This is a genomic window from Streptomyces arenae (genome assembly GCF_022343545.1).
Lineage (GTDB): Bacteria > Actinomycetota > Actinomycetes > Streptomycetales > Streptomycetaceae > Streptomyces > Streptomyces humi.
In genome coordinates, this window is the sequence record NZ_JAKQYH010000069.1 from 228,387 (window position 1) to 286,057 (window position 57,671).

The 57,671-nt window shown below is 71.8% G+C and carries 48 protein-coding genes, 1 tRNA gene and 5 pseudogenes (2 of these 54 cut by a window edge); 36 read left to right on the plus strand and 18 right to left on the minus strand.

Going from position 1 to position 57,671, the window contains the following annotated elements:
• Positions 1-20, plus strand: partial view of a DUF1203 domain-containing protein gene (locus MB828_RS32670; protein WP_301651332.1) — the end only. The gene continues 484 nt to the left of window position 1, outside the view; 20 of the gene's 504 nt are visible here — the last part of the coding sequence; its start codon lies beyond the left edge, outside the window; the stop codon is at positions 18-20.
• A gap of 104 nt (positions 21-124) precedes the next feature.
• Positions 125-340: a DUF4177 domain-containing protein gene (locus MB828_RS32675; protein ID WP_046728804.1), complete on the plus strand. Its 216-nt coding sequence runs from the start codon at positions 125-127 to the stop codon at positions 338-340.
• A gap of 82 nt (positions 341-422) precedes the next feature.
• Here MB828_RS32675 and MB828_RS32680 read toward each other — a convergent pair whose 3' ends face one another.
• The 5 genes from MB828_RS32680 to MB828_RS32700 form a co-directional block, all read right to left on the minus strand.
• Complete coding sequence (locus MB828_RS32680; RefSeq protein ID WP_301651333.1) at positions 423-689, minus strand: DUF4235 domain-containing protein; 267 nt, start codon at positions 687-689, stop codon at positions 423-425.
• Between the two features lie 5 nt (positions 690-694).
• Entirely contained in the window at positions 695-1,150 is a 456-nt protein-coding gene (locus tag MB828_RS32685) for a DUF3618 domain-containing protein (protein WP_301651334.1), read from the minus strand.
• The gene (locus MB828_RS32690) at positions 1,147-1,518 is read right to left on the minus strand and encodes a phage holin family protein (protein ID WP_301651388.1); all 372 of its coding nucleotides are present in this window, start codon (positions 1,516-1,518) and stop codon (positions 1,147-1,149) included. Before MB828_RS32690 ends, MB828_RS32685 begins: the two co-directional genes overlap by 4 nt.
• A 178-nt stretch (positions 1,519-1,696) precedes the next feature.
• Entirely contained in the window at positions 1,697-1,909 is a 213-nt protein-coding gene (locus tag MB828_RS47000) for a glycoside hydrolase family 15 protein (protein WP_430381458.1), read from the minus strand.
• 409 nt (positions 1,910-2,318) lie between these two features.
• Positions 2,319-4,070 carry a phosphodiester glycosidase family protein gene (locus MB828_RS32700; RefSeq protein WP_301651335.1) on the minus strand — a complete coding sequence of 584 codons (1,752 nt, stop codon included), beginning with the start codon at positions 4,068-4,070 and terminating at the stop codon, positions 2,319-2,321.
• A 335-nt stretch (positions 4,071-4,405) separates the two neighbouring features.
• Here MB828_RS32700 and MB828_RS32705 point away from each other — a divergent pair, with 335 nt between their 5' ends.
• From MB828_RS32705 to MB828_RS32725, 5 genes are all read left to right on the plus strand, one after another.
• Positions 4,406-8,476, plus strand: a complete 4,071-nt coding sequence (locus MB828_RS32705; protein ID WP_301651389.1) for a beta-galactosidase — start codon at positions 4,406-4,408, stop codon at positions 8,474-8,476.
• A gap of 214 nt (positions 8,477-8,690) precedes the next feature.
• The gene (locus tag MB828_RS32710) at positions 8,691-9,152 is read left to right on the plus strand and encodes an excalibur calcium-binding domain-containing protein (RefSeq protein WP_301651336.1); all 462 of its coding nucleotides are present in this window, start codon (positions 8,691-8,693) and stop codon (positions 9,150-9,152) included.
• 239 nt (positions 9,153-9,391) lie between these two features.
• Entirely contained in the window at positions 9,392-12,028 is a 2,637-nt protein-coding gene (locus MB828_RS32715; RefSeq protein WP_430381463.1) for a lectin, read from the plus strand.
• A 290-nt stretch (positions 12,029-12,318) separates the two neighbouring features.
• Positions 12,319-14,727, plus strand: a complete 2,409-nt coding sequence (locus MB828_RS32720) for an endonuclease/exonuclease/phosphatase family protein (RefSeq protein ID WP_430381464.1) — start codon at positions 12,319-12,321, stop codon at positions 14,725-14,727.
• Between the two features lie 213 nt (positions 14,728-14,940).
• Positions 14,941-15,597 (plus strand): hypothetical protein, encoded by a 657-nt coding sequence (locus tag MB828_RS32725; protein WP_301651338.1) that lies wholly within the window; start codon positions 14,941-14,943, stop codon positions 15,595-15,597.
• A gap of 34 nt (positions 15,598-15,631) precedes the next feature.
• On the opposite strand, the gene MB828_RS32730 is transcribed toward MB828_RS32725, so the two are convergent.
• The 3 genes and pseudogenes from MB828_RS32730 to MB828_RS32740 form a co-directional block, all read right to left on the minus strand.
• Complete coding sequence (locus MB828_RS32730; protein ID WP_301651339.1) at positions 15,632-16,372, minus strand: class I SAM-dependent DNA methyltransferase; 741 nt, start codon at positions 16,370-16,372, stop codon at positions 15,632-15,634.
• A gap of 207 nt (positions 16,373-16,579) precedes the next feature.
• Positions 16,580-16,654: transfer RNA gene (locus MB828_RS32735), tRNA-Met, on the minus strand.
• 114 nt (positions 16,655-16,768) lie between these two features.
• Positions 16,769-17,151 (minus strand): annotated as a pseudogene (locus MB828_RS32740) (LysR substrate-binding domain-containing protein); the annotation flags it as partial.
• Between the two features lie 235 nt (positions 17,152-17,386).
• On the opposite strand from MB828_RS32740, the gene MB828_RS32745 reads away from it, so the two are divergent.
• The gene (locus MB828_RS32745) at positions 17,387-18,322 is read left to right on the plus strand and encodes a hypothetical protein (RefSeq protein WP_430381459.1); all 936 of its coding nucleotides are present in this window, start codon (positions 17,387-17,389) and stop codon (positions 18,320-18,322) included.
• A gap of 74 nt (positions 18,323-18,396) precedes the next feature.
• Here the strand turns inward: MB828_RS32745 and MB828_RS32750 are convergent, their stop codons facing one another.
• Complete coding sequence (locus tag MB828_RS32750; RefSeq protein ID WP_301651341.1) at positions 18,397-19,638, minus strand: SpoIIE family protein phosphatase; 1,242 nt, start codon at positions 19,636-19,638, stop codon at positions 18,397-18,399.
• Between the two features lie 200 nt (positions 19,639-19,838).
• Here MB828_RS32750 and MB828_RS32755 point away from each other — a divergent pair, with 200 nt between their 5' ends.
• On the plus strand, positions 19,839-21,191 hold the full coding sequence (locus MB828_RS32755) for an alpha/beta hydrolase (RefSeq protein ID WP_301651342.1): 1,353 nt from the start codon (positions 19,839-19,841) through the stop codon (positions 21,189-21,191).
• A gap of 109 nt (positions 21,192-21,300) precedes the next feature.
• Here the strand turns inward: MB828_RS32755 and MB828_RS32760 are convergent, their stop codons facing one another.
• Positions 21,301-21,705 carry a cupin domain-containing protein gene (locus tag MB828_RS32760; RefSeq protein WP_133024159.1) on the minus strand — a complete coding sequence of 135 codons (405 nt, stop codon included), beginning with the start codon at positions 21,703-21,705 and terminating at the stop codon, positions 21,301-21,303.
• A 233-nt stretch (positions 21,706-21,938) separates the two neighbouring features.
• Here MB828_RS32760 and MB828_RS32765 point away from each other — a divergent pair, with 233 nt between their 5' ends.
• The 9 genes from MB828_RS32765 (at position 21,939) to MB828_RS32805 (ending at position 29,502) form a co-directional block, all read left to right on the plus strand.
• Positions 21,939-22,499, plus strand: a complete 561-nt coding sequence (locus MB828_RS32765) for a carboxymuconolactone decarboxylase family protein (protein ID WP_301651392.1) — start codon at positions 21,939-21,941, stop codon at positions 22,497-22,499.
• A gap of 159 nt (positions 22,500-22,658) precedes the next feature.
• The gene (locus tag MB828_RS32770; RefSeq protein WP_301651343.1) at positions 22,659-23,570 is read left to right on the plus strand and encodes a LysR family transcriptional regulator; all 912 of its coding nucleotides are present in this window, start codon (positions 22,659-22,661) and stop codon (positions 23,568-23,570) included.
• A gap of 124 nt (positions 23,571-23,694) precedes the next feature.
• Positions 23,695-24,609, plus strand: coding sequence for a VOC family protein (locus MB828_RS32775; RefSeq protein ID WP_301651344.1), 915 nt, complete (start codon positions 23,695-23,697; stop codon positions 24,607-24,609).
• A 13-nt stretch (positions 24,610-24,622) separates the two neighbouring features.
• Positions 24,623-26,071 carry an NAD-dependent succinate-semialdehyde dehydrogenase gene (locus MB828_RS32780; protein ID WP_301651345.1) on the plus strand — a complete coding sequence of 483 codons (1,449 nt, stop codon included), beginning with the start codon at positions 24,623-24,625 and terminating at the stop codon, positions 26,069-26,071.
• Positions 26,068-26,838, plus strand: coding sequence for a fumarylacetoacetate hydrolase family protein (locus MB828_RS32785; protein WP_301651346.1), 771 nt, complete (start codon positions 26,068-26,070; stop codon positions 26,836-26,838). Before MB828_RS32780 ends, MB828_RS32785 begins: the two co-directional genes overlap by 4 nt.
• Positions 26,835-27,206 (plus strand): VOC family protein, encoded by a 372-nt coding sequence (locus MB828_RS32790; RefSeq protein WP_301651347.1) that lies wholly within the window; start codon positions 26,835-26,837, stop codon positions 27,204-27,206. Before MB828_RS32785 ends, MB828_RS32790 begins: the two co-directional genes overlap by 4 nt.
• 26 nt (positions 27,207-27,232) lie before the next feature.
• The gene (locus MB828_RS32795; protein ID WP_301651348.1) at positions 27,233-28,018 is read left to right on the plus strand and encodes an alpha/beta fold hydrolase; all 786 of its coding nucleotides are present in this window, start codon (positions 27,233-27,235) and stop codon (positions 28,016-28,018) included.
• Positions 28,015-28,494 (plus strand): GlcG/HbpS family heme-binding protein, encoded by a 480-nt coding sequence (locus MB828_RS32800; protein WP_046728784.1) that lies wholly within the window; start codon positions 28,015-28,017, stop codon positions 28,492-28,494. The genes MB828_RS32795 and MB828_RS32800 overlap by 4 nt, the downstream gene beginning before the upstream one ends.
• A 3-nt stretch (positions 28,495-28,497) precedes the next feature.
• Positions 28,498-29,502, plus strand: a complete 1,005-nt coding sequence (locus tag MB828_RS32805; RefSeq protein WP_301651349.1) for a methionine synthase II (cobalamin-independent)-like protein — start codon at positions 28,498-28,500, stop codon at positions 29,500-29,502.
• Here MB828_RS32805 and MB828_RS32810 read toward each other — a convergent pair.
• Positions 29,499-29,789 (minus strand): putative quinol monooxygenase, encoded by a 291-nt coding sequence (locus MB828_RS32810; protein ID WP_301651350.1) that lies wholly within the window; start codon positions 29,787-29,789, stop codon positions 29,499-29,501. The genes MB828_RS32805 and MB828_RS32810 overlap by 4 nt on opposite strands.
• Positions 29,790-29,968: 179 nt before the next feature.
• Between MB828_RS32810 and MB828_RS32815 the strand changes: the two genes are divergently transcribed.
• From MB828_RS32815 to MB828_RS32840, 6 genes are all read left to right on the plus strand, one after another.
• Positions 29,969-31,435: an aldehyde dehydrogenase family protein gene (locus MB828_RS32815; protein ID WP_301651351.1), complete on the plus strand. Its 1,467-nt coding sequence runs from the start codon at positions 29,969-29,971 to the stop codon at positions 31,433-31,435.
• Entirely contained in the window at positions 31,428-32,627 is a 1,200-nt protein-coding gene (gene lhgO, locus MB828_RS32820) for an L-2-hydroxyglutarate oxidase (protein ID WP_301651352.1), read from the plus strand. Before MB828_RS32815 ends, lhgO begins: the two co-directional genes overlap by 8 nt.
• A 139-nt stretch (positions 32,628-32,766) precedes the next feature.
• Positions 32,767-33,627 (plus strand): amidohydrolase family protein, encoded by an 861-nt coding sequence (locus tag MB828_RS32825; RefSeq protein WP_301651353.1) that lies wholly within the window; start codon positions 32,767-32,769, stop codon positions 33,625-33,627.
• Positions 33,628-33,640: 13 nt separating this feature from the next.
• Entirely contained in the window at positions 33,641-35,350 is a 1,710-nt protein-coding gene (locus MB828_RS32830; RefSeq protein ID WP_301651354.1) for a thiamine pyrophosphate-dependent enzyme, read from the plus strand.
• A gap of 104 nt (positions 35,351-35,454) precedes the next feature.
• Positions 35,455-36,516: an Ldh family oxidoreductase gene (locus MB828_RS32835; protein WP_301651355.1), complete on the plus strand. Its 1,062-nt coding sequence runs from the start codon at positions 35,455-35,457 to the stop codon at positions 36,514-36,516.
• A 316-nt stretch (positions 36,517-36,832) separates the two neighbouring features.
• Positions 36,833-38,446, plus strand: coding sequence for an MFS transporter (locus tag MB828_RS32840; RefSeq protein ID WP_301651356.1), 1,614 nt, complete (start codon positions 36,833-36,835; stop codon positions 38,444-38,446).
• Positions 38,447-38,612: 166 nt separating this feature from the next.
• Here the strand turns inward: MB828_RS32840 and MB828_RS32845 are convergent.
• Positions 38,613-38,909: pseudogene (locus MB828_RS32845) on the minus strand (IclR family transcriptional regulator domain-containing protein); the annotation flags it as partial.
• On the opposite strand from MB828_RS32845, the pseudogene MB828_RS32850 reads away from it, so the two are divergent.
• A pseudogene (locus MB828_RS32850) lies at positions 38,903-39,280 on the plus strand (2-keto-4-pentenoate hydratase); the annotation flags it as partial. The pseudogenes MB828_RS32845 and MB828_RS32850 sit on opposite strands and share 7 nt — an antisense overlap.
• Positions 39,280-39,579, plus strand: a pseudogene (locus tag MB828_RS32855) (4-hydroxy-2-oxovalerate aldolase); the annotation flags it as partial. The pseudogenes MB828_RS32850 and MB828_RS32855, both read left to right, overlap by 1 nt.
• 160 nt (positions 39,580-39,739) lie before the next feature.
• On the opposite strand, the gene MB828_RS32860 reads toward MB828_RS32855, so the two are convergent.
• The 3 genes from MB828_RS32860 to MB828_RS32870 all read right to left on the minus strand — a co-directional run bounded on the left by MB828_RS32860 (position 39,740) and on the right by MB828_RS32870 (position 42,404).
• Entirely contained in the window at positions 39,740-40,486 is a 747-nt protein-coding gene (locus MB828_RS32860) for an alpha/beta hydrolase (protein ID WP_301651357.1), read from the minus strand.
• 210 nt (positions 40,487-40,696) lie between these two features.
• On the minus strand, positions 40,697-41,437 hold the full coding sequence (locus tag MB828_RS32865) for a polyprenol monophosphomannose synthase (RefSeq protein WP_301651358.1): 741 nt from the start codon (positions 41,435-41,437) through the stop codon (positions 40,697-40,699).
• A 115-nt stretch (positions 41,438-41,552) separates the two neighbouring features.
• Entirely contained in the window at positions 41,553-42,404 is an 852-nt protein-coding gene (locus tag MB828_RS32870) for a CAP domain-containing protein (RefSeq protein ID WP_301651359.1), read from the minus strand.
• Positions 42,405-42,890: 486 nt separating this feature from the next.
• Between MB828_RS32870 and MB828_RS32875 the strand changes: the two genes are divergently transcribed.
• Entirely contained in the window at positions 42,891-44,651 is a 1,761-nt protein-coding gene (locus tag MB828_RS32875) for a hypothetical protein (RefSeq protein ID WP_301651360.1), read from the plus strand.
• A 187-nt stretch (positions 44,652-44,838) separates the two neighbouring features.
• Positions 44,839-46,332, plus strand: coding sequence for a hypothetical protein (locus MB828_RS32880; protein ID WP_430381460.1), 1,494 nt, complete (start codon positions 44,839-44,841; stop codon positions 46,330-46,332).
• A 110-nt stretch (positions 46,333-46,442) separates the two neighbouring features.
• On the opposite strand, the gene MB828_RS32885 is transcribed toward MB828_RS32880, so the two are convergent.
• On the minus strand, positions 46,443-47,186 hold the full coding sequence (locus tag MB828_RS32885) for a TetR/AcrR family transcriptional regulator (protein ID WP_301651361.1): 744 nt from the start codon (positions 47,184-47,186) through the stop codon (positions 46,443-46,445).
• A 308-nt stretch (positions 47,187-47,494) separates the two neighbouring features.
• Between MB828_RS32885 and MB828_RS32890 the strand changes: the two genes are divergently transcribed.
• The 3 genes from MB828_RS32890 (at position 47,495) to MB828_RS32900 (ending at position 50,441) form a co-directional block, all read left to right on the plus strand.
• Positions 47,495-48,157, plus strand: coding sequence for a Tat pathway signal sequence domain protein (locus MB828_RS32890; protein WP_133024182.1), 663 nt, complete (start codon positions 47,495-47,497; stop codon positions 48,155-48,157).
• A gap of 189 nt (positions 48,158-48,346) precedes the next feature.
• The gene (locus MB828_RS32895; RefSeq protein ID WP_301651362.1) at positions 48,347-49,441 is read left to right on the plus strand and encodes a C40 family peptidase; all 1,095 of its coding nucleotides are present in this window, start codon (positions 48,347-48,349) and stop codon (positions 49,439-49,441) included.
• A 4-nt stretch (positions 49,442-49,445) separates the two neighbouring features.
• The gene (locus MB828_RS32900) at positions 49,446-50,441 is read left to right on the plus strand and encodes a hypothetical protein (protein WP_301651363.1); all 996 of its coding nucleotides are present in this window, start codon (positions 49,446-49,448) and stop codon (positions 50,439-50,441) included.
• A 24-nt stretch (positions 50,442-50,465) separates the two neighbouring features.
• Here the strand turns inward: MB828_RS32900 and MB828_RS32905 are convergent, their stop codons facing one another.
• A complete protein-coding gene (locus MB828_RS32905) occupies positions 50,466-51,389 on the minus strand; it encodes a class I SAM-dependent methyltransferase (RefSeq protein WP_301651364.1) in 924 nt (307 codons plus the stop codon).
• A gap of 230 nt (positions 51,390-51,619) precedes the next feature.
• Between MB828_RS32905 and MB828_RS32910 the strand changes: the two genes are divergently transcribed.
• From MB828_RS32910 to MB828_RS32930, 5 genes are all read left to right on the plus strand, one after another.
• On the plus strand, positions 51,620-52,570 hold the full coding sequence (locus tag MB828_RS32910) for an SDR family NAD(P)-dependent oxidoreductase (protein ID WP_301651365.1): 951 nt from the start codon (positions 51,620-51,622) through the stop codon (positions 52,568-52,570).
• A gap of 239 nt (positions 52,571-52,809) precedes the next feature.
• Entirely contained in the window at positions 52,810-54,156 is a 1,347-nt protein-coding gene (locus tag MB828_RS32915; RefSeq protein WP_301651366.1) for an aminomethyl transferase family protein, read from the plus strand.
• A gap of 40 nt (positions 54,157-54,196) precedes the next feature.
• On the plus strand, positions 54,197-55,069 hold the full coding sequence (locus MB828_RS32920; RefSeq protein ID WP_301651367.1) for a methylenetetrahydrofolate reductase: 873 nt from the start codon (positions 54,197-54,199) through the stop codon (positions 55,067-55,069).
• On the plus strand, positions 55,066-55,971 hold the full coding sequence (gene purU / locus MB828_RS32925) for a formyltetrahydrofolate deformylase (RefSeq protein WP_301651368.1): 906 nt from the start codon (positions 55,066-55,068) through the stop codon (positions 55,969-55,971). The genes MB828_RS32920 and purU overlap by 4 nt, the downstream gene beginning before the upstream one ends.
• A gap of 61 nt (positions 55,972-56,032) precedes the next feature.
• Complete coding sequence (locus MB828_RS32930) at positions 56,033-56,968, plus strand: LacI family DNA-binding transcriptional regulator (RefSeq protein WP_301651369.1); 936 nt, start codon at positions 56,033-56,035, stop codon at positions 56,966-56,968.
• Positions 56,969-57,121: 153 nt separating this feature from the next.
• Here the strand turns inward: MB828_RS32930 and MB828_RS32935 are convergent.
• Positions 57,122-57,671: pseudogene (locus MB828_RS32935) on the minus strand (aldehyde dehydrogenase family protein) (its annotated part continues 185 nt past the right edge of the window); the annotation flags it as partial.

Sequence of the window (57,671 nt, forward strand, 5' to 3'; positions counted from 1 at the left end):
TCCGCGTGGACCGCCCCTGACGGGAAAACCGGGGCCAGCGGTACGCGGCGGCGCCCGGGATGATTGTCTTGCCCTGGCCACTTCCACACCGACCCGGCCCGGCCGCCAGGAGGACCCCGAAGTCATGAGCAGCGCCTACACGTACGAATACAAGGTCGTCACCTTCCGGGAGTCGCTGATCGGCGACGCTCTGGACAGCGACAAGCTGGAGAAGGTCCTCAACAAGCACGCCGAGGACGGCTGGGCTCTCAAGGCCATCACGTCCGCCGACGTGAAGGGCCGCATCGGTCCCGGTGCCGTGGAGGGCCTGCTGCTGACCTTCGAACGCCCGCGCGGCTGACCGGAAGTCACCCCGAGCACACCGAACGCCCCCGGCCCGCACAGGGTTCGGGGGCGTTCGCCGTCGGCGCGGGTGCCGCGCGTCAGCCGGGCCAGGTCCCGGTCAGGTTGCGGATCCCGGTGGCGCCCGCACGGTCGACGGCTGCCTTCACCACGGCGAAGATCGCGCCCTGGAGCATCGCGGCGAGCAGCACCTCGCGCCAGGACCGGTCCTCGTCGGTGGCGTCCGGGGCGTCCTCGTCGTGGCCGAGCAGCTTCCACGTCTGTTTGAACAGCGCTCCCGCGGCCGCCCCGCCGGCCATGCCGAGAGCCAGCCCCACCGGCTTGTAAGCGATCTTCGAAACCTTCACCCGGCTCATCCCTCCGTACGGCGGCAGGCCACCCACACCACGACGGCCGCACCCGCCACCGCCAGCAGTACCTTGCGGTCGCCCTGCGCCAGTCGCGCCCCCTGCGCGGCCGTCCGCCGCACCGACTCGGGCGCCCTGTCCTGCCAGACGCGACCGGCCTGGGCCGCCCTGGCCTTCAGTTCCCCGGCCTTGACGGCGGCCTGTTCCTTAAGCTGGCCGCCCTTCACGGCGGCCTGTTCCTTCAGCTGCCCGCCCTTCACGGCGGCCTGTTCCTTAAGCTGCCCGCCCTTCGCAGCGGCCTGCTCCCTCACCTCGGCGCCCTTCTGCCGGGCGCGCGCCCTGACATCGGTCTTGGCCGCCAGCGCCTGTACGGTCTCGCCGAGTTCGGCACGGGTCCGCTCGACCTGCTCACGCAGTTCCTCGGGTCCGGCGGTGGGTTCGTCGTGCGGCGGCCTGGTCATCGGTGTGCACTCTCCTTGATCGTGGCCACGTCGGCCTTCACGTTCTCGACCGTCTGCTCGGGCGTGGGCGGCGCCGCCCGGCCGACCTGCTGTTTTCCGCTCATGGCCAGCACCGCGCCGATCACACCGAGCACCGCCGTGACGACCAGCCCGGCCGCCCACACCGGCAGCACCAGCGCGAGCGCGGCGATCACGCTGGCCACCAGCGCCTGGAGCATCAGAAAACCGACGACGCCGGCTCCGCCGAACAGGCCGCCGCCCTTGCCGTAGCGCCTGCCCTTCTCCTTCATCTCCGCCTGTGCCAGCCTCAGTTCGCCGCGCACCAGCTCGGTCAGCTGCTGCGAGGCCCGCTGCACCAACTCGCCCACCGGCTCCTGGCCGGCGCGGTCCGCGCTCCGGCCCACCGAGGCGTGGTGCGACTGCGTACTCGACACGGAGCTCACCTCCCGTCCCTGTCCGTTCCGCTGACCGCCGGGCCCGTCACGCCCGGCGGTCCGATGCACGCGCGAGTACCCCGAACAGCGGGATTAAGGACAACTGCCCGGATCAGAACGGAAGCGCGGCCGCGTCGGCGAGGCGGACCGCGCATTCCAGCAGCAGGGCGTGGACGAACGCCTGGGGCAGGTTGCCGCGCAGCTGACGCTGACGGACGTCGTACTCCTCCGCGAACAGCCCGGCCGACCCGCAGGCCGCCCCGGTCCGTTCGAACCAGCGCAGCGCGCCGGCCCGGTCACCGATGCGGTCGGTGGCCAGCGCCATTGTGAACCCGCAGAGCAGGAAAGCCCCCTCCGCTTCCCCAGGGGGGTGTCCCCGTGCACGAAGCGGTAGAGGTAGCCGTCCTCACCCAGGCGTTCCTCGACGAACCGCCGGGTGATGGCGCCGCTCGGATCGTCGGCGGGCGGGCAGCCGCGGGCCAGGGGAGTGAGCAGCGCGGCCTCCGGGCCGTCGTCGTCCTCGGCCCGGCGCCACCGGCCGTCGGGGCGCAGACAGCGGCGCCGGGTCTCGGCGGTGAACCGTACGGCGCTGTCGAGCAGTTCGTGCGGCCCGTCGGCGGCGACGGCCAGGCCCGCGTAGCACTGGTCGCGCACGATGGGGCCCGCCGAGGTGCCGGCCGCGGCGGAGAACCCCGCGCCCGTGTGAGCGAGGGCTCCTCGGTGTCGACCTGTCCTCAGTGGGCGTCGACGCCGGTGGCCGGGAGGACCTGGACCGTGTCGCCGACGGCGCGTTCCCCGGTCGCGTCGGACGGTGTGTTGACGAGGGTGCCCTCGATGGCCATCGCGGTCGAGCCGCCGCCGTCGAGGTTGAGCGCGTCGACGGCGCCCAGGGAGCGCATGAACGCGGCGGCCTCGGCGAGCGTGAGGCCCTCGCTGACGCCGGGCTGCCGGCCGTCGACGGTCACCAGCAGGAGCCGTCCCCGGCCGTCGATTCCGGCCAGGGTGCGCGGTTGGCGCGTGTTGGACCAGGCGAACCCGAAAGACAGGTCGAGCGGGTCCAGGGTGCCTTCGGTGGCCGCGTCGACGTGGACGCGCCCGTCCCGGACCAGGGTGGGCGCCGCGCTGACGACGGTGTCGTGGGCGCCGAGGCGGATCCGACGCCCCGTGGCGGTGTCCCGGACGGCCTCCCGCACCTCCAGCCGGCGGCCCGTCCCGGCGTGGTCGGTGAGCCAGGCAGCCGCCGTCCCGGTGCCCTGGAGGACCGAGCCGCCGACGGGTACGGAACCGCCCCGGGCGCCGCCGGAGACGACCACGCCGTGCCGGTCCAGGACGACCTGGACACCGGACCCGGTGGGCAGCGGGGCCCGGAAGTCGGAGGTGAACTCCACCAGGTCGTCGGCGAGGGCGCAGGTGACGTCCTGGCGGGGGAGCGCGGTGGGTACGGCGCCGGGACGGCCGCAGTTGCGCACCTTGCCCGGCACCCGGTTGATGCCCTGCACCGCACGGCTCGCCGCGCCGGCGCGGACGGTGACGGTGGTGGACAGGCGGGCGATCCGGGCACGCCGGCCGCCGTCCTGGAGGATCAGCGCGGCGCGTGAACCGGCTGCCATGGACTGCAGTTCGCCGTGTACCGCGGACAGTCCGGCCGAGGTGCCCTGGACGCCGTCCGCGTCGGAGGTGACGAAGAAACCGCCGTTGACGCCCACCAGGGAGCCCAGCCGGGCGGCGACCACGGAGGTCCGCTCGCGGTCGGCGGTGTCACCGCCGTCGCTGGCCTCGATCGTGCCCCGCAGCCGGGCCGGGTCGAGCACGGCCACGTGGACGCGTTCCGCGTCGGCGGGCTGCCGTCCGTCGTAGCCCGTCCATTCCACCGCGGTACGGAAACCGGCCGCGGTCACCGCGGAGCCGAGGGTACGGGCCGCCGTCTGCGTGGCGTACCGGCCGACCCTGACCTGCCATCCCATGGTGCCGCGGGGCGTGTCGGCGTACCGGTCCCAGGTCACCTGCTCCAGGCGTGGCGCGAAACCGGCGGCCCGCAGCCGCTCGGCGGTGGCGTCGGCCCAGGCCCGGTCCGCGAGCGGCGCCCAGGTGGCGGCACCCGTGAGTCGGTCGACGGCCGGGGCCTGCACGGTGACCGTCCAGACACCGGCGGCGGCCGGGTCGCTCAGTACTCCGGTGCGAACCTGGACACCGGGTGCGACGTCCCGCACGGTCCACGAGAGTGCGTCGGCCACGGAAGCGGCACCGGCCACGGGAACGGCAGCGGCGGTCACGGGAACGGCGCCGCCCGCGGCGCCCGCGTCGGCGGTCGCCGGTGCCGCGAACGCGAGGACCGCCACGGCGGTCCCCAGCGCAAGACCGCGTCCCGCTCCGCGCCGCACACCGAGTCCCGCAAGACCCATGGACCGGGTGCGTCCGGCGAGTTCCGCGAGTCCGCTGGGTCGGGTGCGTCCGGTGTGTCCGGGCCTCTTCACGGTGGCGGACATGTCCCTCCTGGCATACGTCTCCCACGGTGCCTCCCGGCCTGCCGGCACCGCCCGCCACCCCAACTCCGCCCGAGGACGCCCGCGTGAAGAACGGCGGCCGTCGGAGGAAAGCCTGGCTGACATCTCCGGCAGCGGTGTTCTCCCGCCCCATTGTGTTGAGCCTTGTGGCGCCTTACTGTTCGGCTTTGCCTGAGTCTGTTCGATCCTGATTGCTCAGGCGGATGGAGGCCGCAGTGTGGGGTAGTCGGATCCGTTCAGCGGGCGAGAGACCCGGCAGACACCGGTGGCGGCGGGCGGCTCTCGCCACCACCGCGACCATCGCTTTGGCCGTGGGCATGACGGGGCCCGCCGCCGCCCGGGACGGCGGCGGGACAACTCCCGCCGCCGCGCCCGCGGTCAGCCCGCAGCCGCACACCGTGAGCCTCGACGGGTACTCGTTCCTCGTCGACGGCAGACGCACCTACCTCTGGTCCGGCGAGTTCCACTACTTCCGGCTGCCGAGCCCGGACCTGTGGCGCGACATCTTCCAGAAGATGAAGGCCGCCGGGTTCAACTCCACCTCGCTGTACTTCGACTGGGGCTACCACTCGCCGAAGCCGGGGGTGTACGACTTCACCGGGGTGCGAGACGTCGACAAACTGCTCGACATGGCCCAGGAGGCCGGCCTCTACGTCATCGCCCGCCCGGCGCCGTACATCAACGCCGAGGTCGACAGCGGCGGCCTGCCCGGCTGGCTGACCACCAAGGCCGGCGACAACCGCAGCGACGACCCCCGGTTCCTGAAGTACGCGGACGAGTGGCTGACCCAGATCGACCGGATCATCGCCCGCCACCAACTCACCAACGGCACCGGGTCGGTCATCGCCTACCAGGTCGAGAACGAGTACTACAACGGCTCCGCCGCCGGCCGCTCCTACATGCGGCACCTGGAGGACAAGGCCCGCGCCGACGGCATCACGGTCCCGCTGACCGGCAACAACAACGGCACCTTCAACTCCGGCACCGGCGCCCTGGACGTCGACGGTCCCGACTCCTACCCACAGGGCTTCGACTGCTCGAACCCCACGAAGTGGAACGGCGTCCCCGACATCAGCTACGACCACCCCGCCGGAAAACCCCTGTACTCACCGGAGTTCCAGGGCGGCGCCTTCGACCCCTGGGGCGGACCGGGCTACGACAAGTGCGCCCAGCTGATCAACGACCAGTTCGCCAACGTGTTCTACAAGCAGAACATCGCCGTCGGCGCCACCGCGCAGAGCTTCTACATGACCTACGGCGGCACCAACTGGGGCTGGCTCGGCATGCCCGAGAACTACACGTCGTACGACTACGGGGCCGCGATCCGCGAGACCCGGCAGCTCGACCCGAAGTACTACGAGGACAAGCTGATCGGGTACTTCACCCAGTCCGTCGCCCCGCTGACCAAGACCGAGACGATCAGGGCCACCCCGCCGGACGACTCCGCGATCGTCGACACCGCCCGGATGAACCCCGACACGAAGACGCAGTTCCACGTTCTGCGGCACGGGAACTCCACCTCGACGGCCGTCGACAGGACCCACATCTCCCTGGACTTCAACGCCCAGCCCGCCGCGGACACCACCTACACCTGGGACGACCCCGACTCCACGCTTCAGTACAGCGGTTCGTGGTCGCACGTGGCCGACACCAGCTACACCGGCGGCGACTACAAGCACACCGAGTCCTTCTCCAAGCAGGCCGGTGACTCGCTCACCGTCCCCTTCGACGGCACCGCGATCCGCTGGATCGGCTCGAAGACGAACAACCACGGCTACGCCGACGTCTACCTGGACGGCACCAGGCAGACGACGGTCGACGACTCCGGCTCCGAGAGCCAGGCGGTCCTCTTCCAGAAGACCGGCCTGGCCCCCGGCGCGCACACCCTGAAGATCGTCGTCACCGGCAGCCACAGCTCGGCGTCCACGGACAACTACGTGGCCGTCGACGCCATCGACGTGCCCACCGCCGACACCGCGAAACCGACCTACCCGGTCGTCCCGCAGCAGCCTGGCACCGCGATCACCCTCGACGGCCGCGACTCACACGTCATCGTGGCGAACTACCGGCTCGGCGACTCGCAGTTGCAGTACTCGACCTCGGAGATCATGACCAGCGAGACCATCGGCGACCGGGACGTGGCCGTGCTCTACGGCGACGCCGGCAGCGACGGCGAGACGGTCCTGCGCTACTCCTCCGAGCCCACCGTGACCACCAGCGACGGCACCGCCGCCACCACCTGGGACCCGGCCACCGGCGACCTCCGCCTGAACTACACGCACAAGGGCCTGACCCGGATCAGCGTCAGCGGAGGCGGCAAGCGCCCGCTGCTCCTGCTCGTCGCGGACAAGGCCACGGCGAAGACCTTCTGGCGCCAGGACACGTCGGCCGGACCCGTGCTCGTCCGCGGCACCCACCTGCTGCGCACCGCGACCAGCCTGGACGGCGGCCACACCCTGGCGCTCACCGGCGACAACGCCGACGACAAGGACGTCGAGGTGTTCACCGCCGCCGACCGGGTCACCTGGAACGGCCGGACCGTGCACACCCGGACCACCGGCACCGCGAGCCGCACCGGACAGATCCCGGTCGCCGCCGCGGTCCGCCTCCCGGCGCTGACGAACTGGAAGCACACCGAGGAGTCCCCCGAATCGGCCCCCGGTTTCGACGACTCCAGCTGGCAGGTGGCCGACAGGACGACCACCAACAGCGTCTCCGGCGCCGGCACACTGCCGGTGCTCTACGCCGACGACTACGGCTTCCACACCGGCAACACCTGGTACCGCGGCCGCTTCCGCGCCACCGGCAAGGAGACCGGCATCCACCTGGTCTCCGACTCCGGCGGCGACGCGCAGGCCTTCTCGGCCTGGCTCAACGGCACCTTCCTGGGCAGCTCCACCACGGGCAGCGCCGACCTCACCTTCCCGGCGGGCGCCCTGAAGTCCGAAGGTGACAACGTCCTCTCCGTGCTCACCGTGAACATGGGACACGAGGAGGACTACAACTCGACCAACGGCAACAAGACGGCCCGCGGCCTGACCAGCGCCTCCCTCGTCGGCGCCCCGCTGACCTCCGTCACCTGGCGCGTGCAGGGCGTACGCGGCGGCGAGGACCTCCAGGACACGGTACGCGGCCCGCTGTCGACGGGCGGCCTGTACGGCGAGCGGGCCGGCTGGTCCCTGCCGGGCTACCCGGACGCCAAGTGGAACAAGGTGACGCTGCCGAACACCGACACCCGTCCCGGAGTCTCCTGGTACCGCACCGACGCCGAGCTGGATCTGCCACACGGTCAGGACACCTCGGTCGGGCTGACGTTCACCGACGACGCGGCACGCAAGTACCGCGCCACGATCTTCGTCAACGGCTGGCAGCTCGGCAACTACGTCGACTACCTGGGCCCGCAGCACACCTTCCCGATCCCCAACGGGATCCTGAACCCGAACGGCCACAACAGCATCGCCATCGCCGTCTGGAACCTGGACGGCAGCACCGGCGGCCTCGGCGAGGTCTCGCTCACCGACTACGGCAGCTACGCGTCCTCCCTGCGCGTCGCGCAGAACGACAGCCCGCGCTACGACGCCCGTACGTACGCGATGCCGAAGCGCCCCGGCGCCGACGTCACCCTGGACGCGCCCGACACCGCGCAGCCGTCGCGGTCCTTCACGGCCCGCACGACGGTGCGGGTGCCCGAGAACGGAGCGTCCGCCACCCGTCTCACGGCCTCCCTCGCCGCCCCCGACGGCTGGCGCGTCGACGCCACGAGTCCCGCATCGGCCGACCGGGTACGACCCGGCGGCTCGGCCACCTTCACCTGGAACGTCCAGCCCCCGGCGGGCACCCTGCCGTCCGCCTCGGCACTCACCACCACGGTGGACTACGTGCAGCACGGACGACCGGCCACCGGGACCGACGAGCGCATCGTCGGCGGCATCCCACCGGCGCCGCCCGCCGGGAAGAGCGCGGTGAGCGACCTGCCGTTCCTGTCCGCCACCAACGGGTGGGGCCCGGTGGAGCGCGACAGCAGCGTCGGCGAACAGGCGGCCGGGGACGGCCGGCCCCTCAGCATCGCCGGGGTGAGCTATGCCAAGGGCCTCGGCACCAACTCGGTCAGCGACGTCCAGCTGTACCTCGCCGGGAAGTGCTCACGCCTGACCGCCGACGTGGGCGTGGACGACGAGACGAACGGCGCGGGCACGGTCACCTTCTCCGTCATCGCCGACGGCAGGACCCTGGTGACCACGCCGACGGTCCGGGGCAAACAGGCCGCGGTGCCCGTCGACGTCGACGTCAGCGGCGCCCAGGTGGTCGACCTCAAGGTCGGCGACGCCGGCGACGGCAACGGCAACGACCACGGCGACTGGGGCGTCCCGACCCTGACCTGCGGATGAAGCACAGAACGGATGAAGCACCGGTGTCCTGGTCGAAGCCCCGGGGCGAGTGCCCCGGGGCTTCGCCCTGTGGTCCCTCACCCGCCCGCTGTCCGCGGTACCGCATGACATGCGGGTGCTCAGCCGTCACGAACAGGTGACTCCTGCACCAAAGCGGCTCCAGTGCCCCAGGCGCCGACTACCGTCGTCGTTCCTACAGCAATCAGGGGGGACGATGACCAACCCGTACAACATGCCGCAACCCACCGGGCCCATACCCAGGTGGGCGCGGAAGAGAGTCGTACTGCCCGCTGTCGCCGTGGCGTTCGTCGTCGGCATCGCGGCGGGCGGCGGTGGCGACGACGGCAAGAAGGCGGTCGCCGACGACAAGCCGCTGCCCACCGCGACCGCCACGGTCACGGCGACGGCGACCGCCACGGAGACCGCCGCACCCGAACCGGCGCCGACCGTCACCGAGACGAAGACGGTCAAGGTCAGGGTGACCGTCACCGCCGACTCGGGTGGGGGAGGGTCCGTCGCCTCAGACGACGACGGCAGCGGTGGCAGTGGCGGCGGCAGCGCCTACTACGCCAACTGCACCGCCGCCCGCGCCGCCGGGGTCACTCCGCTCTACCGGGGCGATCCCGGATACGCCTCGCACCTCGACCGGGACGGCGACGGCGTCGCCTGCGAGTGACCTGAACCGACCGCGACAGGCCCGGCTCGACGTCCGGTCGAGACGGGCCAGTTACGGCAGTCGTTGACATGTCCCTGCCTTATGGCTAGCTTCCGAAGGGTTCCCCTCTTCGCGGTTCCTCACGGATCTCCACGGCTGGACAACGTTGTCACCAGTTGTAGACAACGTTGTCTGCCTCTCACTCCCGAGCAGGAGGAGAAATCCCTGTGATGACACGACTGTCGAGACCTCCCGGAACCATGGCGATCGGTCTCCTCGCTGCCGCCGCGCTGGCCGCCGCCGGGCTGTGCACGCCGGCCTGGGCGGCCGGGAAGGCGGCGCTCGTCACCGCGCCGGCGGCCCTGGTCAACCCGTTCGTCGGCACGTCGAACCAGGCCGACGACTTCCCGGGCGCCGACGTCCCGTTCGGCATGGTGCAGTGGAGCCCGGACACCCCGTCACGCCCCGACGGCGGGGGCTACGAGTACAACGACTCCTCGATCACCGGTTTCAGCCTGACCCACATCGCCGGCCCCGGTTGCGGCGCGGCCGGTGACATACCGGTGCTGCCCACGGTGGGGGCCGTGAACACCGGTGCGACGGACGGCTTCTCGCATGCCGGCGAGTCGGCGTCGGCCGGGTCGTACAAGGTCGTCCTCGACAACCAGGTGACCACGGAACTGACCACCACGACACGCAGTGGCATGGCGCGCTTCACCTTCCCCGCCACCAGCCAGGCCAACCTGCTCTTCAAGTTGACGGCCAGTCAGAACGGCGCCACGTCGACGCAGTTCACCAAGGTGTCGAGCACCGAGGTGAGCGGGCAGGTGACCAGCGGCCACTTCTGCGGTGCCGGGAACACGTACACCGTCTACTTCGACATGGTCTTCGACCGGCCGTTCGCCGCGCAGGGCGGCTCGGCCGCGAAGTCCGCCGCGGCAGGCGCCACCCCTGCCGCTGCCGCCTCCAACGGGTACGTCACCTTCGACACCACGAGCAACCCGGTCGTACAGGCCAAGGTCGGGATCTCCTACGTGTCGGTCGCGAACGCGGTCGCCAACCGGGCCGGGGAGAACACCGGTTGGGACTTCGACGCGACCCGCACCGCCGCGCAGAACGCCTGGAACAGCGCGCTCGGCAAGGTGCAGATCGCCGGCGGGACGGCCGCCCAGCAGGGGACCTTCTACACCGCGCTCTACCATTCCCTGCTGCACCCGAACGTGATCAGCGACAGCAACGGCCAGTACTACGGCTTCGACGGGAAGACACACACCGTGGACACCGGCCACAGCGCGGTGTACGCGAACTACTCCGGCTGGGACATCTACCGTTCGCAGGCACAGCTCGAAGCCCTGGTCGCTCCCCAGGTCGCCTCCGACACCGCACAGTCGATGGTCGACGACTACGCGCAGACCGGGATCTTCCCCAAGTGGTCGGAGAACAACGGCGAGTCGTACGTCATGGTCGGTGACCCGGCGGACGCCATACTCGCCGACTACTACGCCTTCGGCGCCCGGAACTTCGACGCCACCACCGCCCTGGCCGACATGGTCCGACAGGCGAGCACGGCCAACAACGACCGCCCCGGCCTCGCCTACCTCAACTCACCCGGATACATGCCGCACGACGGCAGTTACGGCTGCTGCAACTTCTACGGCCCGGTGGCGACCACCCTGGAGTACGACACGGCCGACTTCGCGCTCTCCGCGATGGCGGGAGCGCTCGGCGACACCGCCGACCAGAAGACGTACGCCAACCGCGCACAGGACTGGCGCAACGTCCTCAATCCGGCCTCCGGTTTCGTGGAACCCCGTAACGCGAGCGGCGCGTGGACCGGTGGCTTCGACCCCACCAGCGGTACCGACATGGTCGAGGCCGACTCGTGGATCTACACCGGGATGGTTCCCTTCGACATCGGCGGCCTGGCACGCGCCAAGGGCGGCAACACCGCGATGAACCACTACCTGGACACCGTGCTGCGCAGCTACACCGGCGCCAACGGCTACGCCTGGGTCGGCAACGAACCCAGCATCGAACTGCCGTGGGAGTACGACTACACCGGACAGCCCTACAGGACGCAGGGCACGGTCCGGGCGATCCAGGACCAGATCTGGTCGAACACCCCGGGCGGCCTGGCCGACGGCAACGACGACCTCGGCGCGATGAGTGCCTGGTACGTCTGGTCGGCGCTCGGCATGTTCCCCGAGACACCCGGCACCTCCGATCTCGCCCTGGGCTCACCGCTGTTCACCCAGGCCGTCATCACCCTTCCCTCGGGCAGGACACTGACGGTCAACGGCAACGGTGCCGCCGACAACGCCCCCTACGTGCAGTCCGCGGCGTGGAACGGCACGGCGTGGAACAACGCCTACGCTCCCACCACGGCGATCACGGCCGGCGGCACCCTGGACTTCGCGCTGGGCACCGCCGCCAACACGTCGTGGGCGACGTCGGCCGCCGCGGCCCCGCCCTCGTACGCGGGGGACACCACCGCGCCGGCCCCGCCGCGGATCGGTGCGCTCGCCTCGGCGGTGGGCTCCGCCCTGTGCGCGGACGTCGCCTCTTCGGGCACCTCCGACGGTACCCACGTGCAGATCTGGGGCTGCGACGACACGTACGCCCAGGACTGGATCGTCGCCGCTGACGGAACGGTCCGGTCCCTCGGCAAGTGCCTCGACGCCGACCACAGCGGGACCACCAACGGCACCCTGATCCAGCTGTGGACCTGCAACGGCACCGGCGCCCAGCAGTGGACCGCCGGAGCCAACGGGTCCCTGGTCAACCCCGAGTCGAAGCTGTGCCTGGACGACCCCAACTCCTCGACCACGAACGGCACCCAGCTCCAGCTGTACACCTGCAACGGAACGGCGGCGCAGAACTGGAAGCTGCCGGGCTGAGGCGTCGGGACGGCACGTTCCCGTGTGTCCGCACCCCAGGGCCGGGACACACGGGAACAGCACGTGACCGAACCGGAACACGGGACCTTCGTTTGTGTCCCAGAGTTCATCTCCCAAGTGCTGCGCAGGCGTTGTCTACGCGCGTATCTTGGCCCGCGTCGTACGCCCGGGCGGGCCCGGTGCGCTCCCGTACCCAGCCACGCCGTCCGCATGAAGGAGACCCCTCCGTGTCGCACCTCTCATCCGAGGCCGCCGAGCCGCGTCCGCAGCGCTCCAGACGCAAGCGCGCCCTGCCCTACGGCATCGCCGGTGCCGTCGTACTCGCCACGGCCGGTCTGAGCATCAACGCCATGGCCGCCTCGCACGAGGCCCTGATCGCCGAGGTCTACGGAGGCGGCGGCAACTCGGGCGCCACGTACACCAACGACTTCGTCGAGCTGGCCAACGCGGGCAGCGGCTCGGTGGACCTGAGCGGCTACAGCGTGCAGTACCTGCCGGGCACGCCGACCTCCTCCTCCAAGTGGCAGTCCACCCCGCTCACCGGCTCGCTGGCCGGCGGCGGCCGCTACCTGGTCCAGGAGGCCGCGGGAACCGGCGGCACCAAGGCGCTGCCGACGCCCGACGCCACCGGCTCCATCAACATGTCGGGCACCAACGGCGCCATCGCGCTGGTCACCGGCAGCGACCCGCTGACCTGCCTCACCGCCGCCGACTGCCAGGCCGACTCGCGGGTCAAGGACCTGGTCGGCTTCGGCACCGCCGTCGTGCACGAGGGCAACGGCGCGGCGGCCGGCGCGAGCAACACCGCGTCCGTGTCGCGCGCGGCCTCCCTCGCCGACACCGACGACAACGCAGCGGACTTCACCGCGGGCGACCCGTCCCCGCAGAACACCGGGGACACCGGCGGCGGCACCACCCCGACCGACCCGCCGAGTTCGCCGCCGCCCACCACCCCGCCGGCCACCCCGGCGAAGATCCACGACATCCAGGGCGACACCCGCCTCTCGCCGCTCAACGGCAAGACGGTCTCCGGTGTCACCGGCATCGTCACCGGCGTCCGCGCGTACGGCTCCTCGCAGGGTTTCTGGGTCCAGGACCCGAACCCCGACGCGGACCCGCGCACCAGCGAGGGCGTCTTCGTCTTCACCGGTTCGACCACGCCCACCGTCAAGGCCGGCGACAGCGTCTCCCTCGACGCCACGGCCCAGGAGTACTACCCGGGCGGCCAGGACACCGGCATACAGTCGGTCACCGAGCTGACCAAGGCCACGGTGACCGTCGTGTCCGGCGGCAACGCCGTACCGGCCCCGGTGGTCCTCGACGAGCGGTCGGTGCCCGAGCAGTTCGCCCCGCAGGCGGGCGGCGCGAGCATCGAGAACCTGCCGCTGCGTCCTGACGAGTACGCCCTCGACACCTACGAGTCGCTGGAGGGCATGAACGTCCGCATCGGCGGCAGCCGGGTGGTCGGCGCGACGGACCCGTACTCGGAGATGTGGGTCACGGTCCGGCCGGACCAGAACCCCACCAAGCGGGGCGGCACCCTGTACAAGGGCTACGACGAGCCCAACTCGGGCCGTCTCATGGTCCAGTCGCTGATCCCGGCCGCCCAGCAGGCGTTCCCCGTGGCGAACGTGGGCGACACGCTGACCGGTACCACCGAGGGCCCGCTGGACTACAACCAGTTCGCCGGCACCTACGCGATCGAGGCCCGGGCCATCGGCACCGTCCGCACCGGCGACCTCGAGCCCGAGGTGACGGCGAAGCAGAGCACCTCGCAGGTGAGCGTCGCCACGTACAACGTGGAGAACCTGGCGCCCGGGAACGCGCAGTCGAAGTTCGACGCGCTCGCCAAGGGCCTGGTGACGAACCTGCGTTCGCCCGACATCGTCGCCCTGGAGGAGATCCAGGACAACAGCGGCGCCACCGACGACGGCACGGTCGCCGCCGACAAGACGCTGGGCAAGCTGGTCGACGCGATCGTGGCGGCCGGCGGCCCGCGCTACGAGTGGCGGCAGATCGACCCCGTCAACGACAAGGACGGCGGCCAGCCGGGCGGCAACATTCGCCAGGCGTTCCTGTTCAACCCCGGCCGGGTGCAGTTCACCGACCGTCCGGGCGGCGACTCCGCCACGGCCGTCGGCGTGACCGGCACGGGCGCCGACACGCACCTGACCGCGTCACCGGGCCGCATCGCGCCGACGGACGACGCGTGGACCTCCTCCCGCAAGCCCTTGGTCGGTGAGTTCACCTTCCGCGGCAAGAGGCTCTTCGTCATCGCCAACCACTTCAACAGCAAGGGCGGCGACCAGGCGATCGACAGCCGCTTCCAGCCGCCGGCGCGCGGCTCCGAGGCGCAGCGCAACCGACAGGCCCTGGTGGAGCGGGAGTTCGTCGAGTCGCTGGAGAAGGCGGACCCGAAGGCCGGCCTGGTCGTCCTCGGCGACCTGAACGACTACCAGTTCTCGCCCGCGGTCACCTCACTCACGGCGAACGGCAGGATCCTCACCGACCTGGTGAACACCCTGCCGGTCAAGGAGCGGTACTCGTACGTCTACGAGGGCAACTCGCAGGTCCTGGACCACATCCTGGTCAGCCCGGCCCTGAAGCACGGTGCCGACTACGACGTGGTGCACATCAACAGCGAGTTCGCCGCGCAGACCAGCGACCACGACCCGCAGATCGTGCGCGTGAAGCCGTAACGACGCACCGGCCCGACCGTGCGGAACCCGGCCGTCCCACTGGGGGGCGGCCGAGTGGCGTACCCCCCCGGCGCCCGCACGGTGACGCCGGTGCGCCCTTGCCCCGGCCTGCCGGGCGATGTACGCCAGACGTGTGTCCGCCCCCCGCCCGTCAGGGCGCCGGCCGGGTAGGGCAGCATCTGCTCAGCCGTCGCCTGACCTTGAGGGGCTGTCATGCCGTCCACCCGCCGTGCCGTTTCGATCGTGATGCTGTCGTGCCTGCTGGTCGCAGGCTGCAAGGGCGCTTCGCTCGGGGGCGCTGCCCCGTCCCCGGGCGGGACCGGGTCCGCCGAAGCGTCGGGCGGTACGGACCGGACGATCGCGGTGGGGGCCGGCCCGCAGAAGAAGTACGCGGTACAGCAGCAGCCGGCCGCCGGTTCGTGCCACTACCGGTACGACAAGGGTGAGCCGTTGGAGGACCCGACGTGCACGCCGGGCGCGACATCCCCGGCGGTCACCCAGTCGAACCTGGCGTCGACGATCTGCCGCAAGGGCGGCTACACCTCGGGGGTACGCCCCTCTGCCTACGTGACGGGCAAGGAGAAGAAGCTGAACGCCGCGTCCTACGGATTCACGGGGAGCATGCGGGACGCCGAGTACGACCACCTGATCAGTCTGCAACTCGGCGGCGACCCCAACGACTACCGCAACCTGTGGGTGGAGCCGGCCGACCCGGGCCACAAGAAGGGCGCAGGGGTGAACAACCGCAAGGACCCGGTGGAGACGAAGCTGCACACCGCGGTCTGCTCCGGCAAGGTCACCCTCGCCGCCGCGCAGCGCGCGATAGTCACCGACTGGACCACCGCCCTCAGCCGCCTCGGCCTAGGCTGAGCGGAGGGGCACCGCGGCGCCCCGGCGGCCGGTCTCAGACCGGCTTGCGCCACACGGAGATGTGCTTCGGGGAGTCCTGGGTGAACGGCGTCCCGTCCCAGTCCGCGACGCGGCGCTCCAGCTCCAGCCCGGCGATCCGTGCCATCAGGTCGAGTTCCGCCGGCCAGGCGTACCGGTGCCGGGAGTTGCCTCGCCGGTATCGGCCGTCGTCTCCGTCGCGGGTGAAGTGGTGCGAGACCAGAACCTGCTCGACGAGGTCGAAGGTGTCGAAGCCGAGATGCCGTTCGGAGACGTCGAAGGGCACCGCCACCTGTCCGGGCGGCAGGAACCGCAGCGGTGGCACGCCCAGCTCGATGACGAACCGGCCGCCGGGCTCCAGATGACGTGCGGCGTTACGGAAGCACTCGACCTGCTCGTCCTGCGTGAGCAGGTTGGAGATGGTGTTGTAGACGAGATAGACCAGGCTGAACCCACCGGGCACCACGGTGGTGGCCATGTCCCCGATGACCACCGGGAGCGTGCTCTCGTCGGCCTTGCCCCGCAGCACCGCCGTCATGTGCTCGGACAGTTCGATGCCCACCACCGGCACGCCGCGCTCCCGGAGAGGGACGCCCACGCGGCCGGTCCCGATGGCGAACTCCAGTGCCCGGCCGTCACCGGCGAGTTCGGCGAGGAAGGCGACGGTCGGCCCGAGGACGGCGGCCGAGGACATCACGGTCTCCTCGGCGTCGTAGCGGTCGGCGGTCGCCCTGGTCCACAGTTCACTGGTCGTCACGGGCGGCCACTCTGCCGGGCGACGCCGGGTGCTGTCGACGGGTTTACGACCGCGCGGCCGGCCAGGCGCCCCGCGCGGCGAGGCCAAGGACGGGGCCCGCGACCCGTGACAACCACCGTGACAACAACCGTGGCCACCACGGCTCCGGGGCCGCGCGCCGTGAACGCCCCCGGCCCCTCCGCGGGACGCGGAGGGGCCGGACTGTCGTAGCGGGGGCGGGATTTGAACCACGCGACCTCTGGGTTATGAGCCCAGCGAGCTACCGAGCTGCTCCACCCCGCGTCGGTGACACCACCCTACGGCATTCGCGCGGCGACGGCGGATGTTTTCCGCCGAAGGGCCACGCCGGCCGCTGCTCGGCCCCCTCGGCGGCGTCCGCCCGGCGGTGGGCCGTGGTCAGGGCGGTGCGTTCGACGGGGGCCGTCGCGTGCCGGAGCGGAGGGCGACCGCGTGCCGGAGGGCGTGCCGGCAGGCCTGGACGGCCGGGTGCCGGCTGCGGCCGTGGCGTACCACGGTGAAGACGCGGCGGGCGCGCCGGCCGCGGGGGAGCTGGTGCAGGGTGACGCCCGGAGGCCGGTCGCTCCGGACGAGGCCGGGCAGAAAGGCCGCCGCGTGGTTCTCCTCGACGAGGCGCTGGTGGAGCAGGAGGTCGGTGGTCTCGAACCGTACGTCGGGTTCGAAGCCGACGTTGCGGCACAGCGTCATGCCCAGCGCCGGGCGGCCGTGCCCTCGGGTTCCATCAGCCAGGGGTGGCCGGCGAGCGACCGCAGCATCGCCGGTCCGCCCGGTCTGCCCTATTCGACCGGTCCCTCCGGCCCACCCGGTCCGCCCCGTCCGCCCAGCTCGCCCTGATCGGCCTCGGCCTGGCGGGCGGCGCCGCTTCCGGCTGGCCGGGGCGCCGTGCGGAACTCGCCTCGGCCGGGATGCGAGGCGGCGGGGTGTACGTGAGGCTGGTGCCGTGTCCGAGCACCGCGCCGTCGTCCGCCCGTCCCCCGCGGCGGGGTGACCGGAGGTGTGGGCGAACTGAACGCGCGCAAGAACCGGCAGGACGGCGCGGGGGGCGACGTGGAGACCGCCCTCGACGACCTGTACACCACGCCTCCGTCCGACTTCGTCGCCCGTCGGGAGACGCTGGCCGCCGCCGCGAAGGCGGACGGCCGGGCGGAGGACGCCCGCCGGATCCACGCCGCCCGCCGTCCCACCCTCGCGGCCTGGGCGGCGAACCTCCTGCTGCGCTCTCTGCCGGAGGAGAGCCGGCAGTTCCTGGAACTGGGGCAGGCGCTGCGCGAGGCCTACCGGACCCTGGACGCCGATGGTCTCAGGGATCTCTCCGCACAGCGCCGCCGGATCGTGTCCGCCCTGTCGCGGCAGGCCGTGCAACTCGCCCATGAGGCCGGGCACCGGCTCTCGGACCCGGTCCAGCAGGACCTCGAAGCGACCCTGCGCGCGGTGCTCGCCGACCATGACGCGGCCGACGAGTGGGCGGGCGGCCGGCTGGCCACCGCCCTCACCCCGCCGTCGGACTTCCGTCCCGGCACCACACCGCCCGCCGAGCGGCCGCCCGCCCGGAGCCGGCCGGCCCCCGCGACGGGGGCGCGGGCGGCGAAGGACGAACTCGCCGAACGGCGCCGAGCCCGTCAGGAACGGCTGGCCCGCGCACGGGAGGCCGCCGAGGCCGCCGAACGGCACCTGAACGAGGAGCGCGCACGGCAGGCGGAAGCCGATGCCGGGCTGCGGCGGGCGCGTGAGCGGACGGAGCAGGCCCGCGAGCGGATGTCCGCCGCCGAGGAGCACCTGCGCGGGACACGGGAGGAGTACCGGCGAGCCGAGAAGGACCAGCGGGAAGCGGAGAGACTCAGCCGGTCCGCCGCCGAGGTCCTCGCCCAGGCCGAGCGGGAGGCGCACGAGAGGGCGCAGCGCGTACGCCGTATGCAGACGGACACCGAATAGACCGGATCAGCGGAGGGCGGGGCCCGCCCGGGCCGGGCATCCACGTGCGTGCGAGCCCCCGTCGGGCGAGGTGGTCACAGGCGGACGATGATCAAGGCGATGTCGTCATGGCCGCCGCCGCTGACGCCCAGGCGGGACAGCAGGACGTCGGCCAGGTGGTCGGGGCCGAGCCGGGAGTTCTCGGTGAGGGTGGTGGTGAGGCGGTGCAGGCCGATGTCGATGTCCTCGCCGCGGCGTTCGATGAGCCCGTCGGTGTACAGGGCGAGGGTGTCGCCGGAGGAGTAGGGCACGGCGGCCTGGGGTCGCGGGACATGGTTCGGACGGGCTCCCAGGGGTGGGTCGGTGGCCTGGTCGAGCAGGACGAAGGTGCCGTCGGGGCGGGACAGGATCGGTGGCGGGTGACCGGCACTGCTGTAGGTGATGTGCCGGCCGTGGGGGTCGACGACGGCCTTCACGGCGGTGGTCGCGCACGCGCCCTCCACCGACCGGGCGTACAGGCCCAGCGCCTCCATGGCGCTGGCCGGCTCGTGCAGGGCGCGGACCGCGGCGGACAGCGCGCTGCGGAGCATGCCCATGGCGGCGGCGGCCTCCAGGCCGTGGCCGACGACGTCGCCCACCGCGACGGCGAAGCGGTCGCCAGGCAGGTCCACGACGTCGTACCAGTCGCCGCAGACGTTGAGCCCTTTGGCCGCGGGCAGGTAGCGCACCGCGATGTCCGGGTGCCGCTCCAGGTCCGGGGACTGCATCATCGCCTCTTGGAGGGTGACGGCGATCTTCCGCTCCCGGGCGTGCGCCTTGCGCAGCTGCTCGATCACGAGCTGGAGTTCCCGGGTGCGCGCGTAGAGTTCGGCCTCCATGGTCTCGCGTTCGCTCAGGGCCTGACCGGGCCGGGCACGGGCGCTGTGGGAGAGCACGAACTCGGTGACGTCCTCCACCCGGTGGATGATCCACGCGACCTGGTTGTCCGGCCCGAGCACCGGGGTGTTGATCGGGGACCACCAGCGTTCCTCGAACTCTCCGGGGCGGTCGGCCACCGGGATGTCGTACTTCTGCACCGCCATGGTGTCCGGCTGCTTCGCGCGCAGCACCCGGTGCAGGGAGGCGCTGAGGTTCTGCACCCCGTCGGCGTTCGGGTCCGCCGGGTTGTCGGGGAACGCGTCGAAGACGTACTGCCCGACGAGGTCGTCGCGGGTGCGGCCGGTCGCCCGGCAGTAGGCCGCGTTCACGTCGAGGATCACGAGATCGGGGCCGAGTACCAGGTAGGGGCTGGGAGTGGCGGCGAACAGCGTGTGGTAGTCGATCGCTGATGTGGTCACAGGCGCTCACCCGCTTCTCCGCAGCCCCCTCTCCGGTTCCACTATGCGCCCGCGGCGGGACGGCGGCGGGTCCGCGGTGGATGACACCCGCCGATATTGGGCATTGTATTGACGGCAGTTGAAAAAGAGCCCTACATTCGCAGCGCTCGTCCAGCTCGCGCACCCCCCCCGGTCCCCCCTCGACTCGCGGAGCCGCCGTCATGTCCCGACCCCGTCTCACGACCCTCGCCGTCGCCTGTGCCACCGCCCTCGCAACCGCTCTGATCGGGCCCGCGACCGGCGCTCGGGCCGCGGCCGGCGACCACTACTCCGGGACCCTGGCCGACGGCGCCACCTGGATCGCGGACACACCCGCGCAGTGGAACGGCAGCCTGCTGCTGTTCAGCCACGGCTTCGGACCGACCACCGCCGCAGACGCCCCGTCGGCAGCGGCACGCCAGGCCCTGCTGGACGCCGGCTACGCCCTCGTCGGCTCCTCCTACGACCCGAACGGCTCGATGTGGGCGCTCGACTCGGCCGAGCGGGACCAGTTCGCGGCGCTCACCGCCTTCCGCCGGCAGGTCGGCACGCCGACCCGGGTGATATCGGTGGGCCAGTCCATGGGCGGTCTCGTGAACGCCCGGATCGCCCGCGACGGCGCGGGCCGCGTCGACGGCTCACTGGGCCTGTGCGGCCTGGTCGCGGGCGGCGTGGACCTGGACAACTACCAGCTGGACGCCGAGTACACCCTGGCCACGTTCTTCGACCCGGCCGACGCCGGCGAGCTCGTGAACCTGGACAGCCAGGCCGACGGTGCGGGCCTGGCCGACCGGCTCACCAAGGCCGTGGAAACGGCACAGCAGACCCCCGCCGGACGCGCCCGGATCGCCCTGGCCGCCGCCTACCTCAACCTGACCGACTGGGCTCCGGGCCAACAGCCGCCCGCGTCCGACGACTTCGCGGGCCAGGAGCAGCAGCAGTACGCCTGGCTGGCCCAGGGCCTGCTCGGGTTCATCGTCCCGGCGCGCTGGTCGGTGGAGCAGTCCGCCGGCGGCAACACCTCCTGGAACGAGGGCGTCGACTACGCCGGTCTGCTGCACAAGTCCAGCCACGCCAAGCAGGTCGAGGCGCTCTACCGGGACGCCGGGCTCGACCTGCGCACGGACCTGAACCGGCTCACCCGCGGTGCGGACATCTCGGCCGACCCGGCCGCGGTGGCTCATCTGAAGCGGACCTCCACGGCCGGCCAGTCACTGGCCGTGCCGCTGCTCGACCTCCACACCACCGCCGACCAACTCGTGCCCGTCGAGCAGGAGTCGGCCTTCGCCGGGCGGGTGCGCCGGGCCGGCGACTCCGCGCTCCTTAGGCAGGCCTACGTGGCACGGCAGAGCCACTGCAACTTCACCACCGCGGAAGTGGTCGCCGGACTGCACGCCGTCGAACACCGGCTGGACACCGGGCACTGGGGCGACTCCGCCACCACCGCCGAACTCCAGCGCAGCGCGGAGCAACTGGACCTCGACGGCGCCGCCTTCACCGACTACCGGCCGAGCCGGCTTTCCGGCACCCGCTGATCCGGAACCGCGACCGGAAGCACGATCCGGAGCCGCAATCCGAAGCCGCGGTCCGGAGGCGCGGTCCGGTAGCGGATCCGGAAGCCCCTTCTCCCCGGCCCGCCCTCCGTCAGCCCATCTGGTCCTCGTGCGACAGGTGTTCCACGGTCCTGCCGGTCGCCGTGAACGTCCGCGTCACGTGTCCGGACGAGTACACCCACAGGATGCGCAGCGGCCGGTCCCCGACGTTGCGGAACAGGTGGGGGACGGGGGAGGGGATGTAGGTGGTGTCGTACCGTTCCAGCCTCGTCACCTCGCCGTCCACCACCACCTCCGCCTCGCCGTCGAGGACAGTGACGTGCTCGTCGCAGTTGTGCGAGTGCAGGGGCGCGCCGGAGCCGACCGGATACACGCTCATGCCGCTCGTGATCCGGTTCTCCCCGCCCGCCGACGGTGTCGTGACGAGCGGTGTCGTCACGACGGAGCCGCCCCGGTCGAGCAGGGGCACGGACGCGGCCTTGATGATCGTGGTCATCCGGGGGGTTCCTTTCGGATCGCGCGGCATTCCGGTGCCGCGTCGCACGACGTTAGGCCGCCTGGCGGCCCCTGACTGCCCCCTGGCGTGCAGCTTTACCTTGCGCTCCGGGAGGGATGGGCCCGGCGGACCCGGCGGTACGGTCCCTGGCAGCGCACGGCTTCCGGAGCCGTGCCGACAGGGAAGAGGCAGGTGCCCGCGAGATGAGGCTCCCCGTACTGACCGATGAGGAAATGGACGCCAGGCAGCGGGAGTTGGCCGCGCGCATCGCCGGCCGCCGCGGTGCCGTGCGCGGTCCGTTCCGGGTCTGGCTGCACAGCCCGGACATGTGCGAGCGGGCCGAGGCCCTCGGCGCCTTCGCCCGCTTCGACTGCAGTCTGCCGAAGCACCTGCGCGAACTGAGTCTGCTCATGGCCGCCCGCAACTGGGACGCGCAGTACTCCTGGAACGCGCATGTGCGGCAGGCGATCGAGGCCGGGGTCCCGGAAGCGGCCGTGCAGGCGATCGCCGAGAAGCGCGAGGCGGTGTTCGACGACGAACGGGACCAGGCCTTCTACCGGTTCTGCCGGGAGATCCTGGAGGACCACTTCGTCTCCGACGAGACCTTCGCCGACGCGCTCGGCCACTTCGGGGCCAAGGGCCTGGTCGACACCATCGGAGCGCTGGGGAACTTCACCATGCTCGGCATGTGCCTGAACACGTTCCAGGTGGACCTGCAGGCGGACAAGGTGCCGCCGTTCCCCGACATCCGCGGATACGGGCGGGTGATCCCCGTCTCCGACCCGCGGCCGTGACGCCTCCGACCTGGTCAGGATCACGGCCGGGGGTGAGCGTCAAGATATTGACAATATTGCCAACATTCCTTTGGATCACATGGATGCCGCACATCCGCCGTGTCGCCGAAACGTCCCGCGAGCCGCCGTCGGGACGGTGGCGCCGCCGGGGAGGAAAACATGGATCGCCTGCTCCTCATGCACAGCTTCGTCACCGTCGCGCAGACGGGCAGCTTCAACGGGGCCGCCAAGAAACTGGGCTCCTCGGGTTCGCTGGTGTCGCGGCACGTCGCCGAACTGGAGCGCCAGGTGGGCGTGCGTCTGGTCCACCGGACCGCCCGCTCGGTGAGCCTGACCGAACCCGGACAGCGGTACGCGGAGTTCGCCGCGCGGATCCTCGACGAGATCGAGGCCGAGGACGCCGGCATAGCGCAGCTGCACGACCGGGCCGAGGGCACGCTCAGCATCATCTGCCCCAAATGGATAGGAAGCCTGGACCTCGGCGACGCGATCGCCGCCTTTTCCGCCGCGCACCCGAAAATCCAGGTGCGTTTCGAACTCGGCGGTATGTCCGACCGCACCTACGACTTCCTGGACAGTGGATTCGACATCGCGTTCCACACCCGTGATCTGCGTGATTCGAGTGTCCGCCTGAAGAAGGTGTCCTCACTGCCGTTCGTGCTGTGCGCGTCGAAGGCGTACGTCGACCGGCACGGCCCCCTCGCGCACCCCAACGACCTCGCCGACCACGACTGCCTCGTGCACGTGAACGACCCGGTCTGGCGGATCGGCAGCGGGCACACCTCCACCCTGCACAAGATCCGCAGCATCGCCTTCTCCTCGAACTCGTACATCGCCCTGCAGAAGGCGGCCGTGCACGGCCGCGGCCTCGCGCTGCTGCCGCAGCGCCCGGCCTACGACGACCTCGTCTCCGGCGCGCTCCAGGTGCTGCTGCCCGAACTGACGGTGCCCGACCGCCCGCTGTACGCGATCTACGGTCCCGGGCAGAAGACCCCGCGCAAGATCAGTGTCTTCCTGGACTTCCTCACCGAATGGTTCTCGCGCAACCCCATTCCCGCGATCGGGCATTGACGGGTCACCCCGCGATCGACCGGTAAGCGCAAGAAACGATTGCGTATTCCGTCGGAGCCCCTCCATTGAGGCCGCGGCCTGCGGATATCTACGCTCACAGGCGACCCGCGAAAAGAGGAAACCCATGGGAATCCAGAGGATCGAATCGGTCACCTACGGCATCGGCGACCTCGACGAGAACGTCCGCTTCTTCGACGACTTCGGGCTGTTCCCGGTCGAGCGGACCGACGAGCACGCGGTCTTCGAGACGCTCACCGGGCAGACCCTTCACCTCGACGCCTTCCCCGACTCGCGGCTGCCGCCCCCGGTGGAGCCCGGCCCCACCCTCCGCGAGGTCGTGTGGGGCGTCGACACCCCCGGCGAACTGGAGCGGCTGGTGGCCGCCGTGGCCGAGGACCGTGAGGTCCGCGTAACCGCCGACGGCGTCCACCACACCGCCGACGAGACCGGCTTCGGTGTCGGCCTGACCCTGGCCCGCCCCAGGCCGGCGCCCGTCACCCCACGCCCCGCCAACGCGCCGGGTCACGTCGACCGCTGGAACACCCCCCTGGCGGCCGTGGGGCGGGTCCGCCCGCTGCGCATGTGCCATGTCGCCCTGAACATCCCCAAGCCCGGCAGGCAGCAGGCGGTCGCCTTCTACACCGGCCTCCTCGGCTTCCGGCCCACGGACGTGGTCGAGCCGATGGGCGTCTTCATGCAGGCCCCGGGCGACCGGGACCAGCACACCATGCTGCTCTGCCACCGCCCCGACAGGGCCGGCGTCAACCACGTCGCCTACGAGGTCCCCGGCTTCGACGACGTGATCGAGGGCGGCAACCACATGATCGACAAGGGCTGGCGGGAAGCGCGCCGGCTCGGCCGCCACACCATCGGCTCCAACGTCTTCCGCTTCCTGCACGCACCGTGCGGCGGCCGCGTCGAGTACGCCGCCGACATGGACCGGGTCGACGACAGCTACGAGACCCGCGTCCACGAGACGGCCCCGCCGCACCACATCTGGGCCCTGCGCACCAACCGCGACCAGGACACCCCCGCCTGAGAGGCACGCCATCATGACCACCGACCACGGCAGTCCGGCCGTCCGTATGTACATAGCGGGTGAGTGGTGCCAGGGCGGCACCGGACGTACCGCCCCGATCGTGAACCCGGCCACCGAGGAGGTGATCGGACACGTACCGCTGGCCACCGCCGAGGACCTGGACCGGGCGCTCGAAGCCGCCGACGAGGGCTTCCGAGCCTGGCGGGACACCTCCGTCGCCCGCCGCACCCAGATCCTGCACACCGCCGCCGACCTGCTCACGGAGCGCGCCGCCGAGGTGGGCCGGATCATGACCCGGGAGCAGGGCAAACCCCTGGCCGAGGCCACCGGGGAGGCCCGGCGGGTCGCCGACACCCTGCGCTGGCACATCGAGGACGCCCGGCGCGCGTACGGCCGTCTCGTCCCGTCGGCCCCTGGCACCGTGCTCTCCGTGCGCCGCGAACCGATCGGCCCGGTCGCCGCGTTCGTCCCGTGGAACTTCCCGGCCGGCGGCCCCATGCGGAAGATCTCCGCCGCCCTGACGGCGGGCTGTTCCATCGTCATCAAGGCCTCCGAGGAGACCCCGGCGACGGCGGCCGCCCTGGTGGCCTGCTTCGTGGACGCGGGGCTGCCGGCAGGTGTGCTGAACCTGGTGTTCGGTGAACCCGCGGAAGTCTCCGCCCATCTGATCGCCTCCCCGGTCACCCGGCTGATCGCCTTCACCGGCTCGGTGCCGGTCGGCAAGCTCCTGGCCGCCGAGGCCGGAAAGGTCATGAAGCCGTCGCTGATGGAGCTGGGCGGCCACGCCCCGGTGATCGTCTGCGCGGACGCCGACCCCGCCTCGGCGGCCCGCCGCGCGGCGCAGGCGAAGTTCGTCAACGCCGGACAGGTGTGCACCTCACCGAGCCGGTTCCTGGTCCACGAGAGCCTGGTCGAGGACTTCACCGCCGCCTTCGTGACGGCCGCGGAGGCCGTGGTCGTGGGCGACGGGCTGGCCGCGGGCACCACCATGGGTCCGCTGGCCAACGAGCGCCGGCTCCGGGCGATGATCCGCCTGACCGCCGACGCCGTGGGCCGCGGCGCCAAGGTGCTCACCGGTGGTGAACGGATCGACCGCCCCGGCTACTTCTTCGCGCCGACCGTCCTGACCGACGTACCGGCGGACGCGAACCTGATGTCCGAGGAGCCGTTCGGACCGATCGCGCCGATCGTGCCGTTCGCCGACCTCGACCAGGCACTGAGCACGGCGAACGGGCTGCCGTACGGCCTGGCCGCCTACGGCTTCACCAGGTCCTCCGCCACCGCCGAGCGCCTCTCCGGCGAGCTGGAGGCGGGCATCCTGTCCATCAACCACTGTGGCGGCTCGGTCCACGAGGCCCCGTCGGGAGGCGTCAAGGAGAGCGGATACGGCCGGGAGGGCGGCCCGGAGGCCCTGGACGCCTACCTGGTCACCAAGCGCGTCTCCCACCTGCTGGTGCCATGAGGTACGCACGGGTCTCGGTCGACGGCCGGGCGGCCTGGGGGCGGGTGGGGGAGGCGGACATCGAGCTGCTGTCGGCGTCCCCGATCGACGGCGACCCGGTCGTGACCGGTACGGTGCCACGGTCGGCCGCCGTCTGGCTGCCACCCGTCGTGCCCTCCGTCTTCTACGCGGTCGGCATGAACTACCCCCGGCACATCGCGCACGCCGGTGCCGAGACCCCGGCCCGGCCCGAGGTCGGCTACCGGGCCAACAACGCGCTGACCGGGCACGGTTCGCCGATCGTCAGACCCGTCGCGGTCGAGGGCCGCTTCGAGGCCGAGCCGGAACTCGTCGCCGTCATCGGCCGGACCCTGCGGCACGCCACCTACGCGGAGGCGCGCGCGGCGGTGTTCGGCTGGACCATCGGCAACGACGTCAGCGCCCGCACCTGGCAGCACCAGGACCGCACGTTCTGGCGCAGCAAGAACAGCGACACGTTCAAGCCGATGGGCCCCTGGATCGAGACCGACGTCGACGCCCTCGCACAGACGACCACCCTGCGCGTCAACGGCGCGGTGCGGGCCCGGTTCCCCACCGGGGACATGGTGTTCGACCCCTTCGACCACCTCGCCGAGATGACCAAGCACGTCACCGTCCACCCCGGTGACGTGCTGTGGATGGGCACCGAGTCCGTCTGCCCGATCGAGCCCGGGGACACCGTGGACGTCGAGATCAGCGGCATCGGCGTGCTGTCCAACCCCGTACACCTGGAAGGGAACCACCCATGAGCGCGGAACCCCGCTACATCCACCACGTCAACTTCCCCACCACCGACCCCGACCGCACCGCCGAGTGGTACACCAAGGTCTTCGGGATGAAGCGGATCATGCCGAAGTCCAACACCCGCGTGGTGCTGATGACCCGCGGCAACTTCGACCTCCACTTCACGCCGGTCGAGGAGATGGAGCGCATGGCGCCCTACCACTTCGCCGTCGAGGTCGACGACTGGGACGAGTTCCTCGCCCACCTGAAGGAGCTGGGCATCCGGCACACGCGGCCGATCGAACGCCCCGAGAACCAGTCGAAGTTCTGCTACATCCACGACCCCGACCACACCATGATCGAGCTCGTCTTCCACGGCCGCCGCCCCAACTGAGCACGAACGTACGGGAGTTCACACTCATGCCCTTTGCCGATTCCGACGGCACCGCCATCTACTACGAGTGCCACGGCAGCGGTCCGGTGCTCCTGTTCGTGCACGGCAGCGGCGGTCATCACGCGGCCTGGTGGCAGCAGGTCGCGGCCCTGCGCGACCGGTTCACGGTCGTCACCGTCGACCTGCGCGGCTTCGGGAAGTCCGACTCGGCCATGCCCGAGTTCGACGGCCAGGACTTTCCCGGTGACGTCGTCGCCGTCCTCGACCAGGAGGACCTCACCGACGCGATGCTCGTCGGCCAGTCCATCGGCTCCGTCGCCGCCCTCCGAGCCGGCCTGACGCGCCCCGGGCGCGTCTCCTCCGTCGTCCTCGGTCACTCCCTCGGCGGCATCAGCCACCCCGAGCTCAGGGAATTGGCCGCCGCCGACCGCGCCGAGGCCGTCAAGCTGCCCGTCATCGACCGCCTGCTGACCAAGGAGTTCCAGGACCGCCACGCCGGTCTCACCTTCCTGTTCCAGCAGATGGGCACCTTCAACGTCGCCAGGATGCAGGACCTGCGCAACCTCGACACCGACGGCCCCACCCTGGAGGACATCGCGGCCTCCGGCGTGCAGGTCGCCTTCCTGGCCGGCGAGCTGGACGCGGTGCTCAGCACGGAGACCGTGACCCGCGCCCACGAACTGCTGCCCGGCTCGCACCTGGAGATCGTCGAGGGCGCCCCGCACTCCATGTACTGGGAGACGCCCGACAGGTACAACGCGGTGATCGCCCGCCTGCGCACCACCCTCACCGCACCGAAGGAAGCCGCATGACCACTCTCACCCTGGACGCCGCCGAGGAGATCATCGACGCCGCCCACCAGCGCGCCCGGGCCATCGGCAAGGCGGTGAGCGTCGCGGTCGTGGACGCCGGCGGCTTCCCGGTCGCGGTCCGCCGAGCCGACGGCGCCCGCCCGCTCACCCCCGACATCGCCCGCGCCAAGGCCTACACCGCGGCCGTCATGCAACGCCCGGGCAGGATGCTGAAGAAGTGGCAGGAGAGTCAGCCCGTCTTCTTCTCCCAGCTCTCCCAGCTCCCCGGCGCCGCACTGCCGATCATGGCCACCGAGGGAAGCGTCACCATCAAGAAGGACGGCGAGATCATCGGCGGCCTCGGCATCGCGGGCGGCACCGCGGACGAGGACCAGCTGATCGCCGACGAAGTACTCGAATCCCTCGGCTACGAGCTGGAGTTCGCCGCCTGGGGCGTCGCGGGCCGGCCGGCCGGGAACCCCGGAAAGGGTGAGTGACCCATGGCGGACACGTTCAACTACCGCATCGACCACCACGGCAGCCTGGTACGTCCCCCCGGCCTGTCCACCGGGGACCCCGAGTCGGTGACGCGCGCGGTCACCGAAGGGGTCGCCTACCAGCGCAGGTTGCGCTCGACCGTCGTCACCGACGGCGACTTCCCCCGCGAGGACTTCCGCGGTGCGGTCCTCGACGCGGTGTCGGGCTTCCGTCGCACGGACCAGGTGGACTCCGCAGGCCTGGCGCGCTGGGTCGCCGAGTCCCTCCCCAAGGCCGACGGACCGCTCCTCGCCGACTGGACCGCGCGGCTGGCCGACCTGACGGTCATCGCCCCCAAGGCCTCGCTGCCTTCCCCGGCTTACCTCGCGGCCACCACCTACCAGGAAGGCCTCGGGCCGGCCTCGGCACGGGAACTGGGCGAGGCCCTGGCCCACGTCATCCGGGCCGGGATCGAACTGCTGGTCGCCCAAGGCGTACGCCTGATCCAGCTCAACAACCCGCTCCTGCTGGCCCAGTTGGGCACCGATCCGGCCGACCAGGGAGCCCTGTCCTTCGATGACGCGCTGGCCGTCGACGCGCTGGCCGTACGCCTGGAAGAACGTCCCGAGGGCGTGCGCATCGGCATGGCCCCCGGCTGGACGGCCCCCGCCGCCGTCGACCGGGCACGCGCCGGGAAGCTCTACGACGAGATCGGCGCCGACCGCTGGATCCTCCCCTTCCACCAGGGCACCCCGGCCGAACTGGCCCTGGTCGAGGCGCTGCCGGAGGACCGCGACTTCTGCCTGGGTGTGGTGGACGCCACCACCCCCGAGCTCGAGGACATCGACGCGGTGCTGACCCGGGTGGACGCGGTGAGCGAGGTCAAGGACCTGGAGGACGGCGCCGTCTCCCCGTCCCGGGGCTTCGCGGACGTGGCGGCGAGGCCGCTGCTCTCCGCGGAGGACCAGCACAGGAAGCTCGTCCTGGTGGAGACGATCGCCCGCTACTGCTGGGGCAACGAGTTCTAGGCCAGCGTTTCGGCGAACGTCACCGTGCGCTCCACGAGCAGGGGCCACACCACCCCCACGATCACCTCCTGGAAGTGCTCGGCCGCCTTGTGCGCCTCGAAGCCGGCCTGGTCCACGTACCGCTCGTACAGCAGGAACCCTCCGGGCTCTCCCACCACGGCATGCACCTCGTACATCAGGTTGGCGGGTTCCGCCCGCGTACTCGCCCGTGCCCTCAGCAGCGCGTCCCACACCGTCGCCGAGTCGGCGGGTGCACAGCGGTAGTGGGCGACCACCGTGTAGGCCATCTGTCTCTCCTCTTAACTGGTCCGACCAGCAGATTCCAGCACGGATCACCCGCCGGCCCACCCGCACGCGGCGCAACCAATGCCTGCCGCCACGGGCCTGGCGGCGGCGCCCCCGGATGGTGTGTCGTCGCATCCGGCCCGCACGATCCGCTCCGCGGACGAACAAGGAAGTGATCTCCATGCGTACCCTCGACACCCTCTCCGGCGGCGAGTGGGTCGCGACCGGCGAATGGATCGACGTCCAGAACCCCGCCGACGTCCGCACCCCGGTCGCCCGTGTCCCCGCCCTCGCCGCCAAGGACGTCACCCGGGCCTACGACCACGCCGAGCGCGGCTTCGCCGGCTGGAAGCGCACCAGCCCCTTCGAGCGGTCCCGCGTCCTCACCGAAGCGGCCCGGCTGATCCGGGCGCGGGCCGCGGAGATCGCCGCCGACGTCACCGCCGAGAACGGCAAGACCCTGGCCGAGGCGACCGGCGAGACGCTGAAGGCCGCCGACTTCCTGGAGTACTACGCCGGTCTGGCCCGCCGGGGTTACGGCACCCTCCTGCACGACGTACGCCCGAACCACCGTACGCACACCCAGCGCGAGCCCATCGGCGTGATCCTGGTGATCAGCCCGTGGAACGACCCGTTGATCACCCCGGCCCGCAAGCTGGCTCCGCTGCTCGCCGCCGGCAACGCGGCCGTCTTCAAACCGGCCACCGAGACCCCGCTGTCCGGTCTGCACCTCGCGCGCGCCCTGCACGACGCGGGACTGCCCGCGGGCGTCCTCAACGTCGTCACCGGGCGTACGGCGGAGATCGAGGGCGCCCTGCTCGACGACCCCCGCATCGCCGGCGTCACCTTCACCGGCTCCAACGCCGTCGGCAGCCGCATCCGCCACCGCCTCGCCGACCGCAACGTCCGCTTCCAGGGCGAACTCGGCGGCAAGAACGCCTCGGTGGTCCTCGGGGACGCCGATCTGCCGGCGGCCGCCCGGGCCGTCGCCGCCGCCTCCTTCGGCCAGGCCGGGCAGCGCTGCACCGCCACCAGCCGCGTCGTCGTCGAGCAGTCGGTGTACGACGAGTTCACCCGCCTCCTGGTCGGCGAGGTCGAGGCGTTGACGACCGGCCCTGGCAGCGACCCCGCGACCACCCTCTGCCCGCTGTCGAGCCCGAAGCAGCGCGACTCGGTCCTCGCCGACCTGAACCGGGCCGTCGAGCAGGGCGCCACCGTCCTCACCGGCGGCGCCGCGGACACCGGCGGCGACCGGGCGCACGGCTGCTACGTGCAGCCCACCGTGCTGGCCGACGTCATCCCCGAGACGGCGATCTGGCGCGAGGAGGTCTTCGGTCCCGTCCTCGTCATCCGGGCGGTCGCCGGCTTCGCCGAGGCCGTCGACGCGGTCAACGACTCCGACTTCGGCCTCGCCGCCGCCGTCTTCACCCGCGACCTGGCGAGCGCGTACCGCTTCGCCGACGAGGCCGAGTGCGGCCAGGTCGCCGTCAACACCACGACCACCGGCTGGGACGTCCACCTGCCCTTCGGCGGCTTCCGTGACTCCGGCACGGCCTACAAGGAACAGGGCGACGAGGTGCTCCGCTTCTCCACCCGCGTCAAGACGGTGGCGATCAACATCGGTGCCCCGGAGCGGACCCGTGGCTGACGAGACGATCGGCATCGTCGGCGCCGGCATCGTGGGCCTGGCCACCGGCCGGGAGATCGCCCTGCGCCGCCCCGGCACCCGGGTCGTGGTCCTGGAGAAGGAACACGAGGTGGCCGTCCACCAGACCGGCCACAACTCGGGGGTCGTCCACGCCGGCATCTACTACGCACCCGGCAGCCTCAAGGCCGACCTGTGCGTCCGGGGCGTGGCCCTGCTCCGCGACTACTGCCGCGAACGCGGGGTGCCGTACCGCGAGATCGGCAAGCTGGTGACGGCCGTGCGACCGGACGAACTCGGCCGGATGGCGAACCTCTACGAGAGGGCCCGGAACAACCACGTGCCCGATCTCCGCAAGGTCGCCAAGGAGGAGATCAAGGAGATCGAGCCGAACGCCGGAGGTATCGCGGCACTGCACTCGCCGCGCACCGCGATCACCGACTATCCGGCGGTCGCAAGGGAGTTCGCCCAGGACATCGAGGCCGCGGGCGGCGAGCTCAGACTCGGCTTCCCGGTCACCTCGATCACCGGCGTCCCGAACGGCGTCGAGGTCGGCTCGGCCCGGGACCGGGTCCGTGTCGACCGGCTGATCCTCTGCGCCGGCCTGCACTCGGACACCGTGGCGAGGCTGGCCGGTTACGGACGGGAACCGAGGATCATCCCCTTCCGGGGCGAGTACATGCTCCTCAGGCCGGACAGGGCGCATCTCGTACGCGGTCTCGTGTACCCGGTGCCCGATCCGCGCTACCCCTTCCTGGGCGTGCACTTCACCCCCCGCGTGGACGGCACGGTGGAGGTCGGCCCGAACGCCGTCCTCGCCCTGGCCCGGGAGGGCTACCGGCTCACCAGCATCTCGCCCCGGGATCTGCTGGGCCTCGCCGGCTATCCGGGCGCCTGGCGGATGGCCGCACAGCACTGGCGCACCGGCATCGAGGAGTACCGCGGCTCGCTGTCCGCGACGGCCTTCATGAAGGATGCCGGGCTGTACGTGCCGGGTGTCGGCGTCAAGGACGTCGTACGCGGCGGAGCGGGCGTCCGCGCCCAGGCACTGGACCGCGACGGAACGCTCGTCGACGACTTCCGCATCCACCGCGAAGGCCGGGTCACCGCCGTCCGCAACGCGCCCTCGCCCGCCGCCACGGCCTCCATGGCGATCGCCGAGCACATCGTCGACGCCGTGTTCACCGGCACCTGACGTGCTGTCGAAACACCAGCTCACACGGCACTTCCGTGCAACAAGTGGTTGCGCTCCCAGAGCCTGCGCAACACCCCGCGTCCCGCCTAGCGTGGCCCGCAGACCACCCCACCGTCCCTGCTGCGGAAAGAGTTGAGACATGTTCGTCGTCGACACCCAGATCCACATCTGGAAGGAAGAGACCCCGGACCGCCCCTGGGTCCCCGGCGCCCGTGAGCGCATCCGCCTCAACGGACACCGCGAGGACCCCTTCTCCTACGAGGAGGCCCTGGAGCTGATGGACGAGGCCGGCGTGAACCGGGCGCTGATCCTGCCGCCGTCCTGGGAGGGCGACCGCATCGACTACGCCCTGGAGGCGTGCGAGGCACACCCCGACCGCTTCGGCATCATGGCCCGCATCCCGCAGAACAAGCCCGAAGAGGGCACGGCGATGCTCCAGGACTTCGCACAGAACCCGCACGTCAAGGGCGTCCGGCTCACCTTCCACCGGCCCATCGACCGCAACTGGATGATCGACGGCACCAACGACTGGTACTGGCCGATCGCCGAGGAACTGGGCATCCCGACGATGGTCCACGCACCGATCTGGAAGCGGGAGCTCGGCGAGATCGCCGCCAAGCACCCCCAACTGAAGATCATCATCGACCACATGGGCATCATGGCCCGCTGCGTGGACGACGCGATCGGCTACTGGGTGCAGGAAACTGCGGACCTCGCCGTCCACCCGAACATCTACGTCAAGGTCTCCGCGCTGCCCGGCTACTCGACGCAGCCCTTCCCGAACAACAACATCCAGAAGTACGTGCGCGAGATGGTCGACAAGATGGGCCCGCAGCGGTGCTTCTACGGCACGGACATCACCCGGCTGCTCGGCCACGGCATCACCTACACCGACACGATCGAGCAGTTCACCAAGCACTGGGACTTCACACCCGAGGAACTCGAATGGATCATGGGCCGGGGTATCTCCGAGGTCCTGAACTGGCCGATCGAAGGCTGAGGGAACACCGGTCATGACCAACACCCCGGGAACCGACGGCGGCGACGCCGTCGTGTCGGCCTTCGACGCCGCGGGCGCCGACTACCTGTTCTGCTCCTCGGGCTCCGAGTGGGCGCCCGTGTGGGAGGCGCTGGCCCGCCGCCACCGCGACGGCGCGCCCGCCCCGCGCTACCTCGACCTGACCCACGAGACGGTCGCCGTCGGCATGGCCACCGGCTACGGGCTGCTCAGGCGCCGCCCGCAGGGCGTACTCCTGCACGCGGCCCCGGGCCTGCTCCAGGGCTCGATGGCGGTGCACGGCGCGCTGCTGGCCGGCGTGCCGATGGTCGTCGCCTCCTCGGAGTCGACGACGTACGGCGACGCGCCCGGCCACGACCCGGGCGGCCAGTGGTACCGCAACCTGTCGATCGTGGGCGGCCCGCACGGCATCGCCCAGCCCTTCACCAAGTGGTCGACCGAGGCCGCCAGCGTGCACACGCTGCCCGCCATGATCACCCGGGCGGCGGAACTGGCCTGGCGGGCGCCGGCCGGACCGGCCTACCTGAACATCCCGCTGGAGATCCTGCTGGAGGAGTGGGACGGCCGCGAGGCCAAGCCCGTCGTCCAGCCCGGCTCCACGCACAGCTCACCCGAAGAGGTCGACCTGGTCGCGCAGTTGATCCGTGAAGCGGCCAACCCCGTGATCGTCACGGAAACGGCGGGACGCGAGGCGGGCGGCTTCGAGGCCCTGGTCGCCTTCGCGGAGGCGTGGCACATCCCCGTCGTCGAACCGGACTCCGCGGTGTGCGGCAACTTCCCGCGCACCCACCCCCTGCACGCGGGCAGCGACATCGGACCGTGGCTGGACACGGCCGACCTGATCCTCCTCGTGAACTGCCGGGCACCCTTCTACCCGCCCTCCCGCCGGCCGTCGAAGGCGAGGATCGTCGTCATCGACGAGGTGCCGCAGCGCCCGCACGTCGTCTACCAAGTCCTGTTCGCGGACACGTACTTGGTGGGCAACACCGTCAACACACTGCGCCAGCTGACCAGACGGGCCACGGGACTGGAGGAGACGGCCGTCGCGGAGCGCCGCGCCGCCCAGCACCACCGGTACTCCGAGGAGACCGGAGCGCTCGCCCGTGCCGAGATCAAGGCCTGCGAGGCCCCCGGCTCGCCGGGCGTCGACCCGGTGCTGGTCGCCGCCACCCTGCGCAAACTCCTCGACGGCCGGGACGGGGTCGTCGTCGACGAGACCATCACCCACAGCCGCGTCGTCAGACGCCACCTGCGCACCGACCGACCGGACTCCTACTTCTACGTCCAGGGCGGTCTCGGGCAGGGCATCGCCGTCGCCCTCGGCGTCAAACTCGCCGCGCGTGAACGCCCGGTGGTGCTGACGTTCGGGGACGGCGCGTTCACGTACAACCCGGTGATCCCGTCGTACGACGCCGCCAAGGCGTACGAACTGCCGCTGCTGATCGTGGTGTTCAACAACCGTGTCTACAAGTCGATGAACCTCAACCACCGCAGGTTCTATCCCGACGGTGCCGCCGCCGAGACGGGGGAGTGGCTGGGCACCGACCTGCGCCGCCTGCCCCGGCTCGCCGCCTTCGCCGAGCCGTTCGGCATGCACACCGAGACCGTCGACACCGCTGACGAACTCGCGCCGGCCCTCCAGCGGGCCCTGAAGGCCATGACCGAGGGCACCACGGCCGTCGTCGACGTCCTCGTCACCCGCTGACCACGCCGCGTCCCCGTCACCCGCCGGCCGCTCCGCCGGAAGCCGTACATCGCCACCGCCCAGCGCCCCTTCGGAGCGCTTCAGCCCAGGAGGCCCCCGCCGCCATGCCCGACACACCCCCCAAGGTCCTGGTGCCCGCAGCGAACCTGCGCACCTTCGCCGCCGCCCTCTTCGAGAAGGGCGGTCTGGGCGCGGAGCACGCCCGTACCACCGCCGACGTCCTCGTCTGGGCCGCGCTGCGCGGTGTCGACTCCCACGGCATCGCCCGCGTCCCCGCGTACCTGGACCTGCTGGCCAAGGGCGTCGCCAACGCCGCCGCCGACGTCACGATCGAGTCCACCGCGTCGGCCACCGCTGTGGTGGACGCCGACCGCGCGCCCGGCCCGGTGGCGCTGAGCGTCGCGGCGGACGAGGCGGTACGACGAGCCCGGACGGCCGGCATCGCCTCCGTGGGCGTACGGCGCACCGTGCACACCGGCGCCATCGGCTACTACGTCTCAAAGATCGCCGAACAGGGCCTGATCGGCGTCGGGTTCGTGGCCGGCATGCCCAACATGGGCTACACCGGCGCCCAGGGCGCCGCGGTCGCGACCAGCCCGCTGGCCATCGCCGTGCCGGCCCGCGATCACGCACCACTGCTCCTCGACATGGCCACGGCCACCATCGCCCTCGGCAAGCTCCGCCAGGCCAGGGCGAGCGGCACCCCGCTGCCCGAGGGCGCGGCCGCCACGGAGGACGGCACCCCGACGACCGACCCGGCGCGGGCCGTCATTCCGCTGCCGCTGGGCGGTGCCAAGGGCTCCGGCATGTCGCTCGCCTTCGAGCTGCTGACCAGCGTGCTGGTCGGCGCGCCGATCCTCGCGTCCTTCCACTCGGACGATCCGGCCGGCCGTGAACACCGCCAGAACGCCCTGCTCATCGCCGTCGACCCGGCAGCCTACGGCGACCCGGACGCCTTCGTCGCGGCCGTCGACAGGACCCTGAGCACCGTCAAGGGGCTGCCGCCTGCCGGCGGTTCGGACGGGGTGTTCTACCCGGGCGAGCGCAGTGCCGCGACGGCCGCGGAGCGCGGTGAACGGGGGGTGCCGGTGGCGGCGAAGGTGTGGGGTGAGCTGACGCTGCACGCCGAGAAACTGGGTGTCACGCTGCCGGACACGGTCGTCTAGACGGCCGTCGCCCGCCGCCCGCGAGAAGGAGCCGGGAAGCCCGCGTACGGGGCTTCCCGGCTCCTTCTCGTCGCCTCCGCCGTGGCGCCGCGCGCCGCCGCCGAGGGGTGCGACGGTCACCGTCGTTCACCTTAGGTTGCAGGTCCGAGGGCATCTCGACAGGGGGTCGGCCGGTATACCGTCCGAAGCGGTTCACCTGACCAGAAGCGGCTTATGTCAACGGAGATTCGAGCCGAATTCCCGCGGCGCCACGGCGCGGACCGCGGAATCGACATGACAGTCAAGTCGCCCCCGTACTCCACTCATTCGAGGTGTCATGTCGGCCATCCATGTACCGTCACCGTCCGCACCGCCACGCTCCGGGACGCGGCACGCCACGGCCACCATCGTGCTGGCCTGTCTGGGAGTGTTCGTCTCCTACCTGCCGGTCGTCGGCGTCTCGGTCGCGCTGCCGGTCATCCAGCAGGCGCTCGACGCCTCCACCGCCGGGCTCCAGTGGATCACCGACGCGTTCATCCTGCCCACCGCCGCCCTGCTGCTGACCTGCGGCATGATCGGCGACCTGTACGGACGCAAGAAGACCTGGCTCGCCGGCCTGGCCCTGGCCTGCGTCGGCTGCCTGGTGTGCCTGACCGCAGGCGGCGTCGTCCAGGTCTGCGTGGGCCAGGCGCTCACCGGCATCGGGACCGCCGCCCTGCTGCCCTCCACCCTCGCGCTGATCAGCCACGTCTGCCCCGACCACCGCAAGCGCGCCACGGCGATCGCCCTGTGGACCGCCTCCCTCGGCCTCGGGCTCACCCTCGGCCCGCTGATCAACGGCGTGATCGTGGAACACGCGAGCTGGCGCTGGATCTTCCTGCCCTCCGTGGTCATCGGCCTGGTCACGGTCCTGGCCGGGGCGGTGGTCCTGACCGACTCCCGCGCCGAGCGGGAACGCCACCTGGACATCCCCGGTCAGCTGCTCGCCATCGTCGCCATCACCGGTCTCGTGTACGGCGTCATCGAGGGCGGCAGCGCCGGCTGGGGTTCGGCCGAAGTCGTGATCGCGTTCGCGGCCGCCGCCGTCGGCCTGGTGGCCTTCGTCCTGGTGGAACTCCGCTCCCCGTGCCCCATGCTGGACCTGCGGCTGTTCCGGTCCTCGGCGTTCTCGGGCGCCGCGCTCGTGATGGCCCTCACCCTGTTCGCCCAGGTCGGTCTCGTCTTCGCGCTGAGCGAGTACTTCGGGCTCGTCCACCACGCCTCCACGTGGGACATCGGAGTGCGGCTGGTCGCGCTCAACGGGTTCACCGTCGTGCTGGGCCCGCTGGTCGGCCGTCTGATGAACCGGACGTCACCCGGACTGCTGCTGGTCACGGGCCTCGTCCTCGGCGGCGTCGGCGCGTTGTGCGTGAACCTCTTCCAGGCCTCCACCGGCACCGGTGAAGCCGCCCTGGTGATCGGTGTCCTGGGCGTAGGCATCGCGCTGGCCATCGCCCCCATCACCACCATCGCGATGAACAGCGTCCCGCACCGGCTGGCGGGCTCGGCCGGTGCGTCCAACAGCGCGCTGCGCCAGATCGGCAGCGCGCTCGGCCCCGCCGTCTTCGGCGTCGTCCTCACCAACCGCACCCTGGACACTCTGCCCGGACACCTCGCCGCGTCCGGTCTGAGCCCGGCCGACCAGGGCCAGGTGAACGGCATGGTGTCGAACGTCGGCATCCAGGCGGGTGCGTTCCTGCACCTGAAGACTCCCGAGACGACCGGCCGGGCCCTGTCGGCCTACGGCGCGAGCTTCACCGAAGCGCTGCACACCTGCGCCCTCATCGGCGGCATCGGCATGCTGGCGGCCGCGGTGCTGGCCCTCGTGCTGATCGGGATACGTGTGCGGCCGGCCCATGGCACGGACGTCCCGGCGGCCGCGGCGACCCACCCCGCCGGGGACATGAGCTGAAGGGCTGCCGCCGCCCGGTCGCCGCAGGTGGTTGTCGCTCGGCACCGCCGAGCGACAACCACCTGCGGAGGACGGCGAGGTGACACGGATCCGGCGCACCGGATGATCCCGCCGGACGCGACAGGCGCGGGCAACCGCCCCGTCACCTCCCGTGGCGGTGCCCGGTTCAGACGCCGCCGCGCAGCGTCCGGGACAGGCCCAGTGCGGCGGTGCGCACCGCCGGGGCCAGGCGGGCCGGGTGGAAGCCGGCACGGGGTACGGCCACCGACAGGGCCGCGACCGCCTTGCCGGCTGCTCCGAACACCGGGGCCGCGATGCAGCTGACTCCTTCGGCGGCCTCCTGCTCCTCGTAGGCGAGACCCGCCACCTGGGCCTGTTCGAGCGCCGTGCGGAGTCGGGCCGGGTCGGTCACCGAGTAGCGGGTCAGCCGCGGCAGCGGCGCCGAGAGCACCCCGTCGGCGAGACTTCGGGGCACTGCTGGCCGACATGGCGGTCCCCGACGGCAGTACGGTGCCGCACGGGCGGCTGCTCCAGCCCAAGATCGAGGCCGAGGTCGCGCTCGTGCTGGCGGCCGGCCTGCCGCACCCCGACACGACGGTCGTCGACGTACTGCGGGCCGTGGACTTCGCCCTCCCCGCCCTGGAGATCGTCGACAGCCGGATCGCCGACTGGGACATCAGCCTGGTCGACACCGTCGCCGACATCGCCTCGTCCGGCCTGTTCGTCCTCGGCGCCACCCCGGTGCCGCTGACCTCGGTCGACCTGCGCGCCGTGACCATGACGCTCAGCCGCGACGGCGAGGAGGTCTCGCACGGCACCGGCGCCGACTGCCTGTCGCCGACCTGATGGGCTGGGAGCACGGCTGCGACCTGTTCCCGCTGATGGACGCGGCCGACGACATCGTACGACCGCTCCAGGACCGCGAGGTGCGAGTGGACCGCGAGACCCTCACCCTTGGCTACGCGGGCGTGTACTCCAGTTTCCTGCGGCACGCCGAGAAGGCCTCCGAACGCCACGGCGTGGACACCCGGGCCATTCTCGTGGAGGTCGGCCGCCGGGGGCTGGTGGGCGGGCAGGAGGACATGATCACGGACATCGCCCTCGACCTGGCGTCCACGGCCGAGCCGGCCTGACACGGCGGCCGGCGCGGGAACGGCCGCCGGGCCCAGCGGGCCCCCGCCGGGTCGGCAGGGGCCCGCGGCCGGAGAACGGAGGAGCGCCGGGAGCCGCGGCAGGAGGAGCGGCGGGACCTGCGGCACCCTCACCGTCCGCCGGTGGCCTGACGGCCGGGTCTCACCTCAGGTGCCGGCGGAAGAACCGGGCCGCGTCGTCCCCCGCGGACTGCGGGACCCCGGTGTGCCCGCCCATGTTGGCGTGCAGGGTCTTCTCCGTGGAGCCGAAGGCGTCGAACAGGTCCAGGGCCGCCTGACGGTCGTTCACCTCGTCGTCCCACTGCAACAGGACGTGCAGGGGAATGGTGACCTCGCGGGCCTGCTCGAGGATGGCGCGCGGCACGAAACTCCCGGCGAAGAGGCCGGCGGCCACGACGCGCGGCTCGACCGCCGCCAGTCGTACGCCGACGGAGATGACTCCGCCCGAGTAGCCGACCGGGCCGCCGAGCCCGGGCAGCGGCAGCAGGGCGTCGAGGGCGGCCTGCCATTCCGGGACCGCCTTGTCCACGAGCGGGAGGACGAGGGCGTCGATGATCTCGTCGCTGACCGGCTCGCCGGCTGCCACCGTGCGGCGCAGGTCGGCGCGGGCCTGGTCGATGGCGTCCCAACGGGGCCGGTCACCGCTGCCGGGGAGCTCGATGGTGGCCGTGGCGAAGCCGTCCGCCGCGGCGTGCCGGGCCCGCCCCACCAGCCGGGGGTACATCTTGCGCAGTCCGAGTGGGGGCTGGCCGAGCAGGATCAGTGGGGCCGGCTCCGGCGCGGGTGCGGACGCGGGTGTCCACAGGATGCCGGGGATCTCGTCGAGGGTGAATTCGCGCTCGAGGACACCGTCGTCGAGGCGCTGTTCGGAAGTGAAGCGAAGGGCCATGGTCGTGCCTTTCGGGAGTGCTGCTGAACGGCGCTCCCGGACGACCTATCGCCCGACCGTGACCCCGGAGGAGAGCACCCACGTCGAAACGTTCACGGGTACCACCTCCTCGTTCTCTCGCACGGCCGCCGTGAAGGTAGCAGGGCCCGCCGCGGTCCGCCAAACGATTTCCCGAGCCCACGCCGCCGCGAGGATCCTCGGGGCTGGGTCTCAACTGGGCCGCGTCCTGCCGAAGCGCAGTCTCCACGGAGTGAGGGCGGATTCGAGCTGCACCGCGAGGCTCATCTTCGATGCCCCTCGTGTGCGTTCCTCGAACCGGATCGGCACCTCGCGGATGGTCAACCCCCGTTTGACGGTGCGGTAGTTCATCTCGACCTGGAAGGAGTAGCCGTTGCTGTGGACCGACGGCAGGTCGATCGCCCGCAGTGTCCCGGACCGCCATGCCTTGAATCCGGCGGTGGCGTCCTTCACGTGCAGGCGCAGGATCGCGTTGACGTAGGCGTTGGCCCAGGCGGACAGAACCTTGCGGTGCCAGGGCCAGTCGGCGGCGGTCGAGCCGCCGGTGACGTAGCGGGAGCCGAGGACGACGGCGGTGTCCGTGGTCAGCAGCGTGTCGACCATGGCCGGGATCACGGCGGGCGGATGCGAGAGGTCGGCGTCCATCTGGATCACGACGTCGGCGCCCTCGTCCAGGGCACGGGTCATTCCGGCCAGGTAGGCGCGGCCGAGTCCGTCCTTGGTGGTGCGGTGCAGCACGCCGACGGTGCCCGGTGCCTCGGCGGCGAGTCCGTCGGCGACCTCGCCGGTGCCGTCGGGCGAGTTGTCGTCGACGACGAGCAGGTGCAGGTCCGGCACCGGCAGGTCCGCGAGCAGACGGGCCAGGACGGGCAGGTTGTCCCGCTCGTTGTAGGTCGGCACGACGACCACGACCTTCGGCGACTCGGCGGTCATCGGCAACTCCTGGGTCGGCGGTCGGGACCGGTTCAGCGGTCCCGGTCCCGGCCGAGGCGGCGGGCGGACACAGCCTCGCGCATCTGACGGTGCCTGTGCCCTCCCGCGCCGCCGATCAGCGGGCGGTGCCGAAGTCCTGGGTCCAGTAGCTGCCCGGCTGTGCGAGACCCACGCCGATCTCCTTGAACGCGCAGTTGAGGATGTTGGCCTTGTGGCCGGGACTGGCCATCCAGGCTGCCATGACCTGCTCGGGGGTGGGGTAACCGTAGGCCACGTTCTCGCCGTAGGTGCTCCAGGTGTATCCGGCCCCCGTGATCCGGTCTCCGGGTGAGGAGCCGTCGGACCCGGTGTGCGACATGTTCTGGTGGAGTGCCATGTCGTCGCTGTGCGCCTGCGCCACCTTGGACAGGGTCGCGTTCGGGGTCAGTGCCGAACAGCCGACCTTGGCGCGCTCGGCGTTGACGAGTTCCACGATGCGGGCGACGACTCCGGACGCCGTGGCGGTGGCCTTCGGGGTGCTCGACGGCGCGGGGGCGGCGGAAGCGGCGGCGGTGGTGTTCGGGGTGCTGGGCGGCGCGGTGGTGGCGCTCGGCCGGGGAACGGTGGTCCGTACGGTGTGCCGAGGTGCCGTGGCCTTCGGCCTCGGCGCGGTCGTCCTCCCGGCGCTCGCGGCGGCACGCGGGGTCCTCGTGACGCGCTGCGTCGGCGACGCGGTCCATGTCGGCGACGCGGTCCCCGAGGGCTCGCCGGTCTGGTCGGCGTTCCAGGGGCGGGCCCAGTTCGCCTCGTTCCACCAGTCCTGCTCGTTCTGGGGGGCCTCGGTCGCGCTGTTCGTGGCGCCGCGGTATCCGCCGCTGCCGGGCCAGTCGGTACAGGCCATGGCGGCGGACGGTATGCCCACGGCGCCCACGGCGGCGGCGGCGATCACCATGCGCCGGTATTGCGTGTTCCTACGATGTCTACCCATGCGTAACCCGCTCCTGAGCTGCGGCGGCGTGTGCGGGTCGTCATTCTTAGGACGCCTTCACAAGGAGCGCAAAGGGCCCCGGTACTAACTCGCTTAGTAGGCCCGGACGGCCCTTGCCAGGAGGGTGGGACGCACCGGTCCGGTTTCCCGAGGCCTCCGGGCCGTCCTGTCGCCCCGTCAGAACCCGTACACGCGTGCACGGGCAGACGAAGGTGACTCGCGGGTGGAAAGCCGTGGGACCGGGCGCGACGCCCGTGCGCCTCAAGCGGTACAAATCCCCTATGTCGCCAGAGTGTCTTCTACTATCCGGCACGGCTAGGTCCAGAATGTGCTGTGACGGACCTCACGGAATCGGGTCCTGGGGTCGATCCCGCGGCGCGCTGCCGGAATGCAACCCGGTTCCTGTGGTGCTCTCACCGTACGCCTACCTCTACATGATGTAGTTGCCGTTCGGAATGGGACCGGGAGGCAAGGGAGGTGGGCGTCATGGCCGACGCCTACGGTGTCGGCACGGGCGTCGCCACCAGGACGCGGTGGCGGCGGACGACGGACCGGGTGACGGCGTCAGCGGCTTCCGTCACCACCGGTTCCGGACCACGCCAGACCCACCGCGGGATGACGCTGCTGGCGACGATCAGCCTGTTCATCGGTACGCGTGCCGCCTGGACCACCGCGATGGGGTCCGCCCCGGCCGTCGCCGCGGTCATCTCCGCCTGCTACGCCTCGATCCTGGTCTGCGGTGTCCTCGCCCTGACGGTCCGCGAGCGGCGCTCCCTGATCCGGGTGGACGCCCTCGTGCTGGTGACCGCCGTGACCCTGGTGACCTGCGGCTACCTGCTCGACCACGCGGGCAGCGACGAAGGTGTCCTGACCGCCCAGGCCGCGAGCGAGATCCTGCGCGGCCACCCGGTCTACGGCCAGGCCTGGCCCTGGCTCTTCGGCACCGCCCGGGTCGGTATCACCAAGACCATGTCCGGCGGCGCCGACTACACCTACGGCTATCCGCCGCTGACCGCCCTGCTCGCCGCCCCGGTGCACGCCGTCGTCCACTCGACGGCGGCCGCCACCCTGGTGACCACGGTGGCGCTGCTGGCCTCGTCGGTCCTGCTGTGGACCCTGCTCCCGGCCGTGTGGCGGTCCGCGGCCACGGCCGTCTGCCTCGGCTTCGGCCTGCTGCCCCAGTACGCCTACGACGGCTATCCGGCCGTCACGGCCCTCGCCCTGCTGGTCCCCGTGGTGGTCCGCTGGCCGGACACCGGCGCGGGCGGCTCGCTCGGCTCCCGGGGCATGCTGCGGGCGGCCTGTCTGGGCGCGGCCTGCGCGGCCCAGCAACTCGCCTGGTTCCTCACCCCGTTCCTGCTGCTCGGCCTGTACGCCGTCCGGCGCGGTGAACTCGGCGGCCGGCAGGCCCTGGCGGTCACCGCCCGCTACGCCGCCACCGCCGCGCTCACCTGGGCCGCCGTCAACGCGTACTTCGCCGTCGAGGACCCCGCCGGCTGGCTGCACGGCATCCTGCTGCCGCTCACCCAGAAGGCGATCCTGCACGGCCAGGGCCTGATGGGCATCTCCTACTACTTCACCGCCGGCAGCGGCCGCCTCGACTACTACTCCTACGGCAGCACGCTGTTCCTGTTCGGCCTGCTGGGCGCCACCGTGCTGTTCGTCCGCCGGCTCGGGCCGGCCCTCACCGTCCTTCCGTGGACCGTGTTCTACCTCTCCACCCGTTCGCAGGACGGCTACTTCCTGACGATGACCCCGCTGTGGCTGGCCGCCGCGGCCACCGTCCCCGCCACCGCGTTCGCCGCCGCCTGGCAGCCGCGCCTCGGCTGGCTGTCCGGACGCCGTGCCAAGGCCGCCCTGGGGGCGGCGCTGCTCACCCCCGCCCTCCTGTGCGTCGTGGTGGCCGCCGCCTGCCCACCACCCCTGCGCCTGACCCTCGCGGTGCGTGTCGTCACCCGGCACGCCCGCGTCGGTGTCACCGCTGTCGACGTCCACGCCGTCAACACCACGGGAACCCGGCTCACCCCGCACTTCGCCAGCCGCACCGGCCAGGGCGCCTCCGACTGGTGGACCGTCGTGGACGGCCCCGCCACCCTCGGCCCGCACGCCGGCGCCGAGTACGTCGTCACGCCACCGGGCGGCTTCCGCGCGCTGCGGTCCCGGACCTACCTCATCGCGGTCACCGGCACCCCGATGACGATCACGACGGCCCGCATGCCGTCCGCCCCACCCCCGTCAGCCCACTGACCGTCCCGGCCCACCGTGCGGCCCAGTGGAAACCGGTCGGACCGTGGCTGAAACCCGTCGTGCCGGAGCGGCGTCGTGCACTGAGGGGGCCGGTCCGCCGAGCATGGCGGATGCTCCCGGCGCGCCGTCGACACTACGGCGTGTAGGGTGGGGATTTTCTACATCATGTAGTAGACAGGGGGAGTCCATGACCGGGACTTCGTACGACACGTCCGTCCGTTCCGTACGGCCGTACGATCACGACGGCGCGCGGTGGGACCGGAGAGGGGACGCGTGGCTCGCCGCGGTGGGAGTCGCGTTCACCGTGGCCCAACTCGTCCTCGTACGGCCGGGGATGGGGCTCGGCTGGGACGAGACCGTGTACGTCAGCCAGGTCAGCGGACACGCCCCGGCCGCGTTCTTCAGCGCGCCGCGGGCCCGTGGCACCTCCCTGCTGGTGGCGCCGGTCGCCGCCTGGTCGTCGTCCACGGCCCTGCTGCGGGTCTACCTCGCGGTGCTGGCCGGCGCGGGTCTCTTCCTGGCGCTCCGCGCCTGGCGCGGACTGCTGGCGCCCCGAGTGGTCGCGCTGGGCGGAGCGCTGTTCGCCTCGCTGTGGGTGACGCTGTACTACGGCCCGCAGGCCATGCCCAACCTCTGGGTCGCGCTCGCCGCCCTCGCGGCGGTGGGCTGCTTCCTGCGGGCCCAGGCCGGCCGCGACCGCCGTCCCGGACCGCTCTGGGGGCTCGCCGGCAGTGCCGCACTGCTGGCGCTGATGCGCCCGACGGACGCGGCCTGGGTGTGTCTGCCCCTGCTGGTGGCCGCGGTCGCGGTGCGCCCATGGAGACACGTGTGGCCGCTCGTCGCACTCGTCGGCGGACTGGCGGCGGGCGCCGCCGAATGGGTGATCGAGGCGTTCGTGTCGTACGGCGGCCTCGGCCGGCGACTCTCCGACGGCTCACGCATCCAGGGCGGTCTCGGCTGGCACGACGCCGTGGCCGACCAGCTGCGCAGCCTGGGCGGCCGGACGCTGTGCCGTCCGTGCACGGGGGCGATGCCGCACCCGGCCGTGACACTGTGGTGGTACGTGCTGCCCGTCCTCGCGGTGCTCGGGCTCGCGCTCGCCGTCCGGGCGCGCCGCGCCGCCGCCACCGCGCTCCTCTGCGCCTGCGCGGCCACGGCGGCCTTCCCCTACCTGTTCCTGATCGGCTACGCGGCCCCGCGCTTCCTGCTGCCCGCCTACGCCCTGCTGGCCCTGCCGGTGGCCGAGGCGCTGATCTTCCTGGCGACCGCGCCGCGGGGCCGTCTGCGGCCGTTCGCGGTCGCCGCGGTGGCGCTCGGACTGGCCGGGCACCTGGCCGTCCAGACGGTGGTGCTGGAGCGGACGGTCGCCGGTGCGACCGCGGGCCACCACCGCTGGTCGCAGGTCGCCGCCGCACTGCACGACCACGGTGTACGCGCGCCCTGCGTGCTCACCGGCAACGACCCGACGGCACCCGCGATTCCCATCGCCTTCTACGCCGGATGCGCTTCCGCCGACACCGGCGGCCACAACGAGAACACCACGGCCGCCGCCCTCGTGAGGACCGCGCGGCGGATGCCGGTCGCCGTCATCACCTCCGAGGACGGCAGGCCGCCGCACTACGCCAAGGGTTGGCAGCGGGTCCACCTGGTCGACCGGGTGTACGCCTACGTCGCCCCGTGACCGCGTCGCCCCTCGTCCGTGGGCCCGGCTGAAACCCTCCAGCGCACGCACCCGGCGTCCGGGGCCGGCACGCCGCCGGGTAGCCGTTCCCCGGTCGCCGCACGGGCGGCTCACGGCTCCGGGTTCAGGCAGGCCGGGAGGGTGCTGGTGGCGGGAAGCGGGTCGGCCAGGCAGGCGGCGGCGCGCTCCGGGCCGAGGAACGGGGCGAGTACGGAGTAGGCCAGGGCGGGCAGCAGGGCGGGCAGTTCGGCGGTCCGGTCGGCCGCTATGCGACGGTAGATCGAGGAGTACACACCACCGACCACCGTGTCGACCAACTCCTCCTCGGGGACAGGGAGGTCCCGGTCCGGCAGGTCGGTGAAGTAGTCCCGGAAGCGGGTCAGCAGGTGTTCGCGGGCCTCGCGCCCGGCGGGGCCGACCGCGTCGATCTCCACGAGCGCCATCGCCGCGAACGCGGGCGCCTCGGCGAGGATCGCGAGCAGCGTGCCGAGTCCGGCGAGCACCTGTCCCGGCCAGTCCGCGGCCCGGGCGCGGGCCTCCTCCATCGCCGCGAAGACCTGGGACGTGCCGTGCCGGTGGGCGGCGAGGAAGGCGTCCTCCTTGCCCTTGAAGAGCTCGTAGAAGACCGGCCTGGTCACGCCGGCCGCCTGGCAGATGTCGCTGACCCGGGTACGGGCGTAACCGACCTGGGCGACGGTGCGGACGAACCCGTCCAGCAACCGGTCCCGCTGGTTGGCGGCGACGGCCTCGGGCGAGGTGCGGCGCGGACCCCGGCGCAGCGAACGCTCGGGGTCGCGTCCCTTACGGGTACCGGGCAGTACCAGCGGAGGTGACACCGGCGAGCCTGCTGCCATTTCGTGCCCTTTCTCGCGAACTCACGCAGCGTGCCTTGACGTTGAATACTCGTCAGGTTTACAACCTTCACAGGTTTTCTTCAGGTGCGGACCCCCGGCGAACGACCCGCTGGAGCCGTCAGTTTCACGCACCCGCACAGCGCCAACAAGTGCACCGGCGTCCCTGACGCCGGATCAGTCCAGCACCGCGCACCGGTCCGGCGGCCCCGCCATCCCGGGGCCGCCACGCCCGGGCCGCCGTTCCTCCCCATGTTCGGGACGGCCGCCCCTTCCTCGTCCCACCCGCACGCCCGAAAGAGGACTCCCGCATGCGCAGATTCGGTGTCTCCGCCTTAACCGTCACCGCCGCTCTCTCCGCCCTGGCTCTCCTCCCGGCCGGCTCCGTCTCGGCGGCCGGCTCCGTGCTCACCTACGGCAGCGCCGGCGGCAACGCGGTCGCCGTGGGCGACGTGCTCACCGCGTCCCTGGCGAGCGGTACCAAGGCCACCCTCGCCACCACCAGCGGCGGCTCCACCGGCATCACCTGCACCAGCTCGTCGCTGTCCGCGACGGTCACGTCGAACCCCGCCGCCCCCGGAACCGCGACCGAGTCCGCGACCTCCCAGACCTTCAGCGGCTGCACCAGCAACGTCCTCGGCGTCACCGGCGTGCAGAGCGTCACCGTCAACAACCTGCCCTACACGACGTCCGCGGCCTCGGGCGGCGCGGTGACGGTGACCCCGGCCTCGGGCAGCACCATCCAGACCACGGTGGTCCTGTCCACACTGCTGGGCACCGTCAACTGCGTCTACCGGGCGTCCAGTCTGGCCGCGGTGAGCTCCAACACCGCCAACAGCCTGACCTTCACCAACCAGGCCTTCGCCAAGGCGTCCGGATCGGCCCTCTGCGCGTCCAGCGGATACTTCTCCGCCTCGTACGCGCCGGTCGTCGACGCCGGCGTCAGCGGTTCCCCCGCCGTCTACACCAACTGACCACGGGCCCCCGGCTCCACGGCGGGCGCGGACCGTCTCGGTCCGCGCCCGCCGTGGCCGTCGTCATGGACGGGTCGCCGACGGGCCGGTGAACAGTGGTGGGGTACGAGGGGCCGTCGTTGCTGGGGAGGTAATGTGTTCGGGACTTGAAGGCCGTCCGTCCGGGCGTCTGCACGCGACCCCTGAAAAATGGAGCTGATCAACGTGTCGACCAGCGGCGGACGGCTGTGGAGCCGAGCCACCTTGGCGGCCCTCCTCTGCACGATCACCCTGTTATCCGGCCCGAGTTACGCGACACCTGGCGCACCCGAGCCGCGAGAAGACAGGTCGATAGAGCAGATCCACGACGAACTCGACGCCCTCTACCGCGAGGCGGAGGTGGCCACCGAGGCGTACAACACCGCGGACGAGAAGGCCGCCGGGCAGGAGAGCCGACTGGCCTCCCTCCGCAGGGACCTGACCCGGACCGAGCAGCGGCTGTCCGATCTGCACGACCTCGCCGGAGTCGCCGCCCGCACGCAGTACCGCGGCGGCAACCTCGACTCCACGGGCATCCAGTTGCTGCTCGGCGATCACCCCGACGAAGCCCTGAACGAGGCGTCCCAGGCGCGCCAGGCGATGCGCGGTCTGGTCAACGTCTCCGAGACCCAGCGGACCGTCCGTGCCGAGCTGACCCGGCAGACCGACGCCGCCGCCGACAAGCTGCGGGAGCTGAGGAACAGCCGGGCGGACAAGGCCGACGCAAAACGCAAGATCGAGAAGAAGATCGCCCAGGCCGAGCGGATCGAGGCGGGACTCAAGCAGGAACAGACCCGCCGGCTCGCCCAGTTGGAGAAGGACCAGGCGCGGGAAGCCGAGGCCAGATGGCAGGGCTCCGGTTCCGACGACGGCGGCACGACGGCGACCGGCTCGGGCGGTGGCCCCGCCAAGGCGAGCGGCGCGGCCGCGAAGGCCGTCGACTTCGCGATGGCGCAGATCGGCAAACCGTACGTGTGGGGCGCCGTCGGGCCCTCGTCGTACGACTGCTCGGGACTCACCTCCGCGGCCTGGGCGGCGGCCGGCCACCCCATACCGCGGACCTCGCAGGCCCAGTGGCAGGGGCTGACCAGGGTCAGCCTGGCGTCCGCGCGGCCCGGAGACCTGATCATCTACTACGACGCCACGCACGTGGGCATGTACATCGGGGCCGGGACGATCGTCCACGCCCCGCGGCCCGGCCGCACGGTCACGACCGCCCCGGCCGCCTCCATGCCCGTCCTCGGTGTCGTGCGACCCGGAGTCTGAGCGGATGACCCACTCGCTGACACCCCGTGAGCCGCAGAACCTCCCCGCGCTCAGCGCACCGCCGCTGGTACGGCTCGACGCCTACGTGGCCGAGGACGGGTCGACGGTGGTCAACGGACATCTCCTGGAGATGGGCGGCATGCGACAGCCCAACGAGGCGATCCTGGACGCCATCGCCATGTTCGCCCGCACCCTGGGAGCCCCGGTCGCGGCCACCGTCATCGACCGCACGGTGATGCAGGTGGCACGCCTGCGCGTGTACCCCGACGGTTCCAGCCGGACCATCGGCGAGGAGGAGGATCTGCCGCCCGGGCGCGAACGCACCGCGGCCGAGGAGGAGGCGTTCCCGCCGCTGGCTCGCGTCGAACGCATCATCCAGCACGCGCAGCGCCAGGAACTGCACGCCGCGTTCGTGCTCGCCGGCGCGCTGCGCGAGCACCTCACCCTGCGCAGGGGCGCGGAGGACGAACTCGCCCTCGAGGCCCGGGCGATCGAGGCCTACCTCGCCTTCCTGCGCGGCGACTACATGCACTCCACGGTCCTCGCGCTGACCGTCGCACGCATCCGCTGCCGTACCGACCTGAACCGCGCGGCACCTGAGGTGGCCCGCGCCACCGCGGCCTGGCAACGGCTGTGGGACGAGGGCCAGGTGGTCACCCGAGGGCAGGAACTGCTGCACATGTGGGAGCACTTGGCCGCGGCGGGACTGCTGGTGGATCCGTCCCACCAGGCCATGGCCCAGGCCGTCCGGACCCGGCTCCAACACCGCGTACCGACCGCGTCGGCCGCGCCACCGGCCCTGCCCGCAGGCCAGTCACCGACCGGCCAGGGCCCGACCGGCAAAGGTCCGTCTGGCAAAGTCCCGACCGGCCAAGGGACGGTCGGCCGAGGGCCTGTCGGCCAAGGCCCGGTCGCTCCGGAGGACAAGCCCCTCAAGCCCACACGACGGGGGCTGCGGCGCTTCACCCGGCGGCCCGGCCCGCCGCCCGCCGAGTCGTGAACCCGTTAGCCGGCGCCGACGGACTCACCCCCTTCGGCTCTCCGCGACGGCCACGCGGCCGGACCGCAGGGACGACCGCCGCTCCACCGGGCCGCCCAACGCGTGCGCCAGCGTGAGGAGATCGTCGTCCGAGACCACCTCCAGTCCGTACGAGGCCAGCAGCGCCGCCATCCGGGGCGGCTTCCACAACGAGCGCCACGGCTCACCGGACGTCACGGAACTGCCGAGCAAGCGCGCGAGACGGCGCCCTGCGGTCGCCCGCGGCGACGGGGCCTGGTAGTTGACGACGAGCGTGCTGCCCGGTGCTGTCCGAGCGGCGAGCGCCGCCACCGTGGCCCGTACCTCGTCACGCGTGAGGTACGGCACGACACCCTCCCACAGCCAGGTGGTCGGCGCCGACGGGTCGTGCCCGGCCGCGGCCAGCGCCGCACCGAGATCATCGACGGCGAAGTCGACCGGCGTGAACCGCAGGGACCGGGCGACGGCCGCCGCCTCGACGCTGTCCGCGGCGTCCTCCCCGGGGCCGCGGAGCAGGGGGACGGCGTCGGCGAGACGGGCACGCTTGTCCTGCTGTGAGGCCGGATGATCGACCTCCCACACATCGGTCCCCGCAAGTCCGGGCAACCGCCACGCGCGGGTGTCCAGACCGGCGCCCAGGATGACGAGCTGACCGGTGGAGTGAGTGCGCAGCGCCTCGTCGATCGCGATCGTCCGCGGCACGACGACCTCCGCGCAGGCCCGCACACTCTCGTACGCCACCCGGGCCTGCCAGCCCTGCGGCACGCTGCCCGCGCGCACCTCGTCCACGGGCACCCGCTCCGCGGCGCGCAGCAGCCGTACCGCCACCGGATCCGTGAACCGCCCCGCGGCGGTCGTCCCGTCCGCCGCCGCCCGCCCCTGACAGACGAGCACCGCCGTCCGGCTCGCCGCACGTCCACTCGCGCTCATGAGGTCGCATTCAACACCATGCGCACACCTCGTCGGCCTCACTGCGCGGTGGGACCGGACGGAGCCCCGGAGCCCGGGACTTCGGGCTGTCGGCGGGATGTCGGTCGCGGGCCGGGTCTGTCGGTGATCCGTCGGCCGTCTGTCGGTGCCCGCTGGAACCGTGGACGCCGGGCCGCCCACCGGCGCGGCCCTGGTCCACACCGTCTCCGCAGCAAGGGAGCCCCGTGCTCATGTCGTCCAACTCCACCCGCCGGCCTTGGAACGTGCGCCGGCTGCCGCGTGCCGACGGACGTGTCTTCCTGGTCACCGGCGGCAACGCCGGGATCGGGTACTTCGTCGCCGAACAGCTGTCGACGACCGGGGCCACCGTCGTACTCGGCAGCCGCGACACAGCGAAGGCCGAGGCCGCCATGGCGTCGATACGCGCGCACGTCCCCGACGCGCGGGTACGGGCCGTACGGCTGGACCTGGCCGACCTCTCCTCGCTCAAGGCCTCGGTGGCGGCACTGGGCGTGCGACAGCTGGACGCGGTGGTCCACAACGCCGGCGTCGCGCTCGACGATCCGCCGCGCCGGGAGACGGCCGACGGCCATGAACTCATGTTCGCCACCAATCATCTCGGTCACTTCGCGCTGACCAGGTGGCTGATGCCGTTGCTCTCGGCCGCACCGGCGGCTCGCGTGGTGACCACGGGCAGCTTCGCGGCCAAGTCCGAGCGGCTCGATCTGGACGACCTCCAGTCCCGCGCGGACTACCGGCCCAAGCGCACCTACGGACGCTCCAAGCTGGCACAGATGTCCTTCGGCGTCGAACTCGACCGGCGGCTGCGGACGGCCGGCAGTTCGGTGACGAGCGTGGTGGCCCATCCCGGCGGCGCACTGGACTCCCTCACCCCGTCACGGCCCGCGGTCCATGCGCGAAGTGTCGGAGCCCGGTTGGGCGGGGCGCCCGCGGCCCTCCTCGTCCAGGGCAAGGACGCCGGCGCGTGGCCGGCCGTCCGTGCGGTGCTCGACCCGTCCGTGCACGGCGGTCTGCTGTGGGGGCCACGCGTCTTCGGCCTGCGCGGCGAACCCCGTCCCGAACCGGTGTGGAGTCACGTCGCCGACAGGTCGGTGGCGGCACGGCTGTGGGACGCGAGCCGTGACCTGACCGGCGTCGACCCCGGCACCGTCCTCGGATAGCGCCCGGGCGCCCCGGCCGTCCGCTCACCACCACAGCTGGTGTCCGGCAGGCCGGGGCGCCGGCGACGCCAGGCTCAGGACGTGATGCCCGTACGGCGCCGACGGCTGGTCGGCGCGTAGCGTACGCGGTCCGCACTCATAGGTTCCGCTCCTGGCGCCTCGTGTGACCGGAGCCGCCTTGCTAGCGTCCGCTAAATCGATTTAGCGCGATGGGGCGAACGCCCGGCGAGGAGCCGTACATGACCACCCCTTCCCTGCAGGACGGCATCGACGAGGCCGGATCACCGATCGGGCTGCTGTGGCAGCCGGACGCCGAGCCGTGGACCCCGGAGGTCGTCGAGCCCGAGTACACCGGCTGGCGTCAGGAGCAGGCGGCCTGGCACGAGGGCGTCGCCCTGCTCGACCTCTCGCACCACATGTACGACATGTGGATCGAAGGCCCGGACGCCACCCGGGTGCTGGCCGACCACGGCGTGAACAACTTCGAGAAGTTCGCGATCGGCCAGGCCAAGCAGTACGTCCCGGTCACCCGGCACGGCCACATCGTCACCGACGGCATCCTGCTGCGGGAGGCTGGGAACAGGTACTTGCTGAGCGGGATCCCCGCCGCGCAGCACTGGGTGCGGTACCACGCCGAGAAGGGCGGCTACGACGTCGGCTTCGTCACTGATCCCTCCTCCGCCTTCCGGCCGGGTGGCGGCGGCCCGAAGCTCTTCCGGTACCAGATCCAGGGCCCGCTCGCCGTCGAGCTGGCGGCACGTGCCTTCGGCGGACCGCTGCCGGAGACCACCAGGTTCTTCCACTCCGCCCCGGTCACCCTCCACGGGCGTGCCTTCCGTGCCCTGCGGCACGGCATGGCCGGTCAGGCCGGCTTCGAGTTCATCGGCCCCTGGGAACACGCCGCGCATGTGCAGGAGGCGTTCCTGAAGGCGGGTGAGCCGCTCGGGCTCCGCCGCGTCGGAGCCCTCGCCTATACCACGCCGAGCGTCGAGAGCGGCTGGATCCCCTCGCCGGTGCCTGGCATCTACACCGATCCGGAGCTGTTGGAATACCGCCGTCAGCTGCCCCTGTTCGGTATCGAGGGCAAGCGTCCGCTGGGCGGCAGCTTCTACTCGGAGGACATCGAGGACTACTACGTTTCCCCGTACGAGCTCGGTTACGGGAAGATGATCCACTTCGGCCACGACTTCGTGGGCCGCGAAGCCCTGCTGAAGGCGAGGGACGCGCCGCTGCGCGGCAAGGTCACCCTCGTCCTGGACCCCGACGACGTCCGTTCCGTCATCGGCGGGGGCGAGGACCCAGGCTTCGTCCTCACTTACTCCCGGCACCGGGTCGAGGACGCGAACGGCCTGATCGGCATGACGATGCAAAGCGCGTCGATCGACCCCGTCGGCACGGTCCTGGCCCAGGCCCTGATCGACCGCGACCGCACCGCGCCGGGCACCGAGGTGACGGTCGTCTGGGGCGAGCACCCCGGTTCCGGTACCGATCCCGGGGCCGACCTCGGCTTCCCCCGCATCCGCGCCACGGTCCGGCCGTCCCCGTTCAACGAACACGCCCGCACCCTGTACCGCCACAACCGCTGACGCGGGTCCGCCCAGAAGGAGAACGAGGGACACGACGACGATGCGATCCGCGAGCACGGTACGCACAGCGACCGGCAGTTCACTGCTGGACGACTACTCCCTGGAGATGACCGCGAAGGACGTTCCCAAGCTGGAGGAGGCCCACGACACCATCCCGCGGGGCACCCGCATCCACGTCACCTTCCTCGGCAACGAGGACCTCCGGCAGCGCCTGGACGCCGCCCGGGCGGTCAAGCGCCTCGGCTTCGTGCCCGTACCGCACATATCCGCCCGCCGGCTCGGTTCCCGCGACGACTTCGAGCGGTTCCTCGCCGGACTGCGCGCCGACGGTACCGCCGACAACGTGTTCCTGGTCGGCGGCGACCCGGCCCACCCCGAGGGGCCGTACGCCGACGCGCTGTCCCTGATCGACACGGGGCTGCTGCGGGAGTACGGAGTCCGGCACGTAGGCATCGCCGGCTACCCGGAGGGCCACCCCGCGATCGACGGCCCCGCCCTGTGGTCCGCGCTCCGGGACAAGCACGCCGCACTCGCCGCCCAGCCGCTGGAGGCCGGTGTCATCACCCAGTTCGGCTTCGACGCCGGGACCGCGCTCGCCTGGGTGGCGGAGGTCCGCCGCCGGGGAGTCGGGCTTCCGATCCGGATCGGCGTGCCCGGCCCCGCCGGAGTACGCCGGCTCCTGGCGTACGCGGCCCGCTTCGGCGTCGGCACCAGCGCCTCCGTCGTGAAGAAGTACGGCCTCTCCCTGACCAACCTCATGGGCACGGCGGGACCGGACCGCTTCCTGCACGCCCTCGCGGCGGCCCACGACCCGGGTCGGCACGGCGAGTTGAAAATCCACTTCTATACGTTCGGCGGGCTCGGGGCCACCTCCGAATGGGCCGCCCGCTTCCGGAAGGAGAGCCTCGCATGACCCTCGCCCAGGACACCCCGGCACGCGCCGTCCGCAGCGGTCCGCCCGGCCCGCAGGCCTCACTCGTCGTGCAGGGCGCCGACGCCACCGGCATCGTCGCCGCCGTGACGTCGGTCCTCAGCGGCCACGGCGCGAACATCGTCTCCCTCGACCAGTACTCGGACGATCCGCAGGGTGGCGCGTTCTTCCAGCGGACCGTGTTCGGCCTGGAAGGCCTCCGGGCCGCGCTGCCCGCCCTGCGGGCCGACCTGGACCGGAACCTCGTCGACGGTTTCGGGCTCCGTTACACGCTCCGTGACCTCTCCACGCCGAAACGACTCGCGATCTTCGCCTCCAAGTCCGACCACTGCCTACTCGACCTGCTGTGGCGTCACCGGCAGGGCCAACTCCCCGTGACCGTCTCCATGGTGATCTCCAATCACCCCGATGTGGCCGACGAGGTACGCGCGTTCGGTGTCCCCTTCTTCCATGTCCCCTGCCAGGGAGCCGACAAGGCGGCCGCGGAGGCGGAACACCTCCGGCTGCTCCAGGGCAACGTCGACTTCGTCGTCCTCGCCCGCTACATGCAGATCCTGTCGGCGGACTTCATCGACCGGGTCGGTGTCCCGATCATCAACATCCACCACTCCTTCCTGCCCGCCTTCATCGGCGCCGGGCCCTACGCGAAGGCCAAGGAGCGCGGTGTGAAACTGGTCGGCGCCACCGCCCACTACGTCACCGAGAAACTCGACGAGGGCCCGATCATCGAACAGGACGTCGTCCGCGTCACCCACGCCCACACCGCGAGTGACCTCACCCGCCGCGGCGCCGACGTGGAACGGGCGGTACTCTCCCGCGCCGTCCTGTGGCATGCGGAGGACCGTGTGATCCGCGACGGCAACCACACCATCGTCTTCGCCTGACCCGGGCGCGACGATCCCGTCGCGTAGCCTGGGTCCTGCTACGCGAAGGGAGTGCGGCGGCATGGGCCGTTCCGGCCGGGTGACACTGAGCGACGTGGCCAAGGCGTCCGGTGTGTCACGGGCGACGGTGAGCTTCGTACTGAACGACGACGCACGGCAGACGATCTCCGTCGCCACCCGGGAACGGGTCGTGGAGGCCGCCCGGGAACTGGGGTACGTCCCCCACGGAATCGCCCGTGCCCTGCGTGAGGGGTCCTCACGCATCGTCGTGCTCATCGTCGACCGGGGCATCGAGGGCAATTTCTCCCGGAGTTACGTCCGGGGCCTGGACGAGGAACTGACCGAGCACGACCACGTCCTCCTGGTCCGGCACGGACCAGCGGCGCCCGGGGCCACGCGGAAGATCCTCGACGCTGTCGTGCCGCGGGCGGTGCTCCGGCTGGGCGAGGCCTACCTGCACGGACCCGGACCGGCCGGGCCCGACGAGCAGGACTGGGAGAGCGGCTTCGCCGCCAACGCCGCCCTGCAGATCGGCTTCCTCGCCGAACGCGGGCACACCCGGATCGCGATGGCGCTGCCCGACCACGAGTTCCCGCTGACGGAGGCCCGGCTGGGCTTCGCCCGGGAGGCCGCACGGCGCCTGGGCATCGCGTGCCCGGAGTCCTTCGTCGTGCCGCGGCCGCGGGAGGCCGGCGCCGCCGCCGTCGAGGCGTTCCTGGCGGCGCACCCGGAGGTGTCCGCCCTGGCCGGCTTCGATGACGACATCGCGCTGCGCAGCCTCACGGCCCTGCGTGACCTCGGACTGCGGGTGCCCCAGGACGTGGCGGTGATCGGTTTCGACGACACCGAGTACGGCTCGCTTTCCACGCCCGCGCTCACCACCGTGCACATCGATGCCGAGGTCCTCGGACGCATCGCGGCCCGGGACGCCCTGGGCATCGACACGCAGGGCCTGGCGCCGGTGCGCGGCCAGGTCGTCGACCGCGCGTCCGTGTGACCGCCGCACCGGAGCCCTGCTCGCCTCCTGCGGACCGGGTCCCGGTGGCGGCGTACCGCAGCGGCCCCACGTGCCGGACAGGCGGGGCCGCGGTGCGCTATGTGCCCGGTCCGGACACCGCGTGCGGGACCGCCGCCGCCGGTCTCCTCGCGCTCAGGCGGAGTTGATGACGACGCACTTCACCTGGGTCCAGTCCTCCAGGTAGTCGGGGCCCATGGAGCGTCCGAAGCCGCTGTGCCGGTAGCCGCCGAAGGGCGCGCCGATCGCGCCTGCCGGTCCGCCGTCGCCGAGGGTGTTGACGGCGACCTGACCGGCCTGCACCCGGCGGGCGAGGCGCAGCGCGCGCCCCACGTCCCGTGTCCACACCGTCGCGGTCAGCCCGTAGCGGGTTCCGTTGGCGACGGCGACGGCCTCCTCCTCGTCCTCGTAGGTCAGTACGGACAGCACCGGGCCGAAGATCTCCTCCTGGGCGATCCGCATCGCGGGGGTGACCCGGTCGAAAAGGGTCGGCTCCACGAAAAAGCCGCCGTCGTACCGTACGCCAGTCAACTTGCCGCCGCCGACGACGACTTCGGCGCCCCCCTCGCGGCCTATGACGAGGTAGTCCAGTACCCGCTTCTCCTGCCGGGCGTTGATCAGCGGCCCCATGTCGACAGGCTGGTCCCACAGCCCGACGCGTACGGCGCGGAAGGCGTCGGCGACC

Coding starts and splice junctions, on each gene's coding strand:
- MB828_RS32930 (WP_301651369.1), top strand. CDS start 56,033: ATGGGCCGTTCCGGCCGGGTGACACTGAGCGACGTGGCCAAGGCGTCC.
- MB828_RS32725 (WP_301651338.1), top strand. CDS start 14,941: ATGCCGTCCACCCGCCGTGCCGTTTCGATCGTGATGCTGTCGTGCCTG.
- MB828_RS32835 (WP_301651355.1), top strand. CDS start 35,455: ATGCCCGACACACCCCCCAAGGTCCTGGTGCCCGCAGCGAACCTGCGC.
- MB828_RS32710 (WP_301651336.1), top strand. CDS start 8,691: ATGACCAACCCGTACAACATGCCGCAACCCACCGGGCCCATACCCAGG.
- MB828_RS32700 (WP_301651335.1), bottom strand. CDS start 4,070: ATGTCCGCCACCGTGAAGAGGCCCGGACACACCGGACGCACCCGACCC.
- MB828_RS32760 (WP_133024159.1), bottom strand. CDS start 21,705: ATGACCACGATCATCAAGGCCGCGTCCGTGCCCCTGCTCGACCGGGGC.
- MB828_RS32915 (WP_301651366.1), top strand. CDS start 52,810: ATGACCACCCCTTCCCTGCAGGACGGCATCGACGAGGCCGGATCACCG.
- MB828_RS32755 (WP_301651342.1), top strand. CDS start 19,839: ATGTCCCGACCCCGTCTCACGACCCTCGCCGTCGCCTGTGCCACCGCC.
- MB828_RS32780 (WP_301651345.1), top strand. CDS start 24,623: ATGACCACCGACCACGGCAGTCCGGCCGTCCGTATGTACATAGCGGGT.
- MB828_RS32860 (WP_301651357.1), bottom strand. CDS start 40,486: ATGGCCCTTCGCTTCACTTCCGAACAGCGCCTCGACGACGGTGTCCTC.
- MB828_RS32825 (WP_301651353.1), top strand. CDS start 32,767: ATGTTCGTCGTCGACACCCAGATCCACATCTGGAAGGAAGAGACCCCG.
- MB828_RS32920 (WP_301651367.1), top strand. CDS start 54,197: ATGCGATCCGCGAGCACGGTACGCACAGCGACCGGCAGTTCACTGCTG.
- MB828_RS32885 (WP_301651361.1), bottom strand. CDS start 47,186: ATGGCAGCAGGCTCGCCGGTGTCACCTCCGCTGGTACTGCCCGGTACC.
- MB828_RS32870 (WP_301651359.1), bottom strand. CDS start 42,404: ATGGGTAGACATCGTAGGAACACGCAATACCGGCGCATGGTGATCGCC.
- MB828_RS32705 (WP_301651389.1), top strand. CDS start 4,406: ATGACGGGGCCCGCCGCCGCCCGGGACGGCGGCGGGACAACTCCCGCC.
- MB828_RS32675 (WP_046728804.1), top strand. CDS start 125: ATGAGCAGCGCCTACACGTACGAATACAAGGTCGTCACCTTCCGGGAG.
- MB828_RS32790 (WP_301651347.1), top strand. CDS start 26,835: ATGAGCGCGGAACCCCGCTACATCCACCACGTCAACTTCCCCACCACC.
- MB828_RS32685 (WP_301651334.1), bottom strand. CDS start 1,150: ATGACCAGGCCGCCGCACGACGAACCCACCGCCGGACCCGAGGAACTG.
- MB828_RS47000 (WP_430381458.1), bottom strand. CDS start 1,909: ATGGCGCTGGCCACCGACCGCATCGGTGACCGGGCCGGCGCGCTGCGC.
- MB828_RS32715 (WP_430381463.1), top strand. CDS start 9,392: ATGGCGATCGGTCTCCTCGCTGCCGCCGCGCTGGCCGCCGCCGGGCTG.
- MB828_RS32905 (WP_301651364.1), bottom strand. CDS start 51,389: ATGAGCGCGAGTGGACGTGCGGCGAGCCGGACGGCGGTGCTCGTCTGT.
- MB828_RS32910 (WP_301651365.1), top strand. CDS start 51,620: ATGTCGTCCAACTCCACCCGCCGGCCTTGGAACGTGCGCCGGCTGCCG.
- MB828_RS32770 (WP_301651343.1), top strand. CDS start 22,659: ATGGATCGCCTGCTCCTCATGCACAGCTTCGTCACCGTCGCGCAGACG.
- MB828_RS32775 (WP_301651344.1), top strand. CDS start 23,695: ATGGGAATCCAGAGGATCGAATCGGTCACCTACGGCATCGGCGACCTC.
- MB828_RS32800 (WP_046728784.1), top strand. CDS start 28,015: ATGACCACTCTCACCCTGGACGCCGCCGAGGAGATCATCGACGCCGCC.
- MB828_RS32880 (WP_430381460.1), top strand. CDS start 44,839: ATGACCGGGACTTCGTACGACACGTCCGTCCGTTCCGTACGGCCGTAC.
- MB828_RS32900 (WP_301651363.1), top strand. CDS start 49,446: ATGACCCACTCGCTGACACCCCGTGAGCCGCAGAACCTCCCCGCGCTC.
- MB828_RS32875 (WP_301651360.1), top strand. CDS start 42,891: ATGGCCGACGCCTACGGTGTCGGCACGGGCGTCGCCACCAGGACGCGG.
- MB828_RS32865 (WP_301651358.1), bottom strand. CDS start 41,437: ATGACCGCCGAGTCGCCGAAGGTCGTGGTCGTCGTGCCGACCTACAAC.
- MB828_RS32805 (WP_301651349.1), top strand. CDS start 28,498: ATGGCGGACACGTTCAACTACCGCATCGACCACCACGGCAGCCTGGTA.
- MB828_RS32815 (WP_301651351.1), top strand. CDS start 29,969: ATGCGTACCCTCGACACCCTCTCCGGCGGCGAGTGGGTCGCGACCGGC.
- MB828_RS32895 (WP_301651362.1), top strand. CDS start 48,347: ATGGAGCTGATCAACGTGTCGACCAGCGGCGGACGGCTGTGGAGCCGA.
- MB828_RS32890 (WP_133024182.1), top strand. CDS start 47,495: ATGCGCAGATTCGGTGTCTCCGCCTTAACCGTCACCGCCGCTCTCTCC.
- MB828_RS32795 (WP_301651348.1), top strand. CDS start 27,233: ATGCCCTTTGCCGATTCCGACGGCACCGCCATCTACTACGAGTGCCAC.
- MB828_RS32785 (WP_301651346.1), top strand. CDS start 26,068: ATGAGGTACGCACGGGTCTCGGTCGACGGCCGGGCGGCCTGGGGGCGG.
- MB828_RS32765 (WP_301651392.1), top strand. CDS start 21,939: ATGGACGCCAGGCAGCGGGAGTTGGCCGCGCGCATCGCCGGCCGCCGC.
- MB828_RS32830 (WP_301651354.1), top strand. CDS start 33,641: ATGACCAACACCCCGGGAACCGACGGCGGCGACGCCGTCGTGTCGGCC.
- purU (WP_301651368.1), top strand. CDS start 55,066: ATGACCCTCGCCCAGGACACCCCGGCACGCGCCGTCCGCAGCGGTCCG.
- MB828_RS32810 (WP_301651350.1), bottom strand. CDS start 29,789: ATGGCCTACACGGTGGTCGCCCACTACCGCTGTGCACCCGCCGACTCG.
- MB828_RS32840 (WP_301651356.1), top strand. CDS start 36,833: ATGTCGGCCATCCATGTACCGTCACCGTCCGCACCGCCACGCTCCGGG.